The sequence below is a fragment of the Anaerocolumna sp. MB42-C2 genome (assembly GCF_030913705.1).
Classification (GTDB): Bacteria; Bacillota; Clostridia; order Lachnospirales; family Lachnospiraceae; genus Anaerocolumna.
Genome location: NZ_CP133190.1, coordinates 3447501 through 3505171 on the forward strand (window position 1 = coordinate 3447501; position 57671 = coordinate 3505171).

General features: G+C 36.0%; 55 protein-coding genes, 7 tRNA genes, 1 rRNA gene and 1 pseudogene (2 of these 64 cut by a window edge). 52 read left to right on the forward strand and 12 right to left on the reverse strand.

Annotation, left to right across the window (positions count from 1 at the left end):
• The 8 genes from RBU59_RS15205 to RBU59_RS15240 form a co-directional block, all read left to right on the forward strand.
• Positions 1 to 812: ribosomal RNA gene (locus RBU59_RS15205) — 23S ribosomal RNA — on the forward strand (it extends 2108 nt beyond the left edge of the window).
• Positions 813 to 868: 56 nt separating this feature from the next.
• Positions 869 to 942: transfer RNA gene (locus RBU59_RS15210), tRNA-Asp, on the forward strand.
• A gap of 14 nt (positions 943 to 956) precedes the next feature.
• Positions 957 to 1029, forward strand: a tRNA-Val gene (locus tag RBU59_RS15215).
• A 29-nt stretch (positions 1030 to 1058) separates the two neighbouring features.
• Positions 1059 to 1131, forward strand: a tRNA-Thr gene (locus tag RBU59_RS15220).
• An 82-nt stretch (positions 1132 to 1213) separates the two neighbouring features.
• A tRNA-Tyr gene (locus RBU59_RS15225) sits at positions 1214 to 1295 on the forward strand.
• Positions 1296 to 1331: 36 nt separating this feature from the next.
• Positions 1332 to 1405: transfer RNA gene (locus tag RBU59_RS15230), tRNA-Met, on the forward strand.
• Positions 1406 to 1476: 71 nt separating this feature from the next.
• Positions 1477 to 1549, forward strand: a tRNA-Phe gene (locus RBU59_RS15235).
• A 67-nt stretch (positions 1550 to 1616) separates the two neighbouring features.
• Positions 1617 to 1689, forward strand: a tRNA-Lys gene (locus tag RBU59_RS15240).
• Between the two features lie 159 nt (positions 1690 to 1848).
• Here RBU59_RS15240 and RBU59_RS15245 read toward each other — a convergent pair.
• Positions 1849 to 2697 carry a D-amino acid aminotransferase gene (locus tag RBU59_RS15245; RefSeq protein ID WP_308143369.1) on the reverse strand — a complete coding sequence of 283 codons (849 nt, stop codon included), beginning with the start codon at positions 2695 to 2697 and terminating at the stop codon, positions 1849 to 1851.
• Between the two features lie 456 nt (positions 2698 to 3153).
• On the opposite strand from RBU59_RS15245, the gene fsa reads away from it, so the two are divergent.
• From fsa to RBU59_RS15265, 4 genes are all read left to right on the forward strand, one after another.
• Positions 3154 to 3807, forward strand: a complete 654-nt coding sequence (fsa, locus tag RBU59_RS15250; protein ID WP_308143370.1) for a fructose-6-phosphate aldolase — start codon at positions 3154 to 3156, stop codon at positions 3805 to 3807.
• Positions 3808 to 3834: 27 nt separating this feature from the next.
• Positions 3835 to 5820, forward strand: coding sequence for a transketolase (gene tkt / locus RBU59_RS15255; protein WP_308143371.1), 1986 nt, complete (start codon positions 3835 to 3837; stop codon positions 5818 to 5820).
• Positions 5821 to 6206: 386 nt separating this feature from the next.
• Positions 6207 to 6890: a response regulator transcription factor gene (locus tag RBU59_RS15260; RefSeq protein WP_308143372.1), complete on the forward strand. Its 684-nt coding sequence runs from the start codon at positions 6207 to 6209 to the stop codon at positions 6888 to 6890.
• Position 6891: 1 nt separating this feature from the next.
• Entirely contained in the window at positions 6892 to 8322 is a 1431-nt protein-coding gene (locus RBU59_RS15265) for a HAMP domain-containing sensor histidine kinase (RefSeq protein WP_308143373.1), read from the forward strand.
• Positions 8323 to 8412: 90 nt separating this feature from the next.
• On the opposite strand, the gene RBU59_RS15270 is transcribed toward RBU59_RS15265, so the two are convergent.
• On the reverse strand, positions 8413 to 10920 hold the full coding sequence (locus RBU59_RS15270) for a GH39 family glycosyl hydrolase (protein WP_308143374.1): 2508 nt from the start codon (positions 10918 to 10920) through the stop codon (positions 8413 to 8415).
• Between the two features lie 321 nt (positions 10921 to 11241).
• Between RBU59_RS15270 and pgmB the strand changes: the two genes are divergently transcribed.
• Together pgmB and RBU59_RS15280 are read left to right on the forward strand one after the other, a co-directional pair.
• Positions 11242 to 11931, forward strand: coding sequence for a beta-phosphoglucomutase (gene pgmB / locus RBU59_RS15275; RefSeq protein ID WP_308143375.1), 690 nt, complete (start codon positions 11242 to 11244; stop codon positions 11929 to 11931).
• On the forward strand, positions 11918 to 13636 hold the full coding sequence (locus RBU59_RS15280) for a glycoside hydrolase family 3 protein (RefSeq protein ID WP_308143376.1): 1719 nt from the start codon (positions 11918 to 11920) through the stop codon (positions 13634 to 13636). The genes pgmB and RBU59_RS15280 overlap by 14 nt, the downstream gene beginning before the upstream one ends.
• A 662-nt stretch (positions 13637 to 14298) precedes the next feature.
• Here RBU59_RS15280 and RBU59_RS15285 read toward each other — a convergent pair.
• A complete protein-coding gene (locus RBU59_RS15285; RefSeq protein WP_308143377.1) occupies positions 14299 to 16074 on the reverse strand; it encodes an ABC transporter ATP-binding protein in 1776 nt (591 codons plus the stop codon).
• Between the two features lie 132 nt (positions 16075 to 16206).
• Positions 16207 to 17943 carry an ABC transporter ATP-binding protein gene (locus tag RBU59_RS15290; protein ID WP_308143378.1) on the reverse strand — a complete coding sequence of 579 codons (1737 nt, stop codon included), beginning with the start codon at positions 17941 to 17943 and terminating at the stop codon, positions 16207 to 16209.
• 561 nt (positions 17944 to 18504) lie between these two features.
• Between RBU59_RS15290 and RBU59_RS15295 the strand changes: the two genes are divergently transcribed.
• Positions 18505 to 19872: an ISNCY family transposase gene (locus tag RBU59_RS15295; protein ID WP_308143379.1), complete on the forward strand. Its 1368-nt coding sequence runs from the start codon at positions 18505 to 18507 to the stop codon at positions 19870 to 19872.
• A 309-nt stretch (positions 19873 to 20181) separates the two neighbouring features.
• Positions 20182 to 20826 (forward strand): annotated as a pseudogene (locus tag RBU59_RS15300) (GTP pyrophosphokinase); the annotation flags it as partial.
• 447 nt (positions 20827 to 21273) lie between these two features.
• Here the strand turns inward: RBU59_RS15300 and RBU59_RS15305 are convergent.
• A complete protein-coding gene (locus RBU59_RS15305) occupies positions 21274 to 22272 on the reverse strand; it encodes a S1 RNA-binding domain-containing protein (protein ID WP_308143380.1) in 999 nt (332 codons plus the stop codon).
• A 454-nt stretch (positions 22273 to 22726) separates the two neighbouring features.
• On the opposite strand from RBU59_RS15305, the gene RBU59_RS15310 reads away from it, so the two are divergent.
• Positions 22727 to 23692 carry a sigma-70 domain-containing protein gene (locus RBU59_RS15310; protein WP_308143381.1) on the forward strand — a complete coding sequence of 322 codons (966 nt, stop codon included), beginning with the start codon at positions 22727 to 22729 and terminating at the stop codon, positions 23690 to 23692.
• Between the two features lie 81 nt (positions 23693 to 23773).
• Positions 23774 to 24979, forward strand: a complete 1206-nt coding sequence (locus RBU59_RS15315; protein WP_308143382.1) for a DUF3810 domain-containing protein — start codon at positions 23774 to 23776, stop codon at positions 24977 to 24979.
• Between the two features lie 23 nt (positions 24980 to 25002).
• On the opposite strand, the gene RBU59_RS15320 is transcribed toward RBU59_RS15315, so the two are convergent.
• Entirely contained in the window at positions 25003 to 25734 is a 732-nt protein-coding gene (locus RBU59_RS15320) for a hypothetical protein (protein ID WP_308143383.1), read from the reverse strand.
• 377 nt (positions 25735 to 26111) lie between these two features.
• On the opposite strand from RBU59_RS15320, the gene RBU59_RS15325 reads away from it, so the two are divergent.
• From RBU59_RS15325 to RBU59_RS15365, 9 genes are all read left to right on the forward strand, one after another.
• Complete coding sequence (locus RBU59_RS15325; RefSeq protein WP_308143384.1) at positions 26112 to 27410, forward strand: M18 family aminopeptidase; 1299 nt, start codon at positions 26112 to 26114, stop codon at positions 27408 to 27410.
• Between the two features lie 318 nt (positions 27411 to 27728).
• Positions 27729 to 28439, forward strand: a complete 711-nt coding sequence (locus RBU59_RS15330) for a LytR/AlgR family response regulator transcription factor (protein ID WP_308143385.1) — start codon at positions 27729 to 27731, stop codon at positions 28437 to 28439.
• Between the two features lie 3 nt (positions 28440 to 28442).
• Complete coding sequence (locus RBU59_RS15335; protein ID WP_308143386.1) at positions 28443 to 29762, forward strand: sensor histidine kinase; 1320 nt, start codon at positions 28443 to 28445, stop codon at positions 29760 to 29762.
• Positions 29763 to 29900: 138 nt separating this feature from the next.
• Positions 29901 to 31205 carry an IS30 family transposase gene (locus tag RBU59_RS15340; protein WP_308143387.1) on the forward strand — a complete coding sequence of 435 codons (1305 nt, stop codon included), beginning with the start codon at positions 29901 to 29903 and terminating at the stop codon, positions 31203 to 31205.
• 551 nt (positions 31206 to 31756) lie between these two features.
• Positions 31757 to 32335 carry an accessory gene regulator ArgB-like protein gene (locus RBU59_RS15345; RefSeq protein WP_308143388.1) on the forward strand — a complete coding sequence of 193 codons (579 nt, stop codon included), beginning with the start codon at positions 31757 to 31759 and terminating at the stop codon, positions 32333 to 32335.
• Complete coding sequence (locus tag RBU59_RS15350; protein ID WP_308143389.1) at positions 32336 to 32485, forward strand: hypothetical protein; 150 nt, start codon at positions 32336 to 32338, stop codon at positions 32483 to 32485.
• A gap of 180 nt (positions 32486 to 32665) precedes the next feature.
• Positions 32666 to 35947, forward strand: a complete 3282-nt coding sequence (locus RBU59_RS15355) for a DUF6240 domain-containing protein (RefSeq protein WP_308143390.1) — start codon at positions 32666 to 32668, stop codon at positions 35945 to 35947.
• 22 nt (positions 35948 to 35969) lie between these two features.
• On the forward strand, positions 35970 to 37451 hold the full coding sequence (locus RBU59_RS15360; protein ID WP_308143391.1) for a flagellin N-terminal helical domain-containing protein: 1482 nt from the start codon (positions 35970 to 35972) through the stop codon (positions 37449 to 37451).
• A gap of 46 nt (positions 37452 to 37497) precedes the next feature.
• Positions 37498 to 37977, forward strand: coding sequence for a flagellar export chaperone FliS (locus tag RBU59_RS15365; protein ID WP_308143392.1), 480 nt, complete (start codon positions 37498 to 37500; stop codon positions 37975 to 37977).
• 86 nt (positions 37978 to 38063) lie between these two features.
• On the opposite strand, the gene RBU59_RS15370 is transcribed toward RBU59_RS15365, so the two are convergent.
• Complete coding sequence (locus tag RBU59_RS15370) at positions 38064 to 38285, reverse strand: YaaL family protein (protein WP_308143393.1); 222 nt, start codon at positions 38283 to 38285, stop codon at positions 38064 to 38066.
• 125 nt (positions 38286 to 38410) lie between these two features.
• Here RBU59_RS15370 and RBU59_RS15375 point away from each other — a divergent pair, with 125 nt between their 5' ends.
• The 6 genes from RBU59_RS15375 (at position 38411) to RBU59_RS15400 (ending at position 43630) form a co-directional block, all read left to right on the forward strand.
• Positions 38411 to 38683: a pro-sigmaK processing inhibitor BofA family protein gene (locus RBU59_RS15375; protein ID WP_308143394.1), complete on the forward strand. Its 273-nt coding sequence runs from the start codon at positions 38411 to 38413 to the stop codon at positions 38681 to 38683.
• Positions 38684 to 38996: 313 nt separating this feature from the next.
• Complete coding sequence (locus RBU59_RS15380) at positions 38997 to 39431, forward strand: RNA polymerase sigma factor (protein ID WP_308148589.1); 435 nt, start codon at positions 38997 to 38999, stop codon at positions 39429 to 39431.
• Between the two features lie 2 nt (positions 39432 to 39433).
• On the forward strand, positions 39434 to 40036 hold the full coding sequence (locus tag RBU59_RS15385; RefSeq protein ID WP_308143395.1) for a hypothetical protein: 603 nt from the start codon (positions 39434 to 39436) through the stop codon (positions 40034 to 40036).
• A gap of 664 nt (positions 40037 to 40700) precedes the next feature.
• Positions 40701 to 41450, forward strand: a complete 750-nt coding sequence (locus RBU59_RS15390) for an A24 family peptidase (RefSeq protein ID WP_308143396.1) — start codon at positions 40701 to 40703, stop codon at positions 41448 to 41450.
• A gap of 144 nt (positions 41451 to 41594) precedes the next feature.
• Positions 41595 to 42590: a hypothetical protein gene (locus RBU59_RS15395; RefSeq protein WP_308143397.1), complete on the forward strand. Its 996-nt coding sequence runs from the start codon at positions 41595 to 41597 to the stop codon at positions 42588 to 42590.
• A 152-nt stretch (positions 42591 to 42742) separates the two neighbouring features.
• A complete protein-coding gene (locus tag RBU59_RS15400; RefSeq protein WP_330698346.1) occupies positions 42743 to 43630 on the forward strand; it encodes a CpaF family protein in 888 nt (295 codons plus the stop codon).
• 8 nt (positions 43631 to 43638) lie between these two features.
• Here the strand turns inward: RBU59_RS15400 and RBU59_RS15405 are convergent, their stop codons facing one another.
• Genes RBU59_RS15405 through RBU59_RS15415 form a run of 3 tightly spaced genes read right to left on the reverse strand, consistent with a single transcriptional unit; the run spans position 43639 to position 46011 of the window.
• Entirely contained in the window at positions 43639 to 45018 is a 1380-nt protein-coding gene (locus RBU59_RS15405; protein WP_308143398.1) for a recombinase family protein, read from the reverse strand.
• Positions 45019 to 45050: 32 nt separating this feature from the next.
• Positions 45051 to 45515, reverse strand: coding sequence for a hypothetical protein (locus RBU59_RS15410; protein ID WP_308143399.1), 465 nt, complete (start codon positions 45513 to 45515; stop codon positions 45051 to 45053).
• 10 nt (positions 45516 to 45525) lie between these two features.
• Positions 45526 to 46011, reverse strand: a complete 486-nt coding sequence (locus RBU59_RS15415; protein WP_308143400.1) for a helix-turn-helix domain-containing protein — start codon at positions 46009 to 46011, stop codon at positions 45526 to 45528.
• Between the two features lie 236 nt (positions 46012 to 46247).
• Between RBU59_RS15415 and RBU59_RS15420 the strand changes: the two genes are divergently transcribed.
• From RBU59_RS15420 to RBU59_RS15430, 3 genes are read left to right on the forward strand one after another with little or no spacing between them, the layout of a single operon-like run.
• On the forward strand, positions 46248 to 46454 hold the full coding sequence (locus RBU59_RS15420; RefSeq protein WP_308143401.1) for a helix-turn-helix transcriptional regulator: 207 nt from the start codon (positions 46248 to 46250) through the stop codon (positions 46452 to 46454).
• 34 nt (positions 46455 to 46488) lie between these two features.
• Positions 46489 to 46620 (forward strand): hypothetical protein, encoded by a 132-nt coding sequence (locus RBU59_RS15425; RefSeq protein ID WP_308143402.1) that lies wholly within the window; start codon positions 46489 to 46491, stop codon positions 46618 to 46620.
• A gap of 16 nt (positions 46621 to 46636) precedes the next feature.
• Positions 46637 to 46816: a hypothetical protein gene (locus tag RBU59_RS15430; RefSeq protein WP_308143403.1), complete on the forward strand. Its 180-nt coding sequence runs from the start codon at positions 46637 to 46639 to the stop codon at positions 46814 to 46816.
• On the opposite strand, the gene RBU59_RS15435 is transcribed toward RBU59_RS15430, so the two are convergent.
• The gene (locus RBU59_RS15435; protein ID WP_308143404.1) at positions 46800 to 47174 is read right to left on the reverse strand and encodes a DUF2513 domain-containing protein; all 375 of its coding nucleotides are present in this window, start codon (positions 47172 to 47174) and stop codon (positions 46800 to 46802) included. The genes RBU59_RS15430 and RBU59_RS15435 overlap by 17 nt on opposite strands.
• 93 nt (positions 47175 to 47267) lie before the next feature.
• Between RBU59_RS15435 and RBU59_RS15440 the strand changes: the two genes are divergently transcribed.
• The 16 genes from RBU59_RS15440 to RBU59_RS15515 all read left to right on the forward strand — a co-directional run bounded on the left by RBU59_RS15440 (position 47268) and on the right by RBU59_RS15515 (position 57392).
• Entirely contained in the window at positions 47268 to 47495 is a 228-nt protein-coding gene (locus RBU59_RS15440; protein ID WP_308143405.1) for a hypothetical protein, read from the forward strand.
• An 11-nt stretch (positions 47496 to 47506) separates the two neighbouring features.
• On the forward strand, positions 47507 to 48223 hold the full coding sequence (locus tag RBU59_RS15445) for a recombinase RecT (protein WP_308143406.1): 717 nt from the start codon (positions 47507 to 47509) through the stop codon (positions 48221 to 48223).
• The gene (locus tag RBU59_RS15450; protein ID WP_308143407.1) at positions 48213 to 48914 is read left to right on the forward strand and encodes an MBL fold metallo-hydrolase; all 702 of its coding nucleotides are present in this window, start codon (positions 48213 to 48215) and stop codon (positions 48912 to 48914) included. The genes RBU59_RS15445 and RBU59_RS15450 overlap by 11 nt, the downstream gene beginning before the upstream one ends.
• A gap of 150 nt (positions 48915 to 49064) precedes the next feature.
• Complete coding sequence (locus RBU59_RS15455) at positions 49065 to 49604, forward strand: ERCC4 domain-containing protein (RefSeq protein WP_308143408.1); 540 nt, start codon at positions 49065 to 49067, stop codon at positions 49602 to 49604.
• Positions 49605 to 49607: 3 nt separating this feature from the next.
• On the forward strand, positions 49608 to 49901 hold the full coding sequence (locus RBU59_RS15460) for a hypothetical protein (RefSeq protein WP_308143409.1): 294 nt from the start codon (positions 49608 to 49610) through the stop codon (positions 49899 to 49901).
• Positions 49882 to 51705, forward strand: a complete 1824-nt coding sequence (locus RBU59_RS15465; protein WP_308143410.1) for a DUF927 domain-containing protein — start codon at positions 49882 to 49884, stop codon at positions 51703 to 51705. The genes RBU59_RS15460 and RBU59_RS15465 overlap by 20 nt, the downstream gene beginning before the upstream one ends.
• Positions 51706 to 51987: 282 nt before the next feature.
• Positions 51988 to 52386: a hypothetical protein gene (locus RBU59_RS15470; protein ID WP_308143411.1), complete on the forward strand. Its 399-nt coding sequence runs from the start codon at positions 51988 to 51990 to the stop codon at positions 52384 to 52386.
• Positions 52376 to 52564 carry a hypothetical protein gene (locus RBU59_RS15475; RefSeq protein ID WP_308143412.1) on the forward strand — a complete coding sequence of 63 codons (189 nt, stop codon included), beginning with the start codon at positions 52376 to 52378 and terminating at the stop codon, positions 52562 to 52564. Before RBU59_RS15470 ends, RBU59_RS15475 begins: the two co-directional genes overlap by 11 nt.
• A gap of 19 nt (positions 52565 to 52583) precedes the next feature.
• The gene (locus RBU59_RS15480) at positions 52584 to 52709 is read left to right on the forward strand and encodes a hypothetical protein (protein WP_308143413.1); all 126 of its coding nucleotides are present in this window, start codon (positions 52584 to 52586) and stop codon (positions 52707 to 52709) included.
• Positions 52710 to 52800: 91 nt separating this feature from the next.
• Entirely contained in the window at positions 52801 to 54435 is a 1635-nt protein-coding gene (locus RBU59_RS15485) for a DNA-directed RNA polymerase subunit alpha C-terminal domain-containing protein (RefSeq protein ID WP_308143414.1), read from the forward strand.
• A 4-nt stretch (positions 54436 to 54439) separates the two neighbouring features.
• Positions 54440 to 54634 (forward strand): hypothetical protein, encoded by a 195-nt coding sequence (locus RBU59_RS15490; RefSeq protein ID WP_308143415.1) that lies wholly within the window; start codon positions 54440 to 54442, stop codon positions 54632 to 54634.
• Positions 54631 to 55275 carry an NUMOD4 domain-containing protein gene (locus tag RBU59_RS15495; protein WP_308143416.1) on the forward strand — a complete coding sequence of 215 codons (645 nt, stop codon included), beginning with the start codon at positions 54631 to 54633 and terminating at the stop codon, positions 55273 to 55275. Before RBU59_RS15490 ends, RBU59_RS15495 begins: the two co-directional genes overlap by 4 nt.
• Positions 55276 to 55378: 103 nt before the next feature.
• On the forward strand, positions 55379 to 56035 hold the full coding sequence (locus RBU59_RS15500) for a hypothetical protein (protein ID WP_308143417.1): 657 nt from the start codon (positions 55379 to 55381) through the stop codon (positions 56033 to 56035).
• A 135-nt stretch (positions 56036 to 56170) separates the two neighbouring features.
• Complete coding sequence (locus tag RBU59_RS15505; protein WP_308143418.1) at positions 56171 to 56887, forward strand: DNA adenine methylase; 717 nt, start codon at positions 56171 to 56173, stop codon at positions 56885 to 56887.
• Between the two features lie 10 nt (positions 56888 to 56897).
• A complete protein-coding gene (locus tag RBU59_RS15510) occupies positions 56898 to 57071 on the forward strand; it encodes a hypothetical protein (RefSeq protein ID WP_308143419.1) in 174 nt (57 codons plus the stop codon).
• Between the two features lie 3 nt (positions 57072 to 57074).
• Positions 57075 to 57392, forward strand: a complete 318-nt coding sequence (locus tag RBU59_RS15515) for a hypothetical protein (RefSeq protein WP_308143420.1) — start codon at positions 57075 to 57077, stop codon at positions 57390 to 57392.
• A 166-nt stretch (positions 57393 to 57558) separates the two neighbouring features.
• On the opposite strand, the gene RBU59_RS15520 is transcribed toward RBU59_RS15515, so the two are convergent.
• On the reverse strand, positions 57559 to 57671 hold the final stretch of the coding sequence (locus tag RBU59_RS15520) for a hypothetical protein (RefSeq protein ID WP_308143421.1). The gene runs 178 nt beyond the window's last position; only the last 113 of its 291 coding nucleotides appear in the window; its start codon lies off the right edge, out of view; it ends in the stop codon at positions 57559 to 57561.

Below are 57671 nucleotides of genomic sequence, written 5' to 3' on the forward strand. Positions count from 1 at the left end.
ATACTGGGATTCGGTATTGCATGCACAGGATAGGTGGGAGGCTTGGAAGCTACGACTCCGGTCGTGGTGGAGCCACTGTTGGGATACCACCCTTGCAGTATTGGATTTCTAACATGTGCCCGTGATCCGGGCAGTGGACAATGTCAGGTGGGGAGTTTGACTGGGGCGGTCGCCTCCGAAAGGGTATCGGAGGCGCTCAAAGGTCTTCTCAGAATGGTTGGAAACCATTCGCAGAGTGCAAAGGCATAAGAAGGCTTGACTGCGACACCGACGGGTGGAGCAGGTAGGAAACTAGGACTTAGTGATCCGGTGGTATAAAGTGGGATTGCCATCGCTCAACGGATAAAAGCTACCCTGGGGATAACAGGCTTATCACTCCCAAGAGTTCACATCGACGGAGTGGTTTGGCACCTCGATGTCGGCTCATCGCATCCTGGGGCTGTAGTAGGTCCCAAGGGTTGGGCTGTTCGCCCATTAAAGCGGTACGCGAGCTGGGTTCAGAACGTCGTGAGACAGTTCGGTCCCTATCCGGCGCGGGCGTAGGATATTTGAGAGGAGCTGACCTTAGTACGAGAGGACCGGGTTGGACTGACCTCTGGTGGATCGGTTGTACTACCAAGTGCATGGCCGAGTAGCCAAGTCGGGAAGGGATAAACGCTGAAGGCATCTAAGCGTGAAGCCCCCCTCAAGATAAGATATCCCATAGCGTAAGCTAGTAAGACCCCTTGAAGACGACAAGGTGGATAGGTTAGAGGTGGAAGTGCAGTAATGTATGGAGCTGACTAATACTAATAGGTCGAGGGCTTGACCATAAAGTGTTTGTTCATAAAATTAGATGAAATTAATGTGTTAGTGTAAGTCAAGTATTGGCCTAGTGGCTCAGTTGGTTAGAGCGCCGCCCTGTCACGGCGGAGGTCGAGGGTTCGAGTCCCTTCTGGGTCGTTTAGTTAGAATATGGGATCTTAGCTCAGCTGGGAGAGCATCTGCCTTACAAGCAGAGGGTCATAGGTTCGAGCCCTATAGGTCCCATTTAACTACAATGACTAAATGGTTTTGTTGCCGACGTGGCTCAATTGGCAGAGCAGCTGACTTGTAATCAGCAGGTTATCGGTTCGAGTCCGATCGTCGGCTTAGATGAAAAATTTTCATCTATAATATGCAATAAGTAATAATTGCATATTATAAAGTACTATGATGTTTACATCTTATATTTGGATGGATTCCCGAGTGGCCAAAGGGGGCAGACTGTAAATCTGTTAGCGACGCTTTCGAAGGTTCGAATCCTTCTCCATCCACTTGTTTGAAAAAACAAAATTACAAAAAAATATTGTCGCGGGGTGGAGCAGTCTGGAAGCTCGTCGGGCTCATAACCCGAAGGTCATAGGTTCAAATCCTATCCCCGCAATTCGAAAACTGAATAGTTTTCGTTAACCCGAAAAGAATGAAAGTTCTTTGGGGGTCAACGAAGTTGGCCTTGCCCAGATAGCTCAGTCGGTAGAGCAGAGGACTGAAAATCCTCGTGTCGCTGGTTCGATTCCGGCTCTGGGCATTTTTTATTGGATATGTGAACTACATAACAGCAGTGATGTTATTGATAAATCCAATTCAATAAATATGGGATATTAGCTCAGTCGGTAGAGCACTTGACTTTTAATCAAGGTGTCCCGGGTTCGAATCCCGGATGTCTCATTAAGACTAGGAAAAGACTATATTATCTAATATAGTCTTTTTTTTGTTCGCCCAAGCCGGGCGTAAACTTATGTAGTCTTATGGAGTAAAGGTCTTGATTTGCATAATACCTTTGTAGTGGTATATAGAGGTAAAAAGGTTCTTTACGTTTTTGTAGTATTATAAAGCACCGGTTTCCTGTTGAAATTTTTTTAAAGCAGATTTTTGTAATATATTTAGTAAATCCGGGGCTTTTCCTCCAACCGGAAAGCCGTCTATTTCAGAGGCAGCAATACATAGTGCACCAGCGCTTGTAACAATCACTTCATCGGCGTCCATTAGATCATTTAATGTAAATGGAGATTCATCCACAGGAATTCCGTTTTGTCTGCAAAAATGTAACAAATGACCTCTGGTTATCCCCGGTAAGACAAGATTATCCAGGGGTGCAGTTCTTAATACACCGTTTTTTAGAATAGAGATATTACTATGTGCACACTCTGTCACCCTATCCTCTCTATGAAATACAGCTTCATCACAGCCGGCTTCCGCTGCTTTTTGACTCGCCATTACATTTGGCAGTAGATTTAGTGTTTTAATATTACAATGAAAATATCTGGTATCTTCCACTGTTATTAATTTAAACTTCTGATAAATATCTTTAATACTTCCCGGTTTAATCATAATCCATAGATTAGATGGAATATCAGACTCAGGATAAGCATGATTTCTAATAGCAGTTCCTCTGGTAACCTGCCAATATAAAAATTGTTCTGGACTGTCGACTTTATTAACCATTTCCTGTAAAAGATTCTTTAGATCTTTTTTGCTAGGTACAATTGGTATACCTATCATTTTTGCACTGTTAAAGAAACGGTCAACATGATCATCCAATGAGTAAATGAGATGGTTTGCAGTATAGGTAGCATCATATACTCCATCACCGAAATAACATACCCTATCATTCATAGGAATCTTCATATCTTCTATAAGACCGAACGATCCGTTATAGTAACCTAAATTTTCCATATAGCTTTCCTCCTATAATTTTTATTATTATATTAACATAGATCAGAGAATATTTAAAAGTGTTTTGTATTTAAGGTATAATTTTAAAGTGATTTTTAAGGTTACTGTTCATAGATAATAAACGCGACGTGTTTTTTGTGAGTGTAGCGAAGCGAAAGTCACAGAAAACCGGAGAATTGCAGCGCCAAAACGATGCCTCCTCGTTTTGTGTGCATCGCGAAGTCTGTTATTGTTTACGGAACTGCTGATTTTTGCAGGTGAGTGAACAGTAACTTCTTAAGGACACAAAATATTTATTTTTTTATTGCATTATAGTATTGATTATAGTATATTATATTTATATGTGAATATGTTTTGGATGTATTATATTATTTCTTTTATAAAAATTTTGGATTTTAAATTTGTTTAGTTATTAAACTAACAATAAAAATTTACTAAAACCAAGGGGGCTTTAAAATGAAATTTTTTATTGATACTGCTAATGTAGAAGATATCAAAAAGGCAAATGAAATGGGTGTAATCTGCGGTGTTACAACGAACCCATCCTTAATCGCAAAAGAAGGAAGAAATTTTGTTGAAGTTATTAAAGAAATTGCATCCATTGTAGACGGACCAATCAGTGGTGAAGTAAAAGCTACTACGGTTGATGCTGCAGGTATGATTGAAGAAGGCAGAGAAATTGCTAAAATTCATCCAAATATGGTTGTAAAAATTCCTATGACGGTAGAAGGATTAAAAGCAACAAAGGTTCTTTCAAGTGAAGGAATTAAGACTAATGTTACTTTGATTTTTTCAGCTAATCAGGCATTATTAGCTGCAAGAGCAGGTGCAACCTACGTATCTCCGTTTTTAGGCCGCTTAGATGATATTTCTATGCCTGGTATCGATTTAATTAGGACTATTTCTGAAATATTTGATATCTATAATTTTGATACTGAAATTATCGCAGCCAGTGTAAGAAATCCGGTTCATGTTACTGATTGTGCTCTGGCAGGAGCAGATATTGCAACAGTTCCTTACAGTGTTATCGAACAATGTACAAAACATCCGTTAACTGATCAAGGAATTGAAAAATTCCAGAAAGACTATAAAGCTGTATTCGGAGAATAAATTATATATATTACAGGAGGAAATAAAATGAGTAACATTGATACTTTATCAGTAAATGCCATAAGGGTATTATCAGCTGATGCAGTACAAAAGGCAAATTCCGGACATCCTGGGCTTCCTTTAGGATCAGCTGCAATGGCATATGAATTATGGGCAAAACATATGAATCATAATCCTAAGAATCCCAAGTGGCCTAACAGGGATCGTTTTGTATTATCCGGCGGTCATGGTTCAACCCTTTTATATTCATTATTACACCTATTTGGTTATGGTGATTTATCAACAGATGATTTAGCTAACTTCAGACAATTAAATTCATTAACACCAGGACATCCGGAATACGGACATACTGTCGGTGTGGAAGCAACCACAGGACCTTTGGGTGCCGGTATGGCAATGGCTGTAGGAATGGCAATGGCAGAAGCTCATATAGGAGCTAAGTTTAATAAAGAAGAATTTCCTGTAATGGATCATTACACCTATGTACTTGGCGGTGACGGATGTATGATGGAGGGTATTTCATCCGAAGCATTTTCTTTAGCAGGCACTTTAGGTTTAAATAAATTAATTGTTTTATACGATTCCAATAAAATTTCCATTGAAGGAAGTACAGATATTGCTTTCACAGAAGATGTTAAAAAGCGTTTTGAGGCTTTTGGTTTTCAGACATTAGTGGTAGAAGATGGTAATAATCTGGAAGAAATCGGCGCGGCAATCGAACAGGCTAAGGCTGATAAGACAAGACCTACCATGATTACGGTTAAAACTAAAATCGGTTTCGGATCTCCGAAAGAGGGAATGGCAAGTGCACATGGGGAACCTTTAGGTGTTGAGAATGTTGCAGCTATGAGAGAAAAGTTAGGATGGTCACATACGGACGCATTTTTTGTACCAGAAGTTGTTTATGATAACTTTAAAGCAATTGCTGATAAAAATGCAAAAGTAGAAGAAGAATGGAATCAGATGTTTAATAAGTATTGTAAAGCTTATCCTGAAATGAAAGAACTTTGGGAAAAGTATCATAATGAATCCATTGCAAAAGATCTTATAAATAATGAAGAATTCTGGGCATATCCTGATAAGCCTGATGCAACTAGAAATTTATCCGGTATGGTTATTAATAGAATTAAAGATTTAGTACCAGGTTTCATTGGAGGTTCTGCAGATCTTGCACCATCTACTAAAACCTATATGAAGGACGAGGGTGATTTTTCTAAAGAGAATTATGCCGGACGTAACTTACATTTTGGTGTTAGGGAACTTGCAATGGCGGCAATCGGAAACGGACTTGCCTTGCATGGCGGTTTAAGGCCATTTGTGTCGACATTCTTTGTATTCAGTGACTATGTGAAACCAATGGCAAGATTAACATCCTTAATGGGACTTCCTTTAACTTATGTTTTAACTCATGACAGTATTGGTGTAGGAGAAGACGGACCTACCCATGAGCCGGTCGAACAGTTAGCAATGTTACGTGCAATGCCAAATTTTACGGTGTTCAGACCTGCGGATGCTACGGAAACTATTGCGGCATGGTATTATGCTGTTACATCAACCGGTACACCAACTGCATTGGTATTGACCCGTCAGAATCTTCCTCAATATGCAGGTTCCAGTAAAGAAGCATTAAAAGGCGGATATATTATTGCGGATTCCTCAAAAGAAATTCCAGATGGTATTATTATGGCAAGTGGTTCTGAGGTTGAACTAGGTATTAAGGCAAAAGAAGAACTTGCTAAAGAAGGAATTGACATTAGAGTTGTCAGTATGCCATCACTGGACTTATTCGAAGCTCAGAGTGCAGAATATAAGGAAAGTATCTTGCCTAAGAAAGTCAGAGCAAGAGTTGCAGTAGAGGCAGCAATAGACTTTGGATGGGGCAAATATGTCGGATTAGACGGTGCATATGTAACGATGAAAGGTTTTGGAGCATCTGCGCCGGCTGGAGAATTATTTAAGAAATTTGGCTTTACAACTGAAAATGTAGTAGCTGCCGTGAAATCTGTACTATAACATATTTTCATTAATATTATTTTTCAATATTATATTTATCCGTTATAGTTAAAGGAATTTAATATGATAGACCTCGTGTTTACTAATTATAGAATAGTAAAATAATTTTATTTTAATAGTAAAATAAGTTATTTACCAGTTTATAATGGGAGACATGGGGTCTGTTTTAATATTAAATATTTCTTTAAGTTCCTATGCTTTTGACAGTGTTGTAAAAAGTGACCAAATTCATGATGTTCACGGATCTGTCGTTTTTTGGCAGGTGTGTGAAAATTAACACAAACTTATATTTCTAATAAAACTTTAATATATAGTTATTGAAAAATATTTAGTTAACCGATAGAATGGTGATAGATATTCTTTTGTAATAGGAGGAGTTATATAGTATGGCGAAGATATTAATCGTTGAAGATGAAAGCAAAATAGCAAGATTTGTGGAATTAGAACTTAAATATGAAGGTTATGAGGTAGAAATAGCAGCAGACGGAAGGACAGGGTTAGAAAAGGCATTACGGAAAGATGTTGATTTAGTGCTTCTTGATATTATGCTTCCAGGCATTAGCGGAATTGAAGTATGCAGAAGAATCAGAATGGAATCCGCAGTTCCAATTATTATGCTGACTGCGAAAGATGATGTTACAGATAAGGTAGCCGGATTAGATATGGGTGCAGATGATTATATGACAAAACCATTCGCAATTGAAGAACTTTTAGCCAGAATCCGTGTATCCCTAAACAGACACGCTAAATTATTGCAGCCTAAAGCAGACCTGCTTCAGATTGGCAGTCTGAAACTTAATTTATCCAGTCATAGTGCATATTACGGGGAAGAAGAATTAACACTGACTAAAAAAGAATATGAATTATTGGAATATTTGATTCGAAATAAGAACATTGCTATTACAAGAGAGCAGTTATTAAATAATGTTTGGGATTATGAGTATCTTGGTGATACCAATGTAGTGGATGTATATATCCGTTACCTCAGACAGAAAATTGATGATAAATACGGAATTCATTTAATTAATACAGTACGAGGGGTGGGTTATATTATCAAGGATGAAATTTAATTTGAGAGAAAATATTAGGCAGTTATTAATTAAGATTGTATTGCCATTCAGGAGAAAGAAAGAAGAATGGCTGGGCAAATTTCGATTTTCTATTGCTTTTCGTATTTCGCTCCATTACTTAAAACTCTTAATCATTAACGGAGCGGTTTCTGTGATTATATTTATCATGTTATATTATGGAGCGGAATGGAGAAGTTACAATAAAAAGGCAGATCAAATCACGGAAAATTTACTAAATGTTGCGGGAAAACCATTAAATGGAGTAATTTTTAATCCATATGTAATAGATGGACTTACATTAAAAATAATCAGTAAAGACACCAACTCGGTTATTTACAATGATATAGAGAAGGATTATTCCGATGATAAAAAATTTTTTGGGCATATTACTTATCATAGGGAAAATAATGCCTTGATGCCAATCATTATTATTTCAGAGGATAATGAGGTCACAGCAGGAGGTATAACATATAAATTGTTTTTTCAATATAATCTGGAAGAAAACGGCGAGAAATTAAACTGGCTTCTTGGATTTATGACGGTTCTGTATCTATTATTAGTTTATATAATTATTAAACAAGGAAAGAAAAGTGATAAGAAATTATTAGAACCGATTTATGAAATGTCTGCTTCTGCTAACCACCTTACTGTTAATAATCTTCATAGTCAGAGGCTGAACATAGAAGGTACGAAAAATGAGTTAAAAGATCTGGCAAATGTGATAAATAGTATGTTAGACCGTATTGAAGTATCCTATGAAAGTCAAAAGCAATTTGTATCAGACGCGTCACATGAACTACGTACTCCAATTGCCGTAATCCAGGGTTATGGAAATCTCCTAAGTCGTTGGGGAACCAAAGATGAAGAGGTATTACGGGAATCTATTGAGGCAATTAATAATGAAGCAAAATCAATGCAAGATTTAGTGGAAAAGCTACTTTTTTTATCCAGGCATGATAAAAAAACCTTAAAACTTGAAAAAATTAAGTTTAATATGTGTCATGTGGTAGAAGAAATGGTGAAAGAAACCCGTTTGGTCACATCAAACCGGATTATTGAGAGTCCAATCTTAGAAGACATAATTGTATATGGTGACAAACAGGCTCTTAAACAGGCTATCCGTGTATTTATAGACAATGCAGTAAAATATACCAGGGATGGTGATACCATTTCAATAAAGTGCCAAAATGATGACGGAGACTGTGTAATTACAGTACAGGATACCGGCATCGGTATGACGCGAAAAGACGTAAATAATATTTTTGAGCGATTCTATCGCTCAGACCAGGTAAGAAACGAAAAAATATATGGTCATGGACTGGGGTTATCCATTGCTAAATTAATTATATTAGGCCATACGGGTAAAATAAAGGTTAGATCCCAGCTGACAAAAGGGACAACCTTCATTATTACCTTGCCGAGAAGGTTTTAAGTAACCGTGGAAGCTCGATATTAGATATCTACACTCCTTGCACAGGATAATTCATCTATTCCGGTTGCATCAGGGAATGGATGAATAGAATCATTCTTTTTTCGTTATCCGGATCAGGCGAATTTCAAAAGGTTCTAGTACAGCCTTGTAATCCAGTGCCTGGTTTGTAACGGAACAAATCGTTTTTTTCAATAATGGATGGGATAATTGCTTTAAGGTTTCAACTTCTTCTGTTTCCAAGGGGACAGCACCCATTTCCAACCATTTATCATAGCAGCTTCCATAGTTGCGATTTACGATTTCTTCCGTTAAGGTATATTCACCATCTCCCAGACCGGATAATGTAAAGATAAGTTCTTTTTTTGAATCATCCGGGAAAACTTCATAACGGCTGGTATAGGAAAAATTAAAATTTAAACCTTTACTGTAAAGATCAGAAAAATGACAGTAATTATATAAAATAATGCTAAAATCATCTATATTTTTAGTTTTCGTAATAAAATAACCCTCACCCTGCTCTATCAAACTTTCTTTTAATTTAGATAAAAAAAGGTAGGAATAGTAAGCAGGTTTTTTAATGCCGTTTTTCGTAAAATGACCCACACCGCCATGAAACAGGTCAGCAGGAAAAGACAATTCTTCCATCCAGTCGGATAGGCACCAGTGACAGAAACTGTCTGCTTTAGTATAGTTTTTAAGGATATTTCTTATAAAATAGGCAGATGCATAGCAGGTATCATTAAGTAATTCCCGGTGTGAAGGGCTAAGGTTCCACTCGGTTATATAAAGTGGTTTATTACTCCGGCCAGGCAGATTATTATTCAGCATATCCAGGTATGTTCCGAAAGCATCGGGATCGTTGCTTAAGGACAGGCTACAATTTGACATATATTCCATAAACTTATCATTATCAAATTCTTTTAGTTTATTCCTAGGTGAACCGGACGTAGGATAAAAATGAAATAAATAGATATCCGGTATACAATTGTTATCTTCCATATATTTTAATGCATATTGCATAGTATCAGTCGACAAATTGCTGTTTACATAGGATGTATTTGCAAATTGTAATTGAGGATTCACCTTTTTAACTGCATTTCTGGTTATTTCATATAACTGAAGTGATATTTCCCTGCTTTTAAAATCAAAAGGAAAATTAGACAAGGTTTCATTCCAGAACGTAAAAATCCACCCGGAGATTTCCGAAAAGCCGTATCTTTTAAGAATGTGTTTGGTAAACTGGGTTACAAGGTATTCCCATTTGGTGTAATCTTTTGGTTCGCTCATAATAAAAGGGATGGCAAAAAATTCTTTTTCCGGTGTTTCAGCCAGGGCTTTTGGCATAAAAGAGTATTGAATCAGGGGAGATAAATGAATGCTTAAAAGAAAATCCAGTATTTCATCAATCATATTAAAATTTAATACCGGACAACCTGCAGAATCTTCCCGATAAACCATTAGAGCATCATCGAAAATACCATGAAATTTAATATAACGAAATCCAATTTCTTTTTGCTGTGTTATCAGCATATCCTGTATATTCCTATATAGAATTTCTTTAGCACGTCCGACAGAACAAAAAGTCAGAGCAGGATTGGTAAAAGGTGTGGTTGCCCTGGTATTAATGCTGCCGAGATTTACTTTATGACGCTCATTTTCCATTTTGTTTTTAAAGTTATTCTTATTTAGATAGGCGGAAAGTTTACCAAAAAAATCATATTTGTCCAGGTTTAAATAACTGCTGTTTTGAGCAGAATCCAAATGATCTAATGGAATGGAATCATACTTTTTCTCTTTCCTGAATTGGCTGGGAAGTTCATTATATTGCTTACGGAAAAAGGATGCATAGGAACGGGGGCTTGAAAAACCACAAAGCTCCGCTATTTTTTCTATGGAATAATCCGTATTTAGTAAATAGTCAAGAGAATGTTCAATTCTTATCTTGGTTAAATAATTTGTAATAGAGATATTCATATTTTTTTCAAAAAAATGAGATAAATAGGATGGAGACAGATATTCTAACTCCGCTAATTCATGTAAGGTAATTTCTCTGTTATAATTTTTTTCTATATACTCAATAAGCTTTCCCAGGCGTTCCATTTGTTTCTGGGTGCGGACTACAGCAGGCTGTTCCGCTTTATAATGTATCAACAGCTCATATATTAGCCGGCAGGCATAAGAATAACTTAGCAATTGATTGTATGATACCGTACTGGTATTCAGTTCAATCAGCTTCGCAATGATTTCCCGTATATAATCAAAATGTTTATTATTTATCTGTAAAGAAGAGTTACAATGAAAAAATACATTTTCCGTATTAAGCCAGTCCATATGGAACATGGACAGACGTACCTGCAAAGCGATCAACACACAATCTTTACTGTAAGTCTCATGTACCTGATTGGAATTAATCAGGATCAGATCATTTTCTTTCAAGGTAAACCGTTCAGTTTCTATCCATACATCCAAATCGCCTGATAAAACCAGAAGAAGTTCTATACTTCTATGCCAGTGCTTTGATACACTTCCGATGCGTTGACAAAATAATTTTATGGGAAGATTTTTGCTGTATTCTATTATCTCATGATTACTGTTCATATCTCACCTCTGGTGTAATTGCCGAATCGTTCTTATAGCTAAATATAGCATACGAAAATATGGTTTACAAGAACAACTGCAAGTTTTTGCGTTTAATACAAGCTAAAAAATATCAGAGAAAGGGAAAAAAGCAAAAACCTGTATAAAAGCCCTAATGTTTCAGCATTGTTTAGAAAAAGCTTATACGATATGATTATATTAACAGGATATATTAATGGGTTTTTGTGTTTTGTATTTATGTACTAATCTAATAGTGTAAGGAAGTAGGTTGGCAGGGTGTTTTGTAAACGATATAAGCATAGAAGAGAGGTGAATTAGGTATTGGATAAAATAAAGGGTTTACTATTTGATTTGGACGGAGTTATTGTGGACACAGCTAAATATCATTATTTAGCATGGAAAGAATTAGCGGAAAAACTTAAGATACCTTTTACGGAAAAAGACAATGAAAGATTAAAAGGGGTAAGCCGTAAACAGTCTTTTAATATCATCCTGGAAATTGGAGGAATTGATCTAACCGATGAGGAAAAAGAAAAATATTGCACTATAAAAAATAATATTTACCTTAAGTATATCAATGAATTAAAACGGGAGGAAATATTAACTGGGGTAAATGAATTTTTAGAGGATGCCAAAAATAAGGGATATAAAATCGCGTTAGGCTCAGCCAGTAAAAATGCCGGTGTAATTTTATCAAGATTAATGCTAAATAATACTTTTGATGCTGTTATTGACGGCACCATGGTAAATACAGCCAAACCCGATCCGGAAGTATTTTTATTAGGTGCAAAAGAACTGGGGTTAAATAAGGAGTGCTGTATCGTCTTTGAAGATGCCAAAGCAGGTATCGAAGCCGCGCATAATGGGGGAATGAAAGCTATAGGAATCGGACAAAAGGAAAACCTCCCCAATGCAGATATTTGTATTCCGGGACTTTTTAATATTACAATTGATGATTTAATAAGCAGGTTGAAGGATTTAAATAAAGGAGATTGCTATGATAGATTATAAATTATTAGAAAAGAAACCGTTTTATCTTTCTTGCGAGGATATAGACTGGGTTAAAAGCACCTTGGAGGGAATGACCACGGAAGAAAAAATAGGCCAGTTATTTTGCCTGATTGCTTATAGCAGTGAAGAAGATGTGTTAAAGGCATATGTAACAAAATATAAAATCGGTGGCTGTATGGGAAGGCCTATGCCACTGGAGGAGATATGCAAAACTATTACCTGTATGCAGGAAAATACCAAGATTCCATTATTAATATCAGCTAACTTTGAAGCAGGAGGAGATGGATTAATCAATGAAGGAACCAATATTGGTCCGAATATGCAGACGGCTGCAGCAGGAACCTCGGAATTTGCAGGAAAGATGGGATATGTATGTGGGAGAGAGGGAACTGCAGTAGGTGCAAATTGGGCATTCGCTCCTGTTATCGATATTGATAAAAATTTCCGGAATCCGATTATGGCAACAAGATTATTCAGTTCTGATGATAACCTGGTAAAAGATTGCGGTGTAGCTTATACAAAAGCCTGCCAGGAACAGGGTATGGCGGTATCCATCAAACACTTTCCCGGAGATGGGGTGGATGAAAGAGATCAGCATCTGGTTACCAGTATTAATTCCCTTTCCTGTGAGGAATGGGATGATACATACGGTGAAGTTTATAAAGCCTGTATTAAGGCAGGTGCTATGACGGTTATGGTAGGGCATATCATGCAGCCGGCTTATAGCAGGAAATTAAAACCGGGTATCAAAGACGAAGATATTATGCCCGCCACCTTAGCACCGGAATTAATCAATGGATTATTAAGAGACAAATTAGGGTTTAACGGAATGATAGTAACTGATGCAACTACCATGGCAGGTATGTGTATTCCAATGAGCAGGAAAAAAGCAGTACCTTATACCATTGCAGCAGGATGTGATATGTTCCTGTTTACAAAGAATTTGGAAGAAGATTATGAATTTATGCGAGCCGGAGTAGAAGATGGGACAATAACCGCAGAACGACTTAATGAAGCAGTTCTTAGAATACTTGGGTTAAAGGCAGCTCTTAAACTTCATAAGAAACAGACAGAGGGTACCTTGATACCGGATATAGAGAAAGCCAGAGAAATTGTTGGATGTAAGGAACATAAAGATATGGAACTGGATTGCTCCGATAAAACGATAACCTTGGTTAAAAATAAACAGGGTCTGATTCCGCTGAAAGTAGAGGTTTATAAGAGAGTACTTCTTTATCCTATTATTTCCGGCGAAAATGCCCTTGGTTATGCAGGTGGTGAAGATGTAACCGAAACGATGAAGGAAGCTCTTGAACAAGAAGGGTTTCTTGTTGATGTATTCGAAGCTCCCAAAGGATTAGAGGGAAGATCTTCAAAATATCAGGATATGCTGGATAAATATGACCTTCTTCTATACGTGGGTAATATGATTACAAAAAGCAACCAGACGGTAGTACGTATCGAATGGGCACAACCTATGGGTGCAAATTGTCCGAATTACCAGGCAGACATCCCAACTATATTTATATCCTTTGCAAATCCATATCATTTAATTGATGCACCCAGAATTCGAACCTATATTAATGCATATAAGTTTAAAAAGTCCAATGTGGATGCAGTAATGGATAAGCTGCTTGGAAGAAGTGAATTTAAAGGAATAGATCCGGTTGATTCATTCTGCGGAATGTGGGATACCAGATTATAAAGGAGAAAATACAAAATTAGGTGTAACAAAAGTAAATGGGAGGCTAAATATTATAACTCCTTCTAATCAAATGTTATTTTTTTTTATAAATATTTTTATTATTTTTTTAAAAACATATGAAAATTTAAAAAATGATCCAATATAACACGCTAATCTAAAATAAATTAAGCCTAAAATAAAACTTATTAAACATAATAATGCCATAAATTTGCTCCCTTTTAATAATTTTACCAAATTGGATTTATTAGAAATACTATTCATGCAGCTTATATTATACACTAATTTTATATAGTAAAAAAATATATATCATGTTTTTTATTTATTGGTGTGATTCCTTATTATCACATAGTAACATTTGTCGTTTTTTGACATATTATGTACTGAGGGCAAGCCTCAAAAAAATAAGAAGGGATGAATCATCATGCCAACCGTAACAGTTAACATTTCGGACACTACTTTTGTTTCTTCTACTTTTCCAATACAAATTATTCAATTAATCCTATTATTTATGCAGGAACGGATGTAATATTTGGTAATACGATTAGTTGTAGACTTTTAGTACGGAGCTATAATAGGGGTGAAATTATAAAAAACCTTGCCATATCTAAACTGACTTATATTACGGTATTAGCAGCTTAAAAGGTATGGTAAGGTTTTTATTTTTATATATTTTTAAATTGTGCCATATACAGGTTATAATACATACCTTTCTTGGCTAGTAATTCCTTTGCATTTCCCTGTTCTTTAATTCCGCCTTCATCAATAACAAAAATACGGTCTGCTTTCTGTATCGTTGATAAACGATGTGCGATAACAAAGGAAGTTCTTCCTTTTAATAAATTTTCTATTCCCTGCTGAACTAAAAGTTCGGTATGGGTATCAATACTTGAGGTAGCTTCATCTAGAATGAGAATCTTCGGCATGGATACCATGGTTCTGGCAAAAGCCAGAAGCTGTCTTTGACCCACGGATAAACCGGCGCCTCTCTCTTTTAATTCCGTATCATAACCTTTTTCTGATTTCATGATAAATTCATGGGCATTTACCGCTTTTGCAGCGGTTATGATTTCTTCGTCCGTTGCATCCAGCTTGCCGTAACGAATATTATCCTTTATGGTACCGGAGAAAAGGAAGTTATCCTGTGTCATAATACCCATTTGTTTTCGAAGGCTTTCTATGGAAACATCATTAACATTATAATTGTCGATATAGATATTCCCTTCCTGTATATCATAGAAACGGCTGATTAAATTAACTATCGTAGTTTTACCAGCGCCGGTAGGACCTACCAGTGCAATGGTTTCTCCGGCTTTCACCTGGAAGCTTACATCTTTTAGAACCTGGGTATCTTTGTCATAAGCAAAAGACACATGTTCAAATCGTATATTTCCTTTGATATCCGGTAACTCTTTCACATCTTCTCGGTCTGTTATCTCAGGTTTTGTATCCATAATCTCAAAGATTCTTTCCGCACCGGAGATATTTGTCACCATCTGGTTGTAGAAATTACTTAAATTCATAATCGGGCGCCAGAACATGGAGATATAAGTACCAAAGGCAATCAGAGTACCAACCTGAACATGATTGCTGCCGGTTAATTTAACTCCGGCATAATAAAGTGATACCATACCAAGTCCCCAGCAGAAATCTATGACCGGACCAAAGGCATCATTTAATACTACAGCTTTTATAAATGCTCCCCTGTGTTCCATAAGCAGTTCATCAAAAGCAGCAGCAGTTTCTACTTCTGCCGTAAAGCTTTGTACCACACGCATACCTGACAGGTCTTCATGGATAAAGGCGTTCAGATTGGAATTTTTCTTACGGTAAAGCTGCCATCTTACATGTGAATAAATCTGTATGAGCCACATACCGATTAACATAACAGGTAAACTAATCATGGCAGCGAAAGCCAGCTTATAGTCTTTAATTACCATAATAGCCACAACAGCAAGGATGGTTATAAAGTCAGGAATTAAAGTGGTAACACTATTAGATAAAACATCTTTTAATGAATTGACATCGCCGATAATTCTGGCAAGAATCTTACCGGTGGGCCGGCTGTCAAAAAAGCTGAAACTCAACTTCTGTATATGGGTATAAAGTTCCTGCCTGACAGTAAGTAGCACTTTGTTTGATATTTTTGCCATTATATACATTCTTAATTTAACCAAGAAAATAAAAATAAGATTTAATATGATTGCAAAGATACCCAGTTTTACCAACCCGTTTATATCATGGTTTGCAATATTAACATCGATGGCATATTCCACGATCAGAGGGTTAATCAAACTGATTGAGACCGTACAGGCCATTATAATAAGTACGAAGATGATTTCTTTTTTATAAGTTAATAAATACTTAAAAAGTCGAAGCAGTGTATTTAATTTACCGGTGTTGACGGATTTCTCATCATCCCGGATTGCATTAACGGACATATATTTCCCTCCCTTTTGTTAAAGGTATTTTTTTATAGCCAGGGGTCTTTTATAGTTGGAGGCCCCTGTATTTATTCGTACGCAAACGTACTTTGATTATTTGTTAGTTAATTTATAATTCACTAGAAGTAATTAAACGGCGATTGTATTGGTCTTTAAATAATCACCGTATTGAGCCATGTATGTTTTATAATAAAGACCTCTTGCCTGTAATAACTCTTCATGAGTTCCCCGTTCCGCAATTGTACCATCCTCCAGAATAATAATCTCATCTGCATTACGTACCGCAGAAATACGATGGGCGATTACTATTTTAGTGGTATTATCAAGCTCATTTAAGGCTTTTTGAATTAAATGTTCGGTTTCCATATCAAGGGCCGAAGTAGAATCGTCTAATACCAGGATAGGAGTTTGTTTTGCCAAAGACCTGGCGATACTGATTCTTTGTTTCTGACCGCCGGATAATCCGACACCACGTTCACCTATAATAGTATCATACTGATTATCCATACGTTCAATAAAGTCCTTAGCCTGAGCATTGGTCACTGCATGTAAGATTTCTTCTTCAGTGATTAAATCCCGTTTGCCCAATTTAATATTTTCCGTAACCGTATCGGAAAATAAGAATACATCCTGCATAACTAAGGAAATATTACTTCGGATTTCTTTGATAGAAAGATCCTTTATATTTATTCCGTCCAGGCGAATTTCTCCTTCATTAACATCATAGAATCGTTGCAGCAGATTAATGATGGAAGTTTTGCCTGCACCGGTGGCACCCATAATACCTATGGTTTTACCGCTTTCTAATTTAAAATTAATGTCGGACAGAATCGTCTTATCTCCTTGAGTAAATGAAACGTGATCAAATTCTATGGTACCTTTCATATCTCCTAACTGGGTTACGGAAGCTTTCTCTTTTACCACAGGAGTTTCTTTTAATATTTTTTGTATTTTTTTATTGGAGGCAAATGCGGAAGCTAAATCGTTGCTTAACCAACCTAACATCTCCATGGGCCATACAATATTGTTGGAATATTCCGTAAAGGCACCCAGGGTTCCAAGGGTAATTTCTCCCTTGATTACCATAGCTCCGCCGAATATGATAACTAATACGGGAAGTAACTTAGTGATAAACTGAAAGTACGGATTATATCTGACAAATACTTTGGATTGTTTCATATTTAAATCATAATACCGCTTGTTATGTGATAAGAATTTATTTATCTCAAATTTTTCCCTTGCAAATGCTTTCACTGTTCTTACACCGGCCAGGTTTTCCTGGGCTACTGTATTAAGTTCTGCATTTTCTTCACTAATTTGTTCGTATACATTACCCAGATTTTTTTCCATAAAGATAGCGATGCAGGCAACGATAGGCATGGCAATCAAAGGAATTATAGTTAATTTCGGACTTAAATTTATCATACAGTATAATACAATGGAAGTATGAATCACTACTTCAATGATTAACATACCTACAAAACCTAAAGCACTCCATATTTTATCCACATCATCCTTTACACGGGACATTAATTCACCAGTATTGGTCTTATCAAAAAACTGAATGGACAAGGTCTGTATGTGGAGGAATAGATTTCTTCTTATATCCGCGGCAATTTTTGAACTTACCAGGTCAAATATTAATTCTTTAAAGTATCCGAAGATGCATCTGCCGATACCTACGATAAGGATTCCCAGTAATAATTTTGTTAAGAGGCTCTGGTTTCCTCCTACAATAACGTCGTCAATAATTCTTTTGGTTATCTGCGGTGCCAGCATATCCAGAGCGATGCTGATTACCATACAGATTAGTGCAAATACATAGGCATACCAGTATCTGCGCATATATTTTGTTAATTTATTCATAAATCTCCTCCCACGCTTATATAGATCAGGTGATTGCAAAACAACATTATGCTATACTCAAACATTTAGATAGTCTCGCAATTTACCAATAAAACAAAGTAAAACATAAGCTTTCCCTCAGTAATAAATTTTACCTGCTTTTATTCTACCCGGGTTAAGGGCAAAAAAAAGCCGTGGTAAGTTACCACGGCAATAAAAGTTGTTTTCAGATAAATGAAATCCATATGTAGAAAAATTCATCTAAGTATGGTTCAAGTCATTTAACGGTAAAACCTATTATTGAGGTAAGCTTACACAATGTTATTGGTTTATAATTTCCGGTTGCTAATATTAAGTTCATCATGTTTTTTACCTCTCTTTCTTTAATAGTCTTTCACCATTATAACATACTAGTAAATTTTGTCAACCATAAATTTTATAATTAATGAGAAAATATGATTCATTTATGATAATGTCTTAGTGTACCACAAATGATTATGTCCCAATTAGTCGTTCATATATTATAATAGAACCTCATGACTTAGAAATGAGGTGGACACAATCAGAAAGGTATTACTAACAATGGACGAAAACCAAAAGTACGAGGTCATTAAAAAACTCGTAGACACAAATGGTAATAAGAAAACAGCTGCTCTTAAAATAGGTTGTTCAGATCGACACATCAATCGCTTAATAAAGGGCTATCAAGAACAAGGTAAGTCTTTCTTTATTCATGGTAACCGAGGGCGACAGCCGGCCATTACTCTTCCTACAGATACAAAACAGTTAATCTTGGACTTATATCGTACCAAGTACAGTGACTGCAATCTGACCCATTACTCTGAACTTCTCAAAGAAAAAGAACATATCAGTGTATCTGTCAGTGCCATTACTTCTATTCTTAGAAAGGAATACATCCTTTCTCCTAAAGCAAACCGTTCTTCCAAGAAAGCGGTAAAAAAAGCACTAAAGGCTATTCAATCAAAGACTAAGTCTAAAAAGAAAGCAGCTATTATTCAAAGTTCCATCATGGATCTGGAGGATTCGCATCCTAGGCATCCTAGATGCGCGTATTTCGGTGAAATGCTTCAAATGGATGCGTCCCTACACCTTTGGTTTGGGCAATTCAAAACACAACTCCACATCGCCGTTGATGATGCCACAGGGCAGATTGTTGGCGCCTACTTTGATGAACAAGAAACATTAAATGGCTATTATCATGTTCTCTATCAGGTTCTTAGTAATTATGGCATTCCATATCAATTTTTTACTGACAACCGAACTGTATTTGAGTATAAAAAGAAGCATGAAACCTCTTTAGAGAAAGATACCTTTACTCAGTTTGGTTATGCCTGCAAACAATTAGGAATCGACATTCGTACTTCCAGCGTTGCACAAGCAAAAGGGCGGGTTGAAAGAATGTTTGGCACTCTTCAATCCCGCCTTCCTGTTGAACTCCGACTTGCGAATGTAACCAGCATTCAGCAAGCCAATCAATTTCTCCACACCTATATAAAGAAATTTAATAAGCAGTTCGCTTTACCTATTGATAGTATCAAATCTGTGTTCGAAATGCAACCAGATAGTGATAAAATCAATCTGACGTTGGCGGTATTATCTTCTAGAAAGATAGATAACGGAAGTTGCCTGAAATATCAAAATGAATACTATCTTCCTGTAAACAGTCAAGGAATCGCTGTACACCATCGTAAGGGCACCACAGCAATGGTAATTAGATCATTCAATGGTGAACTTTTTAGTTGTATTGGTGAGCAGGTTTATGCACTTGAGTTACTTCCGGAACACAAGCTTTCTTCAAAAGCATTTGATTTAGCGACCATTCCGGAATTACCAAAAAAGAAATACATACCTCCTATGAACCATCCTTGGAAGCAGGCATCATTTGAAAAGTACGCTAAAAGTCAATTACATAGAAAAGATGTAGCTTAACTGATATTTCGAAGTCTGTAGGTTTATTAAGGTTATCCAAATACCGACTGAGCTATGGATTTTCTCCTAAAGTACTATTTAAAACTAAGCACCAGAAATCTGGTGCTTATGTTTAAACTTTTTGAGGACATTTTCAAAAACGGTTGACACCATAAATTTTATAATTAATGAGAAAAAATTATCAATATTTAAGAATCCTTAATATTTTATAAAGTTTATTATTATTCAAAAATTGTTCATATTTGTATGATATAATAAGTCGAAATGGGTTTAAGGGGTGTTCCTTATTTAAGGAGGAGAACAAAAACTATGGATTTACCTATGTTTTACAATGAAGAAGAAGAGTGGAGAAAAGTTATGCTCATGTATGACTCAGCTCTTAAAGAAGTAAATACAAAGCTTGAAATATTAAACGAAGAATTCAAATTGAATCATCAATATAATCCTATAGAACATATAACATCACGTATGAAATCACCGCAGAGCATTGCCAAAAAGATGCGCCATAACGGCAGGGAATTAACGGTTGAAAATATTGTTAAATACATTAATGACGTTGCGGGTATCCGCATCATCTGTTCCTTTACTTCCGATATTTACAGGATAGCGGATCTGATTGCGAAGCAAAGCGATGTTCAGGTACTGAAGGTTAAAGACTATATTATGTTTCCAAAGCCAAACGGTTATACGAGTTATCATATGATTATATCAGTACCCATTTATTTATCCAGTACCATGGTAAATGTAAAGGTAGAGATTCAGATACGAACCATTGCCATGGATTTTTGGGCAAGTCTGGAGCATAAAATTTATTACAAATTTGAAGGAAATGCTCCGGAGCGTATAAGGAAAGAATTAAAAGAGTGCGCGGATATTGTATCCTATCTGGATCACAAAATGCTGACGCTTAATGAAGAAATTAAGATTTATAATCAAGAGGATTCCATCGAACAATACAAAGAGATACTGTCGGAAAGTTTTCAGAATATGATAAAAGATTCTTACGGGACGGTTATTGATGATAGTGAGGAAACAGATGGGCAGGAAGTCAAAGAATCCCTAACGGAAGCAGACGAAGCATTCATACAGGCAGCAGTATATAAAGAGAAGCAGGAAGAGAATATAAATAATAAAAATCCGGATTCAAAGAAAAAAGAGGATAAAAAATCTGACGGAAAACACCCTAAGTTCTTTCGTTTGAGACAGGATTAAAAGAATCTTAAAAAGGCACTTACTGTTTGCTAATACTTAACAATAACCATAGTGTAAAAAATAACAGGTACATTAATACGATAAAGACGGTAAACCTGTAAAAAGGACTTGCCAATTAATCAGAGTAATACGTAAATGATCAGTATAATGTACCTGTTTTAAATTATTTATATATTATCAATGGGAAAATTATAATTTGATTTTAGAAAGAAGATCACCTAATCCTGTAGATGCTTCACCGCCGGTGCTGTATTCAAAAGGAACTTCATCTACATTATCCAGAATTTCAGCTTTATCCTCAACCGCTTTCATGCTTAAGCTGACTTTTCCATCTTTCACTTCTGTGATTTTAACGGTAACCTCTTCCCCTTCTTTTATAACTTCATTTGGAGATTTAATACGTCTTCCGCAGATTTGGGAGATATGAACAAGTCCGGACAACCCCTCACCGATGTTGATAAAAGCACCATAAGGTACAATCTTTTCAACAGTACCCTTTGTAATAAGTCCAATCTGCAGTCTTGATATTTTGCTGTTTTTATCTTCCAATGCTTTCTCACGCTCTACTTCTTTACCGGATAATACTAATTTTCTGCTGTCTTCCTCTACGGTAATAACGATTACTGATATCTCTTTATTTACCCAGGATTCCAAATCTTCCACATAAGTTAAAGATAACTGAGAAGCAGGAATAAATCCACGGATGCCCTCAAGATAAGTAACCACACCGCCGTTTACAGCCTGGGCAATCTTAACCTTTAAAACTGTTTTATTATCCATGTATTCTTTCAGGGCTGTCCAGGATAATATATTATCTGCTTCTTTTTTGGATAACAGGATATTACCTTGTCCGTCATCTTCTTTTATTACGGTTGCAGTTATTTCCTGGCCTATAACAACATCTGCCTTAATGGAAAAACGAGGGTCGTTGCTTAAATCTTCCAATCGGATAATTCCTTCTGCATAATAGCCTAAATCAACAGTAACTTCCGTATCAGAAATTCCGATAACGGTACCTTTAACAATTTCACCCTCTTTAATTCGGATAAAGGATTTATTAATCTGTTCTTCAAAGTCTCCCATAGTAGGAATCGGTTCCGGTGTAGGAGCGACCTCAACTTCGCCGATATCTTCTTTCAACTCATCATTTAAATCCTGTGTTACTTCCGTTTCGTTATCATTGTACATAATCTTTCTCCTATCTGAGCTTATCAGGCACATAAATTATTAATTAATTATACCAGGTTCGCAAGCACCAAGGTATGAGACACTTTGTATCGTTTATAGGCACTTACTAATTTCGCCACTGGTATAATATCTGTCGATATTATACCATAAAAATTTTAGTTAATTCAAGGGCATATAACAACAGGTTTAATAAAAAGGTACCATAAACCACTAAAATTATTACTTAAAAACCTGCTAAAATAATCAAATTGCTATAAGGGTATATCTATGATAAAATATTATATAGAACACGCTTAAAAACTCGATTATTTAGGTTTAGTTTTCATAATAGCGTAAATATATATTAAATATACAAAGTAGCCGCGGGTAACAGGTTAGCGTAAAACAACAATTTTAATTGTTTTACATTTACCTTACGCAAGTAAGACTGAAAGGAATTGTACTGGTAAAGAAAATGGAAAAAAAAGATAGATTTCAGGAAATGTTAAGAGATATACTAGAGGTAGCAAAAGTTCAGGGTAATCAGTTAAGTATGAGCGAGATAAAAAGCTTATTTGGTGATATGGAATTAAATGATATCCAGTATGATCACATATTTGCTTATTTGGCAGCGAATCACATATCTATCAAGGGTTATGTAGCAACGGAATCAGAATATTCCAAGGTTTTGCAGAATGAAAACAAACAAGTAAAAGACAGTGAGTATGAACCGGAAAGTGCCAGTGATGGGGATAGTAATAATATAACAGAGGAATTAAAGCAACGGGAATCACATAGGCTTAAAGAAGATTCTGTTTATTTAAAGATGTATTTGGAAGACTTAGGAGCAATGAAAGAAATTACACCGGAAGAAGAAAATGGCCTTCTGGATAAAATTTTAAAAGGTGAAGCCTTTGCTAAAAGCCGTTATATTGAAGCAAATCTTCATTATGTAGTGAAAATAGCGCAGGAATATAAGAAACAAGGGGTATCCCTAGAAGTGTCCATGGAGGACTTAATCCAGGAAGGTAATATGGGTCTTATCAGTGCGCTTGAAGCTGTATCAGGAATTACAGATAATAAACAGTTAAAAGAGCTGGTTACAGAGTATATAAGAAGTTTTATGGAAGCAGCTATTGAGGAACAAAGGGAGAGCAGCAGCTTTGAAGATACTATAGTTAAGAAAATCAATTATATTCAGGATGCAGCAAATGAATTGGCCGAGGATTTGTGCCGGGAAGCAAACATTCATGAACTGGCGGCATATGTAAAGATGCCGGAAGAAGAGATTGCAGATATTATTAATATAGCCGCAGAACGTATTAAATTAGATGACAGCCGCAAAGATGACCAGACTGTTAATAACCGTCAACCGGGTAGTCTTGGACATAACCATAATCATACACATAAGCGTCTGAACAGAAGCCCGAGGATAAAATAACCTTAATCCTTTGCCGAAGAGGGATTAATCTGTATAGTTCCTAAAGACAAGCCATTAATACGTTTAGAAAGGACCAGCCCCATGGATAATAATCAGAATTTGGAATTGGATATACGAAAAGATGTCATGGAAAAAGCGGATAACATGAAATGGTACAGGGCTTTCTATAAAAAAAGAACACTGCTGCTTTTACTGCTTCCGCTTTCTTTCTTTATATTGTGGTTAGTTCGGAATAATCAGGATATTGCTGAATTTGTTTTTGCCAGGGGGATTTATAGATGGATTAGTCAGGGAATCAGTTTAATTTCCGGTATTTTTCCTTTTTCTTTGATGGAGTTAGAGGTTATATTTTTGCCGGCAACAGCAATTTATTTTATTTTACGTTTTATAGGAACAATTTTTATAAAATTAAGAAAAAAAGAAAAAGCAGGTTATACTATTGCTTTAGGGTTTTTAAATGGGATCTGTGTCCTGAGTATGATATTCTTTCTTTATGTCATGTTAGGCGGTACAAATTATTACCGTTATTCGTTTGCGTCCTACAGCGGATTGGAAATTAAGGATTCTACCGTTGATGAGTTATATAATCTGTGTCTGGAATTAGCAGATGAGGCGGCAGGCATCAGGGAACAATTACATCAGAAGAAAGATGCTGAAGATAGTAACGGAGTTCTGAAAGTAAGCACAACCAATTGGAATGAAGTATCGGATAAATTAGAGAAAGCTTTTATGGATTTATCTAAGGAGTATCCTGTATTAGGCGGTTATTATACCTCTTTAAAACCGGTATTCTTCTCAGACTTTATGTCTAGAATGGAAATTACAGGAATATTCTGGCCCTTTACCATGGAGGCAAATGTTAATGTGGATGCCGCAGACTACTCTATCCCAGCAACCATGGGACATGAACTGGCACATCTTCGGGGATTTATGAGAGAAGACGAGGCTAATTTTATAGGGTATCTTGTCTGCAAGGAATCCGATAATCTGGAATTTCAGTACAGCGGTATTATGTTAGCGTTGACTTATGCGGGAAATCAGTTATACAAACAGGATCCGTCCCTTTACCAGTCAGTCAGGGAACATTATAATACAAAAATGATAGCAGATCTCCGTGCTGAATATTTTTATTGGGAAAAATTTGAGAATACGGTCATCAGTACGGTTTCCAATACCGTGAATGATAATTATTTAAAAGCGAACAAGCAAAGTGACGGCGTAAAAAGCTACGGCCGGATGGTGGATCTGCTGCTTGCAGAGTACAGGAAGAACCATCCGTCACAATAGAGTAAAAGCAAGATAAAACGGGCTTATCTGGAATATAGATAGGCCCGGCCGGATTTACCGATACGTTTTACTGCCCCTACATAATAGAGTATATTAAGAGCGGTTACGGCGCTATTAAGCTGCAGGCCGGAAGCTTTCTTATAGTCTTTTGAAGTAAAAGTATCCGGTAAGGTCTTAGGAATCAGCTTATGGTATTCGGAACTGTTTTGAATTATGATTTCTTCCACTAATTCCGTTGGAATTCGGTCGCATCTGCTGGAGCCTCTTTTTTTGTCTTTGCTCCATCCATTTAAAAAGCGGTATTCTTCCAGGTTCATAAGAATGATATGTAAATGGAGATTAGGATGGAGAAGATAATTTTTTATTTTATATAGTTCAGGAAATATCATATAAGGGGATCCGGTTTTGGGAGATTTACGAGGAGGACTGATTTCGCCTGTTTCTTCATTCACCCATCGTAACCACTTTGTATAAGGAATGGGATATACAATTGTAACAGGCGATATTTCCAAAAATAGTTCTAATTTTTTTCTTAGTTTATCAAAACTTCTGGTCTGAATCTCAATAATGCCGTTTTCATTTACCATATCGGCATAGAAACCCCCTACTTTAATTTCATGGCAGGATACATCTGTTACAAGATAATTTTTAAGAATTGCATGGACAGTTTTCTCACCTAAAGTTCCAATACCGTTATCTGCCCTTTTACTGTCAATTATTTTGTCACAAGTTTGCTGAAACAATAACTGATCCATTTATCAATCCCTTTCTACCATAAGTGAGGTTAGATTAAAAGTCCCAATACAGCCTTACCTTATACTGTACCGTTGTAAATAGCAGGTACTGAATTAAGAGAAATTAATACAAGGCTGTACTAGATCACCCCTATAGAATATAGCAGCTAAGCATGGACGTCAAGACTTAAGTTTATTTAAAACTCAGGATTTAAACCGTAACAGACAGAATACTTAATTTGGTATCTTCTATTGTTTAATTTTGATTCGTGGTCTATAATATGGATAAATAAAATATTGGATTGACTGTCGGAAGCTGCTTCCTCTGTTGAATCCAGAGTGAAAGATGGAAAGGATGCAACATCTGCCTGCAGATGTGTTATGCAATAGGTGTAAAAATGTCAAATAATACAATTACAGCAGAGTTATTGCAATTTATAAAATCTGCGACTTCTCCCTACCAGGTTGTGGAGGAAGGGGTAATCTATTTAGAAAAGTCGGAATTTAAAGAATTAAATTTAAGTGAACCCTGGAATCTGAATGCAGGAGGAGCGTATTATATTAAACCTTATGGAACAGTCCTATTTGCGTTTACCATAGGAGAGGACTGGAGGGAAGGGCAAAGTCTGCGTATAGCGGCGGGACACACCGATCATCCGGGATTTCGGTTAAAACCTAATGCAGAAATGGTTTCAGGTGCTTACTGTAAGTTAAATACAGAAGTATACGGCGGACCAATATTGAATACCTGGCTGGATAGGCCTTTATCTATAGCCGGCAAAGTAACTTTAAAAAGTAAAGATCCCTTTCATCCGGACATCCGGTTAATTGATTTTAGAAAGCCGATTCTTACCATACCAAATCTGGCGATACATATTAACAGGGAAGTAAATAAAGGGGTGGAATTAAACAAACAAACCGATACACTGCCGATCATTGCAACTATAAATGAAAGTTTAAATAAAGATAAATTCTTTATCAACTATCTGGCAAAAGAATTACAGGTGGACGAAGATAAAATATTAGACTATGATTTGTATATTTATAATGCAGAAGAGGGCAATTTGATTGGTATGGAGGAAGATTTTATCTCCTGTCCGAGATTAGATAACCTGACTTCCGTATGGGCATTATTAAAAGGGATTAATGAGGGCAGACGTAATGAGGGTATTAATTTAATTGCTTTATATGACAATGAAGAAATAGGGAGCCGTAGCAAACAGGGGGCTGATTCTGCCCTGCTTACCATGATATTATCTAAAGTGTATGAGGGACTTGGTATTCAAAACAGGGAACGCATGTTTGAAGCCACGGCGAAGGGTATGCTTCTGTCTGTGGATGTCGCACATGGAGTTCATCCCAACAGACCGGAAAAATATGATCCCGTGAATTATACTAAATTAAACGGGGGTATTGTTATTAAGATAGACAGCAACCAGAAATATACCTTTGACACAGAAGCCGTAGCCATTGTTCAGCAAATCTGCGAAGTATATGGAATTTCTTATCAAAAATTTGTAAACAGGTCTGATATGCCTGGCGGAATGACCTTAGGGCCTATTATTTCTTCCTGGTTACCAATGAAAACGGTAGACTTGGGGGTACCTTTACTTGGAATGCACTCTTCCAGGGAATTAATGGGAGCTGATGATCAGGGACACTTAGAAAAATTATTAAAAGGTTTTTTTGAACTGTAAAAATTTACTTGGCGAAATTACTAAAATATAAAAAAATTATTACAATCTATTGACAAATCCTACAAAAACTGATATCATCTAATAAGTCGATACAAGAAGGTATTGTACTAGAGGAAGTAAGCGCGTTGGGGAACGTGAGAGGGCAGAAACTATTATAAAGTAAGACTAACTGATACATGTACTTTAAGTTCGGGGTGCATATTTGGTTAGTCTTATTTTATGATTTTTTTCAGGAATTTAATGTTAGTATTGGAATATTAAGGAAAAATATAGAACCAGATTTTAAATAAGCAAAAATAAAAGGATGGAAACTCCAGAATGGTTGTGCAAATAGCAGTATGTGACGATGAAAAAATCTTTTTAGAAGATTTGGTTAGTCAAATATATACACAATTTTCAGAGAAAGGCAATGAAATTCATATTAACTCTTTTTTGGATGGAAAAAAATTATTAGAAGCCAGTGATAAAATACCCTTTGATGTATTATTTCTGGATATTGAGATGCCGGGATTAAGCGGAATAGAAGTAGCAGAAAAAGTGAGAGTAACGAACCCCTTTGTAAGCATTATATTTATAACTAACAGAGATGATCTTGTATTTCAGTCGATCCGTTATAAACCTTTCCGTTTTATAAGAAAGCCTTGGTTGAAAGAAGAATTGCCTGAAGCAATTGAAGCAATTATAAATAAAATCAAAAATGATAATCTGTATTATACGGTAAGTTTTAATAATTCAACCAAACAGATTCGGATCACCGATATAATGTATATTGAAAGTTATAAACATGATATCTATCTATGTACGGAGGATAATAAATACCGTATAAAAAGTAATCTCCATAAGATAGAGAAAGAATTTGAAGTTTACGGATTTATACGGGTACACAGTGGTTATCTGGTAAATTACCGTTACATTTATTCCATAGATAAAACAAAGGTGATATTAAACAATAAAGATATGGTACCAATAAGCCGATATCGTTTAGAAACGGTAAAACAAAAACTGCAATTATTTACGAGAGGTACTTAAAAAATGATATGGACAGTAATAGAATACGCTGCAACTCTGATCCAATGTTTTGTTTCAACGGAGTTTGTTACCAGGTATTTAGGTTTTAAGAATGTCAGTAATAAGAAATATATAGGCTTTACTACAGCTTTTGTAGCTCAGGTGATGGCAACATTAATTATGAATAAGATAACGATATTCGAGGGTGTTGCGGGATTGATTTATCCGGGAATTGTAATTATATACGGAATTTTCTTTTTAAATGGTTCCATATTTGAAAAAATAGTAATAGCGTGCATTGATAACGGTTTAAAAATGATTTTAAGTATTTCTGTATTAACATTAATCAGTTATTTATCGCCCTTTGAAGTAACCCATCTAATAATGCAGCAGGGTATTGAAAGATTTACAGTTTTGGTAATGACTCAGTCAAGTTATTTCTTTCTTACAAGGATGCTGCTGCGATTACAAAGGAATAACAAGTTTGCGTTATCAATCACGGAATGGATTGCGATTTTAAGTGTATTTATCACATCTTTTGCAGCGGGTGTACTTGTTTTTGAAATATTAATTACCAGTCCCCGTACCGGACAAAATGGTTTATTTGCGGTTTTAATCATGTTGTGTTTAATATTGATTAATACGTTATGCTACTATATTTTTGTTAATATGAGTGCCAAAAACAAAGAGAGACTTCATTATTCACTGATGGAATTACGACTAAACGAGCAGGAAAAAAACCTGATAGAGATGAAACAATCCTACGAAGAAATCAGAAAGATTCGTCATGATATGAAAAACTATGTGGAATGTGCCGCCACCCTATTACATAATGGAAAAGGTTCGGAGGCAAAAACTTATTTAAGTACTTTGTTAGACAATAAAATAACTTTTGGATCTCAGCTTATACTTACAAAAAGTGATGCTATCAATGCGGTTATTAGTTCCAAGGCAACATTATGCCAAAAAAGTAATATAGCGTTCTCTTATGAAATAACAGGCAGTGTTGAAAGTATACCGGAACTGGATCTTAGTATTCTGCTTGCAAATTTGTTTGACAATGCAATAGAAGCAAGCAATCAAATTAAAGATAACAGAGAAATAAATTTAAAAATATACAATGAAAGGAATTATCTGGTTATTTTAATCAGCAATTACATAACAGAGTCTGTATTGGATAAAAATCCTCATTTACATACAACGAAAAAAAATAAATTGCAGCATGGCGTTGGCAGTTTAAGTATTAAAGATATTGTAAATAAACATGATGGTATGATAAGTTTCTATGAAAAAGAACAGTATTTTTATGCTGATGTCTGGCTAAAAATAAATCCTCAATTGTAAAATAACTTTCCCTTTCGGACGGGAAAGTTAGGTACAAATATTTGAAAATAGCATAGAGAAATTCGTGTTTCAAAAGGCAGGGCGCAGTCCCTGCCTTTCGTGATATACTGAACTTAGCCGGTTGGGAAAGGAGACACTATGGCTAAGTTTTTATCTTATGAACACCGTTTGGAGATTGAAAGTGGACTGAAGGAAGATCTGACTTTTACAGAGATAGGCAAGAAGCTGGGGAGGGACAGAACTACTATTACAAAAGAAGTCCGCAACTATGCAGCAGAGCAATGTACAGGATATTCAGTCTATCCCCATAATGTATGCAAGTATCGAAAAGGATGTAAGAGAAAAAAAGTGTGTGGAACAAATGAATGTAAGCATCCTATGGTAACCACATGCAGACAGTGTGAAAGCCTGTGTAACAGGTATTGCGAACAGTTTGAGGAAGAAGTATGTACCAGCAGATTTAAAGCCCCCTATGTATGTAATGGATGCAGTGAAGTGAAGAAGTGTACACTGACGAAGACAATCTATGACGCATTGGAAGCCCATTGTCAGGCATCTGAAAAGATTGCGGAATCTAGAAGTGGGATTCTTTCTACTGAAGGAGAAATTGCCAGACTGAATGAGATCCTGGTTCCGCTGATCAAACAAGGACAGTCCATACATCAGATTTATTTAACTAATAAGGATGAGTTAATGTGCAGCGAGAAGACTTTATACAATTACATAGATGGAAGTCTATTTGATGTGCGGAATATTGATCTCCCACGGAAAGTAAAGTATCGACCGCGTTATAAAAAACCAGAGCTGAAGGTAGACAGGGGCTGTCGTGTGGGAAGAAACTATCATGATTATGAGGTGTATCTGGAGCAGCATCCTGATACAGCAGTGATCCAGATGGATTCTGTGATAGGAAGCAAAGGTGGAAAGGTTCTGCTTACATTATTCTTTGTAGAAACGTCCTTGATGCTTGCATTCCTAAGAGACGCCAATACCTCTAAGTCAGTAATCGATATTTATGAGGAACTATATAATAAGCTGGGAGGACAGGACTTTCGAAAGTTGTTTCCAATCATTTTGACTGACAACGGAAGTGAATTTTCTAATCCGAAGAGTATAGAGTATGGTCCAGATGGTAAAGGATTTCAAAGAACCAGAATCTATTACTGTAATCCAAGTGCACCCTATCAGAAAGCGGAAATAGAGGTAGGCCATGAATTCATAAGAAGGGTATTTCCAAAGGGAAAAAGCTTTGATGAACTGATGCAGGAGGATATCAATCTGATGATGAATCATATCAATTCCTATAGAAGAAAAAAGCTGAATGGGAAAAGTCCGTATGAAGCATTCTGTTTTTATTATGGAAAAGACCTGGCTGATAAATTAGGATGCCACGAGGTTGCCGCCAACAGCATCAATTTAACACCAGGCCTTTTGAAAAAGTAGCAAGATAATCTTAAGATGAAACCACCGGCTGGAACGAAAAGACAGATACCAGCAGACGTGAATTTTGGAGTACAAAATTTGTAAGCCAAAATTCACGTCCGGTTTTTGTGCGCCAAAATCATCCTGTTACCAGAGATTATACCATGAAAAGCAAGAGAAAAACGTGAAAGTCATAACAATCGTGGAATTTCGAGTTCAAAAATGGAAGGTTGATTTCAAAATGTGAAACTCGATTACAAAACGGGAAGCTCGGATTGCAATTGAGCGCTAAAAATAAATCAGGATACATAGTTATACCAAACGTGCTTGATACTTAACCAAACGTGTACAGGCTATTGAAAATAGAATTGATATAAGTTATCATCAAAGTGAACTTAGGATTTAATAATTTAGCATGTTCGGGAAATACATAGATTTTAAGTTAATTAGAGTCCAAATATGCTTCTTAAAAATATCTTGTATATTATGTGTGCATCGGTCCATTAGAACTGCAGTGATGGAATAGTCACTTTGGGGCATTTACTAATGCTAATGCATTAGGAGGGGGTATTTTGGCCAATCGAGTTGCAGTGAAGATAACTGATATTTTATGTAAAAATAATACAATTCGGACTGAAGATAAGGAAATTTATATATATGGGTTTGAAATATTATTTTCTAATATTGTTAATTTTACCATCGTGGTAGTTTTAGGCTTTTTGCTAAACCAATTTTATCATGCGATGCTGTTTTATATAGCTTTTGTAATAACCAGATCGTATTCTGGCGGCTATCATGCCAGTACTTATGTAAAATGCCATATTGCATTTGCTTCCATTTTTATAGTAACAATGTTTATGTCCAGATTGCTACTTCCTACAACATCACTGGTTTATTTATTGGTTTTTATAGCTATTTACATAGGATGTATATTTGAATACGCTCCAATTGAAAATAGTAATAAAACGTTACAGGAATTGGATAAGCTTAAGTACAGGAAAATCAGCATCGTAATTAGTTTATGCTGGACAGTACTTGTCGTTGCGTTATATTTTATAGCAAGGGAATTTGCTGCTACATTAACATTTACATTGGTTGCAGTTGCAATGCTAATGTTAATTGAGGTAAATAAAAGAAAGGAGCTATATTAGATGAAAGTTAAAAATTTATTATTAAAGGCTATCGCCGGATTAGGTTACAAAAGTGCTTTGAATGCTGGAGGAACTGCTTCTCAGTATGGAACTTATCAGGCAGCAGAACCAAAATCAATTTCTGAACTCAGAAACAAAAAGAAAGCATAACTAGGGCAGATTGATGATGACTGGGGAGTATATCACAATATAAAACACACTGGACCAAACAGATTCTGGATGGTTCAGTGTGTTTTTTTACGTTAAAATATAATTAAAGCTTTCCAGCTTAAGTGCCGAAATATGTTGTATCACATAAAGGTAATATTGTCAAAAGAGAGAGTGAAGTTGATGATGATAAATGGAGTATATGGGACAGGCAGTCCTAGTGTACAGGAAAACACAGCAAATACAGCACCAAAAGAAGAAAACATTGCAGAGGTAAAACAGGCCAAGAACAATATAATTACAGAAACCGCATCTGTAACAGCAGATACTGATTATACGACTTACAATGAAAATACATTGCAGAATAATGATAGTGAAAAGACACAGGAGGAGAAAAGTACCGAGGGAGAAGAGCAAAGCAATACAAAAGAACGAATGACAAAAGAAGATTATAAAGCAATCAGTGAAGAAGGAATTTCCCTTGAGGAATATAATGCTGAAAGGCTCACTTTGGCGTTACAACGTGTTAAAACACAAAGAATTGTAACAGAAGAAAATCTGACTGATCAAAAAGAAAATTTAGAGCAAAAAATGGAAGCCGTTAAAAATATGGCTGATTACAGCGGTACGACTAAAAAAATCGTAGAGAAATTAATAGAGTCCGATATGCCGGTAACAGAAGCCAATATAGCTAAAATTGCCGCTGCCCTTGAAATGGCGTCATCCGCACTTTCTTTAACGGATAAAGGAATCAGTTATATAATTAAAAACAACCTGGAACCAACCATCGAAAATATATATAAAGCCCAGTATAGCGGCAGCTTTTCGCAGAATAGAAGAATAAGTGATCAAGTTTTTGAAAACTTACAGGGGCAGATAAGTGAAATTATAGAGAATTCCGGTCTTAAAGTAAATGATGAGAATTTACAGTCTGCTAAATGGTTATTAAATAATGGATTGCCTGTAACGGACAAAACATTATGGGCCTACCATGACCTTAATCAGTTAAAGAATAATACCGGGGAAGAAACCATATTAAACAAAACCGTGGAAACTTATGCATCCGGTAAATCACCGGAATCAGCATCATTAGGGACAGCAGATACCACCAGAGCTAGTCAGGCTATAGATGCTTTCTGGTCGATTAGCGAAGAAGCAATTACAGTGGTTGTTAATCATAGTGGGCTGGAAACCAGCCAGATAAATTGCCGTGAACTTAAAAAAGCTCAGGCACAATTGGAGCAGCAGGGCAGGAAAACACAAGAGAAGCAGCTTCAAACGGATAAGGATAATGTTCAACTTCAAAACAATGAAAAAACAGGCAGTGAAGATGTAAGGCAGGAAGTATCGGTATCAGATAACCTTGATATTAAAACCATAACCGTCAGAAGGCAATTGGAAGAAATCAGGTTAAAAATGACACTGGATTCAGGAAAACAATTAATTAAAAACGGATTTCATCTGGATACGGATTCTCTGAGTAAAATCGTTGACGGTTTAAGGGAATTAGAGGATAAGTATTATAAAAACCTTCTAAAAGAAGGGAATGCAGCGATAACTTCAGAAAATGTCCAGACATTAAAGGGCAGTATTCAAAGTGTGGAAGAATTAAAAGCAATGCCAAGCTACATTCTTGGCAATACTCTGTCAAGCCGCAGCATTGAGACAGTGGAGGGATTGTTATCAGCCGGAAATGAATGCAAAAATTCCCTTAAGGCCGGGGAAACTTATGAAGCTTTGATGACAAAACCCCGTTCTGACATGGGAGATTCCATAACAAAGGCTTTTCAGAATGTAGATGATATTCTGGAAGACATGAAACTGGAGACTACCCAGGCCAACGAAAGGGCTGTTAGAATACTGGGGTATAATGGGATTTCGATAACCGAGGAAAATATATCTTATGTCAAGTCTTACGATGAACAGGTAAACAGGTTGATGAAAAATTTTCAGCCGTCGGTTGCAGTGGAACTGATAAAAAAAGATGTGAATCCTCTCAATATACCCATTGAAGAATTAAATCAGCAGATAGAAAGTATACAGAATGAATTAGGTATAACTGAAGAAGAGAAATACAGTAAATATCTCTGGAAACTGGAAAAAAACAAAGCTATTACACAAGAGGAGAGAAAGTCTTATATTGGTATCTACCGATTACTGAATACCGTTGATAAAACAGATGGTGCAGCCTTGGGGTCAGTATTGAAAGCGGGACAGGAAGTAACCATGCAGAATCTTCTGACTGCTGTCAGAACTATGAAAAGCGGCGGTATGGATACTGCCGTGGATGACAGCTTTGGGGCTTTGGCACAGCTTAATTATTCAAGAGAAAGTATTACGGAACAGATTAATACCTCCTTTAACCGGGAGGGGCAATCTAAGGAAACAAATCAAACAGACGAAACGGCTGATATTTTAAATGAAAAAATAAAATATTCAAGCCATTTGGTTCGGGATGTTATGGAAGAAATATCACCGGAAAAATTACAGAAATTTAAGGACTCTGATGAAATATTAAATATGTCTGTGGAAAAATTAAAGGAAGAACTTCTTAATATACCAAAAGGAGAGGAAGAAAATGAATATTGGAACAAAAAAGTAGAAGATTATCATGAAGTTTTGTTCCAGGCGGAAGATGCAATCAGGCTATTAAAAAATTATGAAATGCCAACCAGCATAGCTAATATACAGGCTGCTAAAGACTTAATCAGCAAAAACAATACATTTTATAAACAGTTAACTAAAACACTAAAAAATAACAATAAACCAGGAGATACAGAGGAATCCGATACAGATAGGAAAGAGACGGGACTGGATTTAGAAGCTGTTTCTGAGGGTATGATGGAGGCTTTAAAAAGTCCATCCAGTATGAAGCAGCAATATCAGATGTTAGAACAGGATGTTAATAAACTATTAAATCAGGTTTATGAAAATCCGGTTATTACCTCTCAGGATATTACAACACTTCAAAGGATTAATTATGGAATGTCATTTATCGGAAAACTGGCAAGTAAAGAGATTTATGAGATACCTATGGCACTTGGCAATGACATTACTAATGTTAATGTAACCGTTGTTAGAAATACGGGAGAGACAGGTAAGGTAAGTATTAATATGGAATCCGATACATTGGGCAAGGTATCTGCCGGTATAACGGTAAAAGAACAAGGTATAAACGCTCTGATAACCTGTGATAACCGTAACGGTCTGGATATAATTAAACAAAACAGTCAGGAATTAGTCTATGTCGTTAATCAGGCTGGAATAGAAATCAAACAATTAAATTATGGAATAGGTAATCAAAAGGAGGACTCTTACCGATATACAAATTATAATCCGGTAGGTGAAAGCCAAAACGTAGATACCCCGGATAATTCAGGGGTTAAAACGGATACCTTATACAACCTTGCGAAGACGTTTTTGGTACATATAAAAGAGATAGAAGATAATTTAAAAAACACGTGATAAACACAGATGGGAGCATGATATGAGAATTAATCATAATATTTCAGCTTTAAAATCAAATAATCAATTAGTAAGAACCAATAATGCACTGGACAAAAGCTTAGAGAAATTGTCCTCCGGATTTCGCATTAACCGTGCTGCGGATGATGCTGCCGGTATGGCTATTTCCCAAAAGATGAAGACCCAAATCGCAGGACTTGACCAGGCTTCTAGAAATGCATCAGACGGTATATCCATTATACAAACGGCAGAGGGTGCCTTAACCGAAGTTAATTCCATGTTGCAGAGGATGAGAGAATTAGCAGTTCAGGCAGCCAATGGAACCAATACAGTAGGAGATAGAAAATCCATACAAAATGAAATTGACGAACTAAAAGAAGAAATTCAGAGAATTTCTGACACAACGGAATTTAATACCAAAAAAATATTGGATGGAAGTATTGATAATATGTCGTATTCTGATAATACCTCTGTTGAATTAGTTTCTTTATCAGATGCGGTTCAAAGCGGAAGTTATGGGATAAAAATTGATTCAGAAGCAACCAAAGCAGTAGCAGTTGGAACGGGCCCAATAAATTATCCTAATCCAAGTAATTTGGCAGGTAAAATAAATATTAATGGCAATGAGATTGAAATAAAAGCGGGTGATACACTGGAAGACGTATATGCAAAAATTCGTGAAACTTGTGATAATGCAAATATTAAGGTTTTTGCCAGTAATACAACCACACCGAATCAATCTCTTAAAGATGCACCGGATACAGCCGGTTATACAGATGTAAATGTTGCAAATAGTAAATATCTTGTTTTTGTATCGGAAAAATATGGTTCCGATCAATCCATAGAAATTACCTGTGACAGCGATGCCTTAAAGAATGCTCTGGGAATCGCCAGTGTCACATCAAATAAAGGAACCGATGCGAAAGCAACTTTAGTATCGGGTTTTAATACAACGGCAACGGTGTCAGCAGATGGTGATCAAATTAAAATAACGGACAGCAGTGATTTTGAGATGGTTATTAAAGCCGGACCGGGTTCAAAACGTGTTGATGATCCAGCCACAACGGCCATAGACGAAAGTATTACTAACATAACCGTATTAGATGCAGGCCCTATGGAATTACAAATCGGTGCCAATGAGCATCAGACTATGGATGTAAGGATTCCCAAGGTAGATCCGGTTACATTAGGAATTGATAATGTTAACCTTTGTACGGAGGAGGGTGCCCAGGCAGCGATTACAACCTTTGATAATGCCAATAATAAGGTAACGGCGATCCGTGCTAAATTAGGTGCCTATCAGAACCGTTTGGAACATTCTATCTCAAACCTTGATACCACCTCAGAAAATATGACGGAAGCATTATCCCGTATTGAAGATGTTGATATGGCTAAGGAAATGGCTAACTATACTCAGAAAAATGTATTATCCCAGGCAGGTACGTCCATGTTAGCACAGGCCAATCAGAGACCGCAGCAAATCTTATCGCTACTGCAGGGATAATAGGCTGAGAGTTTAAACTATTCAGAGAAAGGTATCAGGAATATAAATGGAAAAAGATCTGTTAAAAGCTTATACCGCAAGAATTTCTCAGGCATCCAGAAGTGAATTAGTGGTTATTATGTATGAAATTATATTATCCGATATAGCTTCGGCTAAAACGTATTTTGAAGCCGGAGAAACAGATTCCTATCTGCGTGAATTAAAACATGCCCAGCGCTTTCTTAATGAATTAATGGCCACTCTGGATTACCGGTATGAGCAGGCCTATCAGCTAATGAGTTTGTATATTTACATTAATAAGTCGATTTTGACTGCGATTTATCAAAAGAAAAACGACATTTTAACGGAAATAGAATCCATTCTCCAAATATTAATGGAGGGGTTCAAAGGCATTATTAAAGAAGACAAAGCCGGACCTGTTATGCAGAATACTCAGCAGCTTTATGCAGGGTTGACTTATGGAAAAGGTGTTTTAAACGAAACCTATTTAAACCCCAATGAACAAAGCAGAGGATTTAAGGCGTAAGCAGTAAATATATAATTTAAGTAGGACATATGTAAATCTTAAGTGTTACTTTACGATTTATATATGTCCTATACTTTTGTTCTAATTTATATAGTAGTATATTCATTATCCATCTCTTTTGCTTGCTTTAGGAGAAATTTATATCTTTTTTGAATCGCATTCACTTCATAGATATAACAGTCAATTAAATCAGGATCAATTACGTTTTCGAAATTCGAATATGCGGATTCCAGAGCAAGCTTTGTCTTTTCAATTTCACCTAGCAAAGCATCATTTTGCTGCTTTTTAATTTTTGAAAACAATTTCATTCATGCTCCATTTCTACCTGATTAACAGGGTTATAAATAATTATTTAATTATAGTATAGTCAGGCTATACCTAGAATATACTAAATTATAGAAAAATTTACCTAATTTAATAAAAGGAGGAAATTATGGAGAGCCAGATTTTTGTTGCTATAATTATTATATGCGTGGCATTAATTTTATTTGGAGTAATAAAACATCGTTTTGATTTACTGGTAAATTTTGGACTGCGTATTTTTTCCGGATTACTGGGAATTTATCTTTTAAATAATTTATTTCTTAGTTTTCATTTATCATTAACTGCCGGAACAAATGCATTCAATGCGCTTGTGATCGGGTTATTAGGCATTCCAGGGTTCCTTCTGGTATATGGAATAACTGCTTTTTATTATTTTACATAAAAAACAGTAAAATTTGTATTACTGGGTTTTGAACTGTTTACTGAATAACTAATTTAGTATGTTTAGAGAAGCTATTGTGCTAATGTTTTAGTGTAATAGCTTCTCTTATTGTTAAGCTGAAATTAAAAAATATATATTGGCATGAGAAATTTTAGATATTACAATCGTTTATATAGAAGAAGGATATTGCTGGTATGAATCATGGAATTTCAATATCTTTTTTTATGATAGATGAGGAAGTGATGATATAAAGAAAAAATGTGGTAATGCAAGGCAGTTAACGTGTGAGGAAAGATATTTATTAAATGAACTTATTGAAAAGTATGCAGACAGTATATTTCGTTGTGCCTATAGTTATTGTGGAAACCGTATGGATGCCGAAGATGTCATTCAGGAAGTTTTTTTAAAATATATGAGAAAACATCCTGAGTTTAAAGATCTTAATCATGAAAGAGCATGGTTCTTAAGAGTGACCATTAATACTGCAAAAGACTATGTTAATTCATTCTGGTACCGTAAAACAGAGGCTCTGAATGAAAATATTCTTTATGAAAATGAGCAGGAAAAGGATATCTGGGAATTGGTTCAACAACTTCCTAAGAAATATCGTCTCATAATCCAATTATTTTATCAGGAGGGATATTCGATAAAAGAAATATCATATATTCTGAAAACCCGGGAATCTACTGTGGGAACGCAACTTAGCAGGGCAAGAGAAATGTTAAAAAATAAATTTGAGGAGGAATAGAAATGAATGATTCTGCAATAGAAAAGAAATTAATGGAAGATTATCATAACATCACAGAAAGAATTCAGTTATCAGATACTTGCAGGAGACGTCTAATGAATATGTCCGTTCACACAAAACACACTAAGGTCGGAATAAAGATTTTACTTACACAAGTCGTCTGTTTAATCTTGTTATTCTTACTTATACCAGCTTCCGCTTTTGCAATGGTGAATATATCAGATATCTTATTGGAAAAAGTAAAAGATGCAAAACTAAATGAAAGCGAAATTATTAAAATAAATAATGATTTACAGGAAGGAGGTTATTCAGCAGAGGAAATTAGAAACATGACACCGTTAGAAAAAAATGAATTTGGTCAGACTTATGGACTGGATGTTCTTGGAGCAGATTTAATCGCAGTTATATCAGAAGAGGGGCTTCATGGTTACGTATATAGGGAAGAACTAGAGGATAAACCGAACTTTAAAACACCGGAAGAAGCAATCGAATGGCAGAATAACAGGCCTGTAAACAGATCTATTTCGGTTTATAAAAGTGATGGCAGGACAGTTATCGGAGAATTTGTAATAGGAAATGGAACGGCAGAAATAAATGATAAATAGTATCATTTATTTTAAAAGATAATACTAAAAAATACGAATAAAGCCCCTGGAGTTAAAATGACAGGGGCTTCTTTTTATATAGCGAATTCGATTCAAGAGTACTATTCCCAGTTCTACCCCAAAAAAACAGACTTAGTATGTAGTATGCTACTCGATGTACAGAAACGGTAATAACACGGATCAGACTGTAAAAACTCGGGGGTTATATACAAAAATACATCCCAATATACCCGATATGATGTGGTGGTGATTTGAAACATGTAACTGTTCACTCCCTGCAAAAAGCTGCAGTTGCGTGAACAGTAACAGACCTCGCGATGCATACAAAACGCATAGAAAACGTTTTGGTGCTGGGATTCTCCGGTTTTCTGTGATAATACACTCACGAAAACACGTCGCATTGTTGCCTGTGAACGCCTGTGAACAGTAACAGAAACATTCAAAAAAATATATAATATTGGGAATATAATTTACTTGTAAATACTTATAAATTTATAATAATTTTATGTATACTTTTAAAATGTAAATTTATAGACTTAAATTAATTTTATATAAAAAATTTTATAAAAATTGTCATATGTAATGAATTTACATAATTTGCATTATTTTGGTTGTAAAATTTATAAGCTGGGTGTAAGATTACCTTATCTAAAAAGTCTGTGAGGTGAAGCCTATTAGTTTTAAGATGACTTGCCTTGTCTGTCTGCTTCTAATTGCTGTGATAATGGATTTAAGGTCTTATAAAATCAGTAATCTTTTAATCATTTTCGGATTAATTCTGGGTCTTATGATTAACTACTGTGAACAGGGACGGACAAGTATTAGTTTATGGTTTTTTGGTATGTTATTACCAATACTGCTCCTATTTCCGCTTTTTCTGATGAAAGCGCTGGGAGCGGGAGATATAAAGCTTTTTTCTGTAGTGGGCTGTTTTTGCGGTGCGGCCAGCGTTTATCATTCTATCGGAGCCGCATTTGTAATAGCCGCATTTTTATCTTTGTTACATCTTATTAAGTACAGGTTAGTTTTATCCGGATTTCTTTCTTTTCAGAATTTCCTTCAAGTTGCAAAATCCAAACATAGTACTATTAACAAATTATCCAAAAGTCTTTATCAGGTAAAATCTGAGGTTGAATTTTTTATCTGCAGATTCCATAGCTATCCGTCAAAACAAATAAAAAGCAGGGAAAGGGAAATAGAATCTAATAATTATACGGATCATCATAGTTATACCGAAAAACGTAATTATACCGGGAAAATTACATATCAGGAAGTCAGGGAGGAAGAAAATAAAAATACGTTACCGGCTATTGTTAATTATTGTGAGAACAGAAAAGGAAGTAAGCAGGGTGTCATTCATTTTTCACCGGCAATTTTATTCGCTGTGCTAATTCATATCTTTCGTATTTATTAGTATGAATAGTATTGCGTAAGACATACGATCCCAAAGCCTCGGACACGAGGTTTGAAAAGAATAGCAAAAAACGCTATTCTTAAGGGTTTATACCCCTAAAGTGTGGGTATTGGTATGAAGTTATTAATAAGGGGGAATGTAATTTTGAGCTCTTTAGCTATTTATGATACGGAAAGTGATTACGCAAACCATTTAATGGATTATTTAAAACGTAACCAAAAAAATTTGATGCAGATACGTGTTTTTACTAATCTACAAAGTCTAAAGGCATATATGGAAGAAAATTTCATTCATATATTATTAATTAATGAAAATTTACCACTAGACGAAGTTAACATGGATAATATAAGAAACATATGCCTATTATCCGAAGAAAATGCAGTCTCAACTAATAATATATATCCTGTAATATATAAATATCAGTCAGCAGAAATTATTATGAAAGAACTATTATTATATTTTCCGGAACAATTGCTTCAAAGCAACAGGAAGAATACTTATGACACTAAAACCAAAATAATCAGTGTCTTTTCCATGCAAGCGGATGTTATGCGGCAGGCTTTTGCATTTTCCCTTGCAAAACAATATTCAGCTATTAAAAAAACATTATACATCAATCTGGATACTCTTCCGGTATTATCTGAAATTCTGGGGTATAAAGCTGATATAGGCCTATCTGAATTAATTTATTTTCTAAAACAAAATCCATCCAATTTAAGTAACAAAATAAGCGGAGTTATTACAAAGCGACAAAATCTTGATTCTTTAGAGGGTGTATCTTTTGGACCTGATTTATTTGAACTAACACCTGAAGATATTGCGCTATGGCTAGGCGAATTGCAGTTAAATGCAGATTATGATGTTATTCTGTTTGATATCGGCTGTTATTCTCAAGGGGTATTAGAGGTATTCCGTAACAGCAGCCAGATATTGTGCCTGATAGCAGAAAACAACTGGGATGAGGTTAAATATAATGTGTTTAAGGACCAATTGAACTGGTCCGGATATACCGATGTTTTAGAAAAAATAACCCAGGTTACTGTTACGGAAGAAATAAGAGATGTACTGCATAATAGAATATATCAACGCTTTGATGTTGAAACCGGTGATTTTGATTTTATTTCAGGCTATATAAGATAGAAGAAGTTTATTTTTTGTGTCTCACTCAATATTCAGTTTTCATTCGATTAAAAATCCGTTATTGAGTATTATTTATTTATTTTTATTTCTGCCATTGGCTGATATTTGCATGAGGAAATGTTAATTAAATAAAATTTCGGATAGGAGGAAAGATGGAAATAAAAAAACAGAAACTGCAGGATTTGGTAATTAAGCAGATCGATTTATCGAAAGAATTACAGGATGAAGAAATCCTGGAGGTAATAGATGAGATTCTGTTAAAAGAAAGTAAAAATAACTACATAAGCTTGCAGGATAAACGGCAGCTTAGGAAAGATATATTTAATTCAATCCGTAGATTGGATATATTACAGGAGTTAATTGAAGACAGTTCTATAACAGAAATTATGATTAATGGTTCTAATAATATATTTATAGAACAAAATGGGGCAATCCATCCCTGGAATAAACAGTTTGAGTCAGTAAAGAAGCTGGAAGATGTTGTACAGCAGATTGTATCAAAATCAAACAGGATTATAAATGAGGCAAGTCCTATCGTGGATGCAAGATTATCGGACGGTTCCAGAGTTAATATTGTTCTCCCGCCGGTAGCCTTGGAAGGCCCCATAGTTACCATCAGGAAGTTCCCGGATAATCCCATTACGATAAAAAAGTTAATTCAAATTGGCTCCGTTACGGAAGAAGTTGCTAAGTTCCTGGAAAAATTAGTTATAGCCGGATACAACATATTCATAAGCGGTGGTACCGGTTCAGGAAAAACAACATTTCTTAACGCACTTTCTAACTTTATTCCCAAAGATGAAAGAGTAATCACCATAGAAGATTCAGCGGAACTTCAGATCAAAGCAATTCCGAACCTGGTTAAATTAGAAGCCCGTAATGCCAATGTGGAGGGTAAAAACGCAGTGACTATAAGAGATCTTATAAAATCCAGCCTTAGAATGCGACCTGACCGAATCGTGGTGGGTGAAGTAAGGGATGCTGCAGCAATTGATATGCTTCAGGCTATGAACAGCGGTCATATATCATTAGCACTATAGCAATATTGTTACAAAAAAATAGGCTTTATAGTACGATCAGAATAAAATTGCACTTCTTGTAAAATAGATCGCCAGAACCACTTTTTTTTATTAAACTCAAAATTGTCATATATTTCTTCTATGTTGCTATCAAGCAACCTTTTTATAGGCCCGAGATCTTTTTTTGGTGTCTCAAATTGTGGAAGTGAGTTCAACTGTTCAAGATATCTTGCTCTATCAATTTTAAATTCATCCATAGTAATTAATTCATTTACATACAGGTCTTTTAGCCGTTCAATCTTAGCTTCGATTTTTTTCTTTTTTTCTGCAAAATTAACAACCGGAGCAACAGTGGCTTCATATTCACCTATGTATACTTCTATATCTTCTCTTAAATGTGATATTAGATATTTTTCAAGGGTACTCTCAAAGAGTATCTTTTTGTTGTCGCAAAGTTTAAGATCGAAATGCTTTTTGCATCGGTAACCACTACGCTTATATCTTTTCCTGGTACCATCAAGTCGCGGATGTCCAATTCCTGATACCTGATGCGCCGCCATAGCGGCTCCGCAATCTCCGCATTTTACAAGACCGCTAAACATGTATTCGTGAGTTTGGTTTTTGCGAATATTTTTAGATAATAGATGTTGTACCAGATCATAAGTTTCTTGGTCAATAATTGGATTGCAATAGTTCTTATTACCCCTGTATTCGCCAATATAAATCCGGTTTTTAAGAATACTCCTGCGGTAAGTTGCCGCTGTTTTATTGATTCCATATTCCTCGCGCATGTATTTCATAGTTTCAATTAAATTTCCAGTACGCTTATAACAATTAAACGTTGCAACAACATACTTTAAATCCTCATTTGGTACCAGGTGTTTATTTTCAATTTTATATCCAAATGGAGTTGTACCGGAGATCACTTCCCCGTTTTTCACCTTGTTTTCAAATACTGCTAGAATACGCTCAGAATCGTTTTGGGCTTCTAATTCGGCCCATGTCATTGATTGTGCTACAAAAGCCCTGCCGTGAGCTGTTGTCGTATCAAAAAAAGGTTGAGAAACGGCTGCCCAGGATACATTATGTTCTTCAAGCATAGCCTGAACATTAAGATAATGTCGTAGATTTCTAAACCATCTATCAAGTTTAGTAAATAATATAATGTCAATTTCTCCGGATTTTACATCATCCATTAGGCGTGTAAACTCATCTCTTGATAATTTCTGTCCGGATATTCCGTCATCAATATAAGTATCATAGACAACAAGATCATCACGCCTTGTTACATAATCTTGTAATGTTTCAAGCTGTTCACGGAGACTATCGCCAACTTTGGCTTGCCTATCGGAACTAACACGTAGGTATAGAGCGACGTGCTTTAAAGTTTTTTCTGGTTTTTTTAACATAATATCACCTTATTCATTTATTTGTTTATGCATTAAAACATTTTTAAAACAGATAGGCATGGCTCAAAAGAAATTATATAATTATCTACCTTTATGTAAGTGCCAAATTTACTTTTGTAACAATTCAAAGCTTCACTAAGAAATTCTTCAGTTACATCCAGAAATTCAGCCATATCATATAATGTGGTACAATGCGCGTTAAATGCTTTAATGATTCCTGTCAATCCTATCCTTTTATTAAATCCCCATAGTCTTCCATGGTATTCTTGCTTCTTATTATCAACAATCTTCAAATTTACAATATTCCCAACATTTTTATAATAGTGCCCTAACTCCTCAGCTAAAACGCAAGTTTTTTCTCTTAATGTAGGTATATCTTTACTAATGCCTAATTTATTGTTTTTACAAAGCCCTTTTGACCTTGAATTAAAACGCTTTTCAATAACCTCAATACCATTATTGTATGCCTCATCTACAAGCAATTCGTACTGATTCAAACTATCACCCCTATAACTCGTCAATATCTTTCTGAATAAGCTTTTGTTCTTCCTCATCATCTGCAAAATCATTATGTGCTGCTCTCAGTTCTAAATCATGAGCTTTTTGTAAATTCATAAGCTGATTTAAATATTCACAGGCAGCTTTTTTGGTCATACCGTTAAAAGCATTTAAATACGTGGTAAGACGTTTCAACATTTTCTTATCATCGTTGGATAAGGTTCGGTAAATTGCAAGCAAATCCTGTTCATCTTGAGACACTGAATCAGATTGATCTTTTTTATCTTCAATTAAATCTGCTTTTTCAATTCCAAAATATTTAGCAAGCATTTCAATTTTATCTATGCGAGGATAGATATTTCCATTAACCCAGTCTGTAAATGTTGAATAACTAACTCCAAGTTCCGAACATATGTCATTTCGTGTCTTATTATTTAGCTCCATATACTTTCTGATGTTTCTTGCAATAATTTCTTTATTACCCAACCCGCTCATTTTCAATACCACTTTCTTCTTATTTTTATGTAATACATTATACGACTATACCGTAAAAAAATCAAGAAGATTTTTAAAAAATTACGATAAAACCGTTGACAAAACGGTTAAACCGTTATACAATGATTTCAAGAGGTTAGACAACTCGTAAATAAATACGAAATTACCTTGCAATTAGAATATGTTATTCGAATTGTTTAACATTTGCACACAAATATGAAGAATGGAGGTATTGTATGGCAGGAATGAGCTTAAAAGCCTTAAGAGTCAACAAAGGATTAACTCAGGCTCAAGCAGCTGAAAAACTAGAAATATCAAAAGACACTCTAAGTAATTATGAACGCGGTAAGTCTTTTCCTGACGTTCCAGTTATTAGACGCATTGAAACTGTATATGGAGTAGGCTATAATGACATAATTTTTTTGCCTAAAAATAACGATTAAACCGTAATTTAATTAAAAATAGGAGGATTAATAAATGGTTAAAGAAAAAACGTCAGCGGATCCCTATAAGGTATTTAAAGCTATCGCGGAAATATTATCAGAACAAGAGGGGGTAAAAATTACTCTTAAATCAGTTAGAAAAAAAGATGAACAGAAATCAGCGTGATAAAGGAGGAAGCCATTTGAACGAACAGGAAGAGTTAAGAACTATATGCATTGACATTCCCAACAAAGTTTTTGAAATTAATGGAGTGCCAATCCCAAAGGATTGCAATGGGTTAACAATACATTTCGAGAATGGCATATGGGAAATTAGTGAAACGCATAGATATCACTTTGGAGAATCTAAAATTGTTGTTTAATTAATTCGGTAATAACACCAGTAGCTATTTTAGTTAAAGTATCAAGTGAGTACGATCCTATTTTACCAGCAACATTTTTTGTTTTGGTCCATACGTTATCTGATCGGATATTAGATAGGAATTCATGTCCGAGTGGAGATAAGTCTTGCACAACACAATCGCCGGTTAATGTATAAGATACTTTATATAAATATCCATGTAAGTCGCATTGTCTAAGGTGGTATTCGATCTCTTCATAAGAGTAGCCAGGAAAATCATTTGGAACAGTATCTTCGCTAAATCTATACTCATATTTTACGCCTGGAAGAGATTCAATTTTTAAAAGAATATTTCTAACGCAATCTGGATTAAGTTTCATAAGTGTATTCTCCTTTCCTATGTATTCCGGTGGCAGCCGGTACATTAATTATAGGAGAAAAATGGAATAAAAACAAGAATAAAGGAGGTATTAATGAAGCAAAAGTATAAATCCCGCCTGCAGGCTTTACTGACCGTGATATTCTTCCTGGCTCTGATCTATGTATACGGTGTAGCCGGTTCCTCTGATTTAAACAAATTAACTGCAGGACAGGCCTTTGCAAGGGGGATGATTGGTGTAGCGTTTATGGCCGTATCGGTCATTACATATAAGCTCAGACTAATCCTGCTCTGCAGGAATGCACAAATACAAGTATCTTAAGTTCAGCTCTTTTGGGAGAGGCATTAAACCTTTCCCCGAGTCCTCAACTCGGACAATATTATATGGTTCCTTATAAGAAAAAGGATCGGCAGGGTCATGTAATTTCCGTGGAAGCTCAGTTTCAACTTGGAGCTAAAGGGTATAAGCAACTTGCCATGAGAACCGGTCAATATCTTGACATTGACTGCATCTATATCCATGAGGGTGAATATTTGGGCAGGGATCGGTTTAGCGGTAAATACAAGTTTGAATTTATCGAAGATGACGAAGTCAAGGAAAACTTACCTATTGTCGGGTACCTGGCTTACTTTGAGCTCCTGAATGGTTTTAAGAAGCAATTATACTGGTCTAGGGCCAAGATGGAAAAGCACGCAGATACATATTCCCAGGCTTTTAATCTGGAAGCTTATCGAAAGCTGCAAAAAGGTGAAATACCCAAAGAAGAGCTGTGGAAGTATTCTTCTTTCTGGTATAAGTCGTTTGACGAAATGGCCGAAAAGACCATGATCCGTCAACTGATCAGTAAATGGGGAATCATGAGTATCGAAATGGAAGATGCTTATACCAGAGACATGTCCGTTATAGACGAGCAGGGTAATCCGCAATACGTTGATAATAAGGAAGTTCCTATTGAGGATATTGTAGCTCATGAAATAAAAACAAATGCAAATACTGAGGAATTTACGGAACCTGAATGGCTGAAACCGGAGGGAAAAGATGCAACTTAAGTGTTTAGGCAGTAGTTCTTCCGGAAACTGTTATCTTTTAGAAAATAAGGAGGAATGCCTGGTACTGGAGGCAGGGATTCCGTTCAAGGAAGTAAAAAAGGCTCTGGATTTCAACATAACAAAAATCGTTGGGGTTGTTATCAGCCACAGTCACGGAGATCATGCGAAATATTGTGATGAATATCCCAAGGCAGGAATACCGATTTTTAAAGCCTATGAAATTATGACTCCGAATTTAGAGTTTGGCAACTTCCTGATTCGTCCTTTTAAATTAGAGCACGATGTTGAGTGTTATGGTTTTTATATCATGCATCAAGACATGGGACGTCTGGTATTTGCAACGGATACTTATTATGTGAAATATCACTTTTCAAATGTGAACCATATTATGATCGAGTGCAATTATAGCCAGAAGATTATTGATAATCGAAACCATCAAGGTGAAACAGTTAACGCTTTGCGTGACCGGGTATTGCAATCACATATGGAACTTGAAACTTGCAAGGACTTTGTAAGAGCAAATACTACTTCAGACCTTTATACAGTGACGTTGATGCATTTATCTGATAGTAATTCGGATGAGAGACTGTTTTCAGAGGAAATTAACAATATTGTTGCCGGAGCCGGTACCAAAGTGTATGTAGCCAATAAAGGCGTAACGATAGATCTTGATCGTTTACCATTTCATTAAAGATCATGCGAGAACATGTAAAACTAGAAACTCATTCATTTCTTGTCTATGCAATGTATAACATATCACAGTGTAACCATATTACATAGACTTCCTTATCCAAATCCAGAGCGATGGGCATACCGCTCTGGAGAAAGGAGAAATACATAATTGACAATTATAGAAGATACAAGACAACAAATCGATAAACATAAAATTGAGAATAACCAGCTGAGAAGTTTAGGTGTTAATATCCTTCGAAGTAAACTTCCTGTTGGTGATTATGCAAATATACTGAATTTATCAGTGGTTATAGACAGTAAGAAAGACCTGCAGGAATGCGTAGGTAATATATGCGGTGGTGGTAAGAAAAAGAAAAACGGAGAAACGGAACATGAGCGTTTTAGAAATGAATGTATTTTAGCCCGAGATAACGGTATAAAACTCATTGTACTTGTTGAGCATGGATGGGGCATAAAAAGTATTGAGGACGTAGCAATGTGGAGAAATCCAAGAATAGATGCATGGGAGCGTAAAGTTAAATCGATGCAGCGTAAGGGTATTTCTACTGCAGGTATGAGGCCCCCTAACAGCGGAGCAACATTGGCTAAATCCATGAAAACCATGCAGGACAAATATGGAGTTGAATTCATGTTCTGTAGTCGGGGTGATGCAGGAAAGAAGATTATTGAGCTTTTAGGTGGTGAGTAATGTATGGCAAGCTTTCGTCAAAGGATTGCAATTCAAAAGCAACATAAGGAACCCAAGAAAAAATATGATCCATTTAAAACTGCAAAGAAAAATTATCAATCCGAGACAAAAGTTTACCTAAAAAGAGCCATTCTGATGTATAAAACGCTGGCAGCTAAGTTTAAACCGTTTTCAGATGAAGAGGAACTTTGTCGGAAAGAGGTGCTTAAGTATACGATTGATCTTGAAATATTAGAGCATGGAACATATGAAGAACGCAAGGAGGTAGTTAAAAAGTATGGAAGAGACATCAGTTAGGCAATACTCAAAAGCTGAATTCAACACAGAAGAGCCGTACAAAGCATTGTTCGAACTTAGGAACAACCGCTTTAAATATAATCAGATGTTCACCATATTGAAAGATAACGCCGCCAGCGTTGGGTTTAAAGATTTTGGTCGTATGCTCAAGTCATATGCAGAGGAACAGGCCGGTAAAGGTGTAATCATTGATAATGTGACACAATTTGAGGGACAAGAGATTGAATTAAAAACCGGAGAATGGCTGGCGGATGATTATGGTGTTACCCGTAGAAATGAACGTAATGGAGAGGATATCGCTTGTGTTCATCCGATCATGCCGGTGGAACGCCTTACAAATATCGACACTGGGATTGAGAAAATCAGAATCGCTTTCAACAGAGGAGAGGGATGGAAAAACGAGATATACGATCGGAGAATGATTGCTGACAATAGGAGCATACTGGAATTATCTATAAACGGGATAGCCGTGACATCGGAAAATTCCAGAAACCTTGTACGGTACCTGCATGACATCGAAAACCTCAATTATAATATTCTTCCTCATCATAACTCAGTCGGACGGCTTGGATGGACAAACAGGGGTGAATTCAGCCCCTATGTAGAAGATCTGGTTTTTGATGGGGATAATGACTTTGAAAAGATATACGGATCCATTAAAATCAGTGGAAACTTTGATGCGTGGCTCAAGGAGGCTAAAGATGTGAGAAAGACGGAGTCCCCTGCGAGAATAATGTTGGCTGCAGGTTTTGCTAGTGTGTTGATTAAAAAGCTTGGTAAGCTGAATTTCATTGTTCATTTTTGGGGTGGATCGGAAGCAGGAAAAACGGTATCGCAAATGTTAGCGACATCAATATGGGCTGATCCAGGCGAGGATGCATATATCCAGACCTTTAACGGTACGCCGGTAGGAACGGAATTACTAGCCGGATTTGTAAATAGTATGCCGCTTGTACTTGATGAATTTCAGCTGGTAAAGGACAAGAAAACGTTTGAGACTATCGTTTATATGCTCTGTGAGGGAATTGGGCGTATCAGGGGTAAGAAGACCGGTGGGATTCAAAAGACACCGACATGGAAAAACTGTGTACTGACATCCGGTGAAGGACCCATAACAAACAGTTCTTCCGGAGGCGGTGCGGTCAACCGAGTTATAGAAATTGAATGCAAGGATAAGCTATTCAAGGATGCACCGGCCACAGCAGATGTTGTAAGAAAAAATTATGGACATGCCGGAAAAATTTTTATCATGTTATTAAGAAACGAAGGGGCGCAAGAGGAGGTAGAGCGACTTTATAAAGAGTTTTATCATTCGCTCGGCTCAGGTGCTACAGAGAAACAATCAATGGCTGCAGCAGCCATATTAACTGCAGATGCCCTGGCCACAAAATGGATATTCTGTGATGATCGTGCTTTAAAGCCTGAAGACATAGGAAAGTATCTCAGTACGAAAGAATCTATTGATACAAATTTACGTGCATATGAGTACTTTAGGGACATTGTAGCGTCCAATCACTATAAGTTCGTGATTAAAGGTAATTCACCTGTTGGTGAGTGTTGGGGAAGCGTGTCCGGAGGAAAAATCAACGTTATGAAAAGTATATTTGAAAAGATATGTAATGATGGAGGTTATGATTCGAAAGCCTTATCCAGTTGGTTGAAACAGAAAGGATATACCGAGACAGCAGCCGATCGTGCTTTTAAAAGTGTAAGCATAAACGGTATGAAAACATGGTGTATCTCCATGAAGGAAGACAGTCCGGAATTTGAATCGGCGGATCCGCAGGAAGTACCGTTTTTATAAAAAGGTAACCGTAGCATACTAAAAAAACGGTTACCCTGAAAAGTCAGTAAAATCAAGGTTTTGAAGCCTGCGGTAACCGTTTCACCGTAGTAACCGTGAAAAATATCAATCTATATACATAATAAATATAAAAAATAATTTTCTATACGCGCGTAAAAATTAACGGTTACTTCGGTTACCGTGCCAGTTTTGTTAGTAAAATCAAGGCTTTAGCGGTAACCGTTACAACGGTTACCGTGCGGTTACTCCGGTTACTGAAAGGTATTTTGATAAGGAGGATATATGACTTATAATATAGGACCAGAAATAGAGGATTATTTCTGGGATAAATATGATGATAGCAGAATAAAAGTAGTTCCTGGACATTGGCCTGTTATGAATACAAAGGAAGAAGTTGATAAATGGATAGGTTTTATTAATAAAATTAGGAACTTATCGTCTAAGGATGAAAAAACAATTACCCGGTCCCAGGTAAAAGATATTTTTAATGATACCTATAATGTCTTTTACCGGAAATGGGAGAATGCAAGCAACGAAGAGGATATTCTCAAGATGTGGGAAGAAGCAAAGGAATTAAAAAACAAATACAATGACGAATATGGACTTTGCGAAACTATACTTATGAAACTCAGTGAAATAATAAAAGATGATTTTAAGCGGAGGATCGACGATGCCGAATAAAATTTTGAGTTATACCCCTGAATTGATTAAAAAAGCTATTGGTAAGCAGTGCGTTATATGTGATCAATATATTTCTGAAGACGAAGCCAATAAAATGGATTTTGAGTATTCTAAGACCAAGAGTAAGCATGAAATATTTATACATAAACATTGTTGGAGTAAGACTTATAAAACCTAATTGAAAGGAGAAAAGTGGTGTGGATGAAGTAAAGTGGTATGAAAACAGTTCACTGGAAAGTATTAAGAATATAATCAAGGATAATATAAATACGGCGTCCAGGTCCTTTTTAGCGATAGGGTATTATCTGAAAAAATGTTCGTGATCGGAATCTTTACGAGCAGGACGGGTACCAAGACATATGGGAGTTTGCGCAAGCTGAATTTGGTATCAGTCAATCATGGGCTAGCCGGTATATGTCAATTAATGACCGATTCAGTAAAGATGGTAATTCACCTATGATTCAAGAGGAATACAAAGGTTTTAGCATTTCTAAGTTGTCAGAAATGTTGACTCTAACAGATAATCAGATGGAACAGATAACATTAACTACAACGGTTGCACAGATAAAAGATATTAAAAAATCTTATGCGACGTCGCATAAAACTGAGTCGGAGGAAAAGCTGATTGAACCATTATCAAAGACCTGTAAATATGATGGTAACTCCAATTGTGTAGCCGTTTGTGATACCGGTGCAGAATGTTGTGCTGAATGTCCTGAACATGGAAGTTGTAATGGAGAATGTGGTTGGCAGGACGAAAGGATACCGAAACGGGAGAAAAGCATTGATGATTTAGATTTTTCTGTTCGAACATATAATTGTTTGAAGCGTGCCAGTATTGATACTATTGAACAACTTTGTGGCATGACGGAAGATGAAGTAATTACGATACGGTCTATGTCTCAGAAATGCCTTGATGAAATTAAGCTGAAGTTATCCGAGATTGGCAAGGAGATGAAATCGGTAATCACCACTTATAAACTAAACGGCGAGCCATACGGAGCTACCCGGAGTGAGATTATAGTATCCCTTATAGCGGAAATGATTAAAAACTGTACTGAAATAGAAGGTATAAATGGTGATTGCTGTTCTGCCTTTGGGATAGATTACTGGGCTTATAATATCAAAAATGATGGGTACATAACAATTGAGAATGAAAACGGAAACCCAATATTTCGAACCAGCATTGAGCGGTTTAAACATGAGTATGATTGGCATAAGGTTAGATTGGCCTCACGTCCACCGGAGAAGCCGGAAGAGGATGAGGATAAGGAAACCATGAACGATACCCCGGAATCTGTTACCGAAACAGCTGAAATTATGAACGATATTCCAAAAACCGTTATTGATCAGACCGAATCCATTAGTGAGGAATGTGAGGGTTGTAAACTCAATGGTAATTCAGATGCCGGTATTATGGAATGTCATCCGGAAAGAGGAGAGCATATGTGCTGGATTGCTGATGAATCAGAAAAATCTGAAATTGTGGAAGCTGATGTAATACATACTGAAAAAGATAATTCTGATCCTGAGAGATACAGTATTTCAGAAGTGCAGTGGGAAATTACAAATCATACTAAAAATTTGGATATTCTGCGTAAGGATAACTGTATAGATTCTATTCGGCACAAAACAAAGATGCGTCTGGATGCGGCTACTGCATTATTTGATAAGTTACAGGAGCCGGTTATCGAAGCGGAATCTAAATCAGTACAGCCAGAGCTGCCTATTCTTAAGAATAATGACCAACGAAAGGATTTTATTGATAATTATACTTCTTGGCCAATATGGATTGATCAGGAGCTCACAGGAGAGCGGTATTATCGATATGATTTCGAGGATGGTACAAGTTTTGTAATCCGAGTCAGCTTACAGCACGCATACAAAGGTTACGAGCGAACAGCAGATATTAAGTATGGACACGAAGAATACTTTTTGTTAGGTGCAAAAAACCAATGGATACCAGGAATGCCGACATTTACGGAATCCAGTACAAACAAATCAGCAATGGTTGAACATTTAAAAGAGATCCAAAAGAAAGGGGCGTAAGATCATGACGAATGCAGAGAAATATGCAACAGATATTGATAGACTGGCAGATGCAATTTATCAAACAGATTCTTTCGATGAGGCTTGCAATATGAAATACGATGAGGCGGGGGAACTGGTTGGCTGCAGACATGATGGAATTGAGAAAGGCTGCCTTATCTGTATCAAGGATTGGCTTATTAGGGAGGTTGACCAATGAACGAAGCTGAGGTTGATATCTGGAAAGATATACAAGGATATAACGGAAAGTACCAGGTCAGTTTCACAGGGCAGATAAGGCGCATATATCTGAATGGCAAATCAAAGTTGATGACACCTTTCAAGAAATCCGGAAAAGGAAATAAATTATATGTGCATCTTACAGATAACCAAGGTAAGGATCATATGATTTTAGTTTCACAGATTGTAGCAATACATTTTATTGGCAAGCCTAAACCTGGACAGGTTCCATATCATAAAAACGGTTGCTTAACTGATAATTGGGCAAGCAATTTAGAGTACATAGGCCGAAAGCAGCTTGGGAAAATGACTGGTGCATCCAGTAGACGTCAGCCGGTTGTAAAGATTAATTCGGAGGGTGAAATCGTTGAGTGCTATTCCAGTGCAAGGGAATGCGCTAGGAATAATTACATGAGTTATCAGACGGTGATAGACAGATGTAATTTACTTTATGTCAAGAGGTCAATATTTGCCCCGGATGGATATGCCTATGCGTGGGAAGACGATGAGAAAAAACTTAATGCAGTCTTAAGACGGATTGAACTTGAAACCCAGGATACAGATCAAGAAGAAATCAGCCGGTTAAAACAAGAGAAAATGAGATTTGCATTTGAATTTTAATTGATGAAAATTATGTAATAAATTAGTGTACATTGACAACTGAATATTGATAGTTGTAGCTATATCGAATATAATTAGTACATAAAAATAAAGGGGACACACTATGGATATTATATTAAGTTTCATATTGAAAGTTGTTGCTTCAGTCGGTGGTGCAGGTGCTATAATAATCGCATTATCTACTTTTATTGCTAAAGTATGGGCTGATTTATTTATGAGGAAAAAAACTACTGAATATGACAAGCAAATTGAATTTTATAAAAAATCATTAGAATTGGAAATAGAAAGATATAAATCCCTTAGTGAACAAATTACATATAAAAATAAAAAAATATTTGATACAGAATATAATGTTTTATTTCAAGAATTAGCTCCAAAATTAGAAGATGTTAAACAAAAATCTATAGAATATCTTAAGTGTGTACAGCCTGATCAAGATATAATTTTATACAAAAATGCAATTAACGCATTAGATGATTATAATTACAATCTCTTAAGGCGTGCTCTATTTATTGATGAAAGAATTTATGACTTGTTGAAGGAATATTATATTTTATGTAGAGAATATATAAATTCAATCAAAAAGATACGAGAAAATATTTTCAAAATGAACTTAGATAAAGACATGTATAATATTTATTTACTAAAAGACGAGAATCATAATGAAATAGTAAAAAAAGCATTAAACTATTTAAGTGAAGCTCAAGAAGTTATAATAAAAGGAACAAGAGAATACGTAAAAAGTATGGCCTCTATGTAATGATTGTAAACTACCAACTATCAATATCAGTTGGTAGTTTTTTTGTACCCAAAATTAGAAAGTAGGTGTCATATGAGAACACTTTTGAGATACCCAGGGAGTAAGCAGCGGATAGCTCCCTAGATCATAAGCCAGATGCCAAAACATCACAGTTATCTGGAACCGTATTTCGGTGGTGGGGCAATTTTGTTAAATAAAGAACCGTCCAGGATAGAGACAATCAATGACCTGGATGACGATGTGATAAATCTCTTTGTAGTTATTCAGGACGACAGCACCAGAGAAGAGTTAATCGGTCAGGTTGTTTACACACCATACGCAAGAGCTGCTTATGACAATTCCTTTCCGGATAACTCCGACGAACTAGATCCGGTGGAGAGAGCAAAAAACTTTCTAATTCGGTCTGGAATGGGGTATGGGTTCCGGCATTGTGAGAAAACAGGTTGGAAAAGAGATGTATACGCAAGAGAAGCAGCCTATGCGGTTCGGTACTGGAATGACCTGCCGGAAGTAATCACGGCGGTAGCACAGCGGCTTAAGATGGTCCAGATAGAGCACAGGCCGGCAGTAGAACTTATTAAATCATTTAATCACAGTAATGTTTTAATATATAACGACCCGCCTTATCTATTTTCTACTCGGTCCAGGAAAATGTATAAGCATGAAATGGGTACTGATGCAGAACATATTGAAATGCTGGAGGCGCTCCTGCAGCATACCGGACCGGTGATGTTATCTGGATATGACAATGAGATTTATAATACATATCTTTCAGGATGGCGGAAAGAATCGATACCAGCCAGAGCAGAGAGGTCACTTCCAAGAACGGAATATCTTTGGATGAATTATTGAGGAGGTCAGTATGAAGCTAAAAGGATTAGGACGTACTATAAAGGTAAAACCCGGGAGGGTACAGGCTATTAAGACCCGGTTCGGTTGCCGGATAGTGGTTAACTGTACTCTTCCAGAAGAGTTAAACGGATATGAACTGGAAAAATTGGAGGACAGGATCCGGACGGTCCTGAGAAAGGATTAAGGTATGATAGAGGGAAAATCAAAATTAACATTCGGAACAGGTGATATTATGATGACTCCTGTACTGAATAAAATCGATAATGAAAAAACAGGCATGCTGGTATTTGAAAATAACTCTGATGGTCACCAGATTGGAGAATATACGGGCCAGAATCCAGAATTTAGAATTGCCGGTAAAGATGTACTAATGGTATTCAATAAAATTGAAAGCTTGGACGTTGTATTGGAAAGGCTTAGCTTACTAAAGTCTATGTGGTTAGATCAGGAAGATGATCTCCTGGAATTAGATGTTATAGAAACTGCGGAGGATTTCAAAATTTAATCTATCCTGTAAAAGAGGAGGGGCCAGCAGGTTATCCTACTGGCCGGTTTATGAAAAAGAGATTTATGTTAGCAAGGTGGGGAACCTTGTTGTTATCTTATGAACTTAGTATATCGTTCATATGTGTACAGGGTTTGATAGTAATGTTAAGTTACTGTGAACATTTTCAGGAGCCTAATACCCACCTGTGATCTGATATGTAATAGGTCAATATACATTCTTTCTGCTGATTGCCGGATAAATAAGTACAACAAAAGGACTTACCGTTTCTTACATCCT

What these genes read in the sequence shown, in the direction of transcription:
- RBU59_RS15245 (WP_308143369.1), bottom strand. Translation starts at nt 2,697, where the DNA reads ATGGAAAATTTAGGTTACTATAACGGATCGTTCGGTCTTATAGAAGAT.
- fsa (WP_308143370.1), top strand. Translation starts at nt 3,154, where the DNA reads ATGAAATTTTTTATTGATACTGCTAATGTAGAAGATATCAAAAAGGCA.
- tkt (WP_308143371.1), top strand. Translation starts at nt 3,835, where the DNA reads ATGAGTAACATTGATACTTTATCAGTAAATGCCATAAGGGTATTATCA.
- RBU59_RS15260 (WP_308143372.1), top strand. Translation starts at nt 6,207, where the DNA reads ATGGCGAAGATATTAATCGTTGAAGATGAAAGCAAAATAGCAAGATTT.
- RBU59_RS15270 (WP_308143374.1), bottom strand. Translation starts at nt 10,920, where the DNA reads ATGAACAGTAATCATGAGATAATAGAATACAGCAAAAATCTTCCCATA.
- RBU59_RS15280 (WP_308143376.1), top strand. Translation starts at nt 11,918, where the DNA reads ATGATAGATTATAAATTATTAGAAAAGAAACCGTTTTATCTTTCTTGC.
- RBU59_RS15285 (WP_308143377.1), bottom strand. Translation starts at nt 16,074, where the DNA reads ATGTCCGTTAATGCAATCCGGGATGATGAGAAATCCGTCAACACCGGT.
- RBU59_RS15290 (WP_308143378.1), bottom strand. Translation starts at nt 17,943, where the DNA reads ATGAATAAATTAACAAAATATATGCGCAGATACTGGTATGCCTATGTA.
- RBU59_RS15295 (WP_308143379.1), top strand. Translation starts at nt 18,505, where the DNA reads ATGGACGAAAACCAAAAGTACGAGGTCATTAAAAAACTCGTAGACACA.
- RBU59_RS15305 (WP_308143380.1), bottom strand. Translation starts at nt 22,272, where the DNA reads ATGTACAATGATAACGAAACGGAAGTAACACAGGATTTAAATGATGAG.
- RBU59_RS15310 (WP_308143381.1), top strand. Translation starts at nt 22,727, where the DNA reads ATGGAAAAAAAAGATAGATTTCAGGAAATGTTAAGAGATATACTAGAG.
- RBU59_RS15315 (WP_308143382.1), top strand. Translation starts at nt 23,774, where the DNA reads ATGGATAATAATCAGAATTTGGAATTGGATATACGAAAAGATGTCATG.
- RBU59_RS15320 (WP_308143383.1), bottom strand. Translation starts at nt 25,734, where the DNA reads ATGGATCAGTTATTGTTTCAGCAAACTTGTGACAAAATAATTGACAGT.
- RBU59_RS15325 (WP_308143384.1), top strand. Translation starts at nt 26,112, where the DNA reads ATGTCAAATAATACAATTACAGCAGAGTTATTGCAATTTATAAAATCT.
- RBU59_RS15330 (WP_308143385.1), top strand. Translation starts at nt 27,729, where the DNA reads ATGGTTGTGCAAATAGCAGTATGTGACGATGAAAAAATCTTTTTAGAA.
- RBU59_RS15335 (WP_308143386.1), top strand. Translation starts at nt 28,443, where the DNA reads ATGATATGGACAGTAATAGAATACGCTGCAACTCTGATCCAATGTTTT.
- RBU59_RS15340 (WP_308143387.1), top strand. Translation starts at nt 29,901, where the DNA reads ATGGCTAAGTTTTTATCTTATGAACACCGTTTGGAGATTGAAAGTGGA.
- RBU59_RS15350 (WP_308143389.1), top strand. Translation starts at nt 32,336, where the DNA reads ATGAAAGTTAAAAATTTATTATTAAAGGCTATCGCCGGATTAGGTTAC.
- RBU59_RS15355 (WP_308143390.1), top strand. Translation starts at nt 32,666, where the DNA reads ATGATGATAAATGGAGTATATGGGACAGGCAGTCCTAGTGTACAGGAA.
- RBU59_RS15360 (WP_308143391.1), top strand. Translation starts at nt 35,970, where the DNA reads ATGAGAATTAATCATAATATTTCAGCTTTAAAATCAAATAATCAATTA.
- RBU59_RS15365 (WP_308143392.1), top strand. Translation starts at nt 37,498, where the DNA reads ATGGAAAAAGATCTGTTAAAAGCTTATACCGCAAGAATTTCTCAGGCA.
- RBU59_RS15370 (WP_308143393.1), bottom strand. Translation starts at nt 38,285, where the DNA reads ATGAAATTGTTTTCAAAAATTAAAAAGCAGCAAAATGATGCTTTGCTA.
- RBU59_RS15375 (WP_308143394.1), top strand. Translation starts at nt 38,411, where the DNA reads ATGGAGAGCCAGATTTTTGTTGCTATAATTATTATATGCGTGGCATTA.
- RBU59_RS15385 (WP_308143395.1), top strand. Translation starts at nt 39,434, where the DNA reads ATGAATGATTCTGCAATAGAAAAGAAATTAATGGAAGATTATCATAAC.
- RBU59_RS15400 (WP_330698346.1), top strand. Translation starts at nt 42,743, where the DNA reads ATGGAAATAAAAAAACAGAAACTGCAGGATTTGGTAATTAAGCAGATC.
- RBU59_RS15405 (WP_308143398.1), bottom strand. Translation starts at nt 45,018, where the DNA reads ATGTTAAAAAAACCAGAAAAAACTTTAAAGCACGTCGCTCTATACCTA.
- RBU59_RS15415 (WP_308143400.1), bottom strand. Translation starts at nt 46,011, where the DNA reads ATGAGCGGGTTGGGTAATAAAGAAATTATTGCAAGAAACATCAGAAAG.
- RBU59_RS15420 (WP_308143401.1), top strand. Translation starts at nt 46,248, where the DNA reads ATGGCAGGAATGAGCTTAAAAGCCTTAAGAGTCAACAAAGGATTAACT.
- RBU59_RS15425 (WP_308143402.1), top strand. Translation starts at nt 46,489, where the DNA reads ATGGTTAAAGAAAAAACGTCAGCGGATCCCTATAAGGTATTTAAAGCT.
- RBU59_RS15435 (WP_308143404.1), bottom strand. Translation starts at nt 47,174, where the DNA reads ATGAAACTTAATCCAGATTGCGTTAGAAATATTCTTTTAAAAATTGAA.
- RBU59_RS15440 (WP_308143405.1), top strand. Translation starts at nt 47,268, where the DNA reads ATGAAGCAAAAGTATAAATCCCGCCTGCAGGCTTTACTGACCGTGATA.
- RBU59_RS15450 (WP_308143407.1), top strand. Translation starts at nt 48,213, where the DNA reads ATGCAACTTAAGTGTTTAGGCAGTAGTTCTTCCGGAAACTGTTATCTT.
- RBU59_RS15460 (WP_308143409.1), top strand. Translation starts at nt 49,608, where the DNA reads ATGGCAAGCTTTCGTCAAAGGATTGCAATTCAAAAGCAACATAAGGAA.
- RBU59_RS15465 (WP_308143410.1), top strand. Translation starts at nt 49,882, where the DNA reads ATGGAAGAGACATCAGTTAGGCAATACTCAAAAGCTGAATTCAACACA.
- RBU59_RS15470 (WP_308143411.1), top strand. Translation starts at nt 51,988, where the DNA reads ATGACTTATAATATAGGACCAGAAATAGAGGATTATTTCTGGGATAAA.
- RBU59_RS15475 (WP_308143412.1), top strand. Translation starts at nt 52,376, where the DNA reads ATGCCGAATAAAATTTTGAGTTATACCCCTGAATTGATTAAAAAAGCT.
- RBU59_RS15485 (WP_308143414.1), top strand. Translation starts at nt 52,801, where the DNA reads ATGTCAATTAATGACCGATTCAGTAAAGATGGTAATTCACCTATGATT.
- RBU59_RS15490 (WP_308143415.1), top strand. Translation starts at nt 54,440, where the DNA reads ATGACGAATGCAGAGAAATATGCAACAGATATTGATAGACTGGCAGAT.
- RBU59_RS15495 (WP_308143416.1), top strand. Translation starts at nt 54,631, where the DNA reads ATGAACGAAGCTGAGGTTGATATCTGGAAAGATATACAAGGATATAAC.
- RBU59_RS15500 (WP_308143417.1), top strand. Translation starts at nt 55,379, where the DNA reads ATGGATATTATATTAAGTTTCATATTGAAAGTTGTTGCTTCAGTCGGT.
- RBU59_RS15505 (WP_308143418.1), top strand. Translation starts at nt 56,171, where the DNA reads ATGCCAAAACATCACAGTTATCTGGAACCGTATTTCGGTGGTGGGGCA.
- RBU59_RS15510 (WP_308143419.1), top strand. Translation starts at nt 56,898, where the DNA reads ATGAAGCTAAAAGGATTAGGACGTACTATAAAGGTAAAACCCGGGAGG.
- RBU59_RS15515 (WP_308143420.1), top strand. Translation starts at nt 57,075, where the DNA reads ATGATAGAGGGAAAATCAAAATTAACATTCGGAACAGGTGATATTATG.